This window comes from Pseudomonas typographi (genome assembly GCF_014694385.1).
GTDB lineage: Bacteria > Pseudomonadota > Gammaproteobacteria > Pseudomonadales > Pseudomonadaceae > Aquipseudomonas > Aquipseudomonas typographi.
In genome coordinates this window covers 1-55800 of record NZ_JAAOCA010000016.1, presented here as the reverse complement: position 1 = coordinate 55800, position 55800 = coordinate 1, and the positions used below count along the sequence as shown (strand labels likewise).

The following is a 55800-nucleotide window of genomic DNA, read 5'->3' as shown; positions in this document are numbered from 1 at the left end:
GCTTGCCGTTCACCTTCGGGCAGGCTCAGCAGGTCACGATGGTCGAACAAAATGGCGCCGCTCGGCACGCTCGCGGCCTTGGGCAGCAAACCCATGATCGCCAGTGAAGTCAGCGACTTGCCGCTGCCCGACTCGCCGGCGATACCCAAGGTGCGGCCCGGGTACAGGGCGAAGCTCAGCTCGTCGACCACCCGGCGGCGCGATTCGCCACCGCCGACGTCGATGCAAAGGCGTTCCACCGAAAGGCTGGGCATGTACTCGGGCATCAGTTGAACACCACGTTGGGAAAGTAGAACGACACCACCCAGTTGGGCAAGTCGACGACTTCGCTGATGCGCAGGTCACCGCACACCGAGCACAGCATGTAGGCTTGCTCGGCGGGCATGCCGTGCTCACGGCACAACCAGTCGATGGTATTGGCCACCGCCTGGCGGGCGGCTTGCATCAAGTCCGGGCCGATACCGGTAAAGGCTTCATAGCCGGCGCTGTCCAGGTGCCGGGTGACCGGGCCGGGCGTGCTGAAGCGTGGCGTGGCCAGCGGCGTTTGCTTGATCAGGTCAAGCTTGACCACCACGTCCATGGCGCTCTCGATGGCGGTGCCGCAGACCTCGCCATCGCCCTGGGCAGCGTGGGTGTCGCCGATGGAAAACAGCGCGCCGGCGACTTCAACCGGCAGATACAGCACACTGCCCGCGGCCAGGTCCCGAATGTCCAGGTTGCCGCCGACCCGCCGTGGCGGCACGATCGAATGCAAGCCAGGCTCGGCCGGCGCCACACCGATCGTGCCGGCAAACGGTTTGAGCGGCACCTTGGCGAACGGGCCGAAGGCGGCAGGGGCGAGGGTGTGCGTGTCGTAGTGCCACAGCGCCAGGGCGGGTGTTTTAAACTGGTCGGCCAGCAGGCCGAAGCCGGGTATGTTGGCCGTCCAGCCGAAGCCGCCGGGCTTGAAGCTGTCCAAGGTAATTTTGAGGATGTCACCGGGCTCGGCGCCTTCGACGAAGATCGGGCCGGTGACCGGATTGATCTGCTCGAAAGGCATCGTGCTGACATCATCGACCTGCGATTGGGCAGTGAAGTAGCCGTTGGACGAATCACGGCAGTTCATCTGCAAGGTGGTGCCGGGCGCGACGCGCTCGACGGGGGTGAAGGCGTGGTCCCAGCCGAAGTGGCTGTTGGCGCTGTGAATGGTCTTGACCAGGCAGTTCTGGCACATGTGAGCGGTCCTCGTTGCAGTGGTGGCGATGGCCTATTGCGCAGGTGCGGTGCGAACAGGCCACGGCAGGGCTCACTTCACCCAGATGTAGTCATAGTTGACCGGAATGTGAACCGGGTCGACGTACAGCGCGTCGTCCCCGCCCAGGCGCTGGGAGCGCACGGTAAAACGTTGCTCGTTGAAGATCGGCACCCAGGGGGCGTCGGCCATTGCGTCGGTGAAGATGGTCTTCCACGCCTCGGTGCGCTCGGCTTGTTGGTCCGGGCGCGCCATGGCGTCAGCCTTGGCCGCACGCTCATCCAACGCCTTGTTGCAGTACAGCGACCAGTTCCAGCCGCCGTCCACCGCGCCCGAGCAACCCAGGATCGGCCCATAGAAGTTCGATGGATCGGGGAAGTCGGCAATCCAGGCCATACCGCCAGACCACACCATCGGCGCCTGGTCTTTCGAGCTGCCGGCGGCGATCACGTTGGCCTGGGCCAGCGATTTGATCTGCACCCGAATGCCGACCTTGGCCAGGTCTTGCTGAATCGACTGGGCAATACGCGGTTGCGGGTCGGTGTTCATCACGTAAAGTTCGGTGTCGAAGCCCTTGGCGAAGCCGGCGTCGGCGAGCAGTTTCTTCGCCCCTTCGACGTCGTAGGGCAGCCCCTTGTACTGAGGGTCGTAGCCTGGCATCGCCGGCGGTAACGGCTGGTTGGCAGGCACCGCGCGGCCATTGATGATGCGTACGATGCGTTCCTTGCTGATGGCCATGTTCACTGCCTGGCGAACCTTGAGGTTATCGAACGGGGGCAGGGTGGTTTTCAGGGTCACATAGCCGGTTTGTAACTGGTTGCCGGTCACCAGCAATTGCTTGGATGCCGGGTCATTCTTGAACTGCAGGAACTGTGCGGGTGGCACGCCGTCGCCAGCGATATCCACCTCGCCCTTCTGCAACCGCAGCAGCGCTACGGTAGGGTCTTGGCCAATCTCGAAGGTGATGCTGTCGATATAAGGCAAGCCCTTCTGGAAATAGTCAGGGTTTTTCACCAGTTCCAGCTTTTGCCCCAATTTCCACTCGGCCAGCTTGAAGGCGCCGCTGCCTACCGGGTGCTTGCCGAAGTCCGCGCCCCATTGCTCGACTGCTTCTTTGGGAACGATCGAGGCGAAGTTGAGCGCCATCACATGCAGGAAGGTGGCGTTCGGTGTGTTAAGGGTAATGCTGAGGTGTTGGTCGTCGAGTACCTTAACCCCGCTCAGGGTTTGGCTCTTGCCGCTGGCCATGTCGTCATAGCCGACAATCGAGCTGAAAAAGCCCGCGCCTGGGCTTTGCGTCTTCGGGTTGGCCGTGCGTTCCAGCGAGTATTTGACGTCACTGGCCACCAGCTCGCGGCCGTTCTGGAACTTCACGCCTTTTTTCAGGGTAAAGCTGTACACCGTACCGTCGGCCGACACGCTGTAATCGTCGGCCAGGCTTTTGACCAGTTCGGTGGTACCGGGCTTGTAGTCCATCAGGCGCCCGAACAGGCTCTTGATCATCGACCAGTTCTGCCAGTCGTAGCCGATGGCCGGGTCCAGTGTCGCGACATCGTTCTGGTAGGTCACGACCACGTTGCCGCCGCTTTTGGGCGTGTCGGCCCACAGCGGCGTGGTGAACAGTGTGGCCGCCACGGCTAGGGTCAGCGCTTTGATCTTCATGATTTGCCCCATTGTGTTGGTAGGTTCAGTGCTGCTTGATGTCGATGCGCGGGTCTACCAGCGGTATCACCAGGTCTGCCAGCAGGTTGCCGAGCACGATGGCGACCGCCGACAGCGTGGTGACGCCGACGATGACTGGAATATCGATCTGCTGGATGGACTGCCAGGCCAGTTGGCCGATGCCCGGCCAGCCGAACACCGACTCGACCACCACCAGGCCGCCCATGAATACGCCAATATCGATGCCGATCATCGGGATCACCGGGACGATGGCGTTGGGCAGTACGTGCACGAAGATGACCCGGGCGCGGCTGAGGCCCTTGGCCCGCGCGGTGCGGATGAAGTCCTGATGCAGAACCTCTATCATCGAGGAGCGGACCATGCGCGAATACCAGCCGCTGCCCAACAGCCCCAAGGTCAAAGCCGGCAGTGCCAGGTGGCTGATGCCGCCATAGCCGCCCAGCGGGAACCAACCCAGTTGCACCGCGAAAAAATACAAAAACAGCATGGCGGCGATGAACTGCGGTGCCGAGACACCGACAAAGGAAAACGCCATTAGGAGCTTGTCGGCAACGCTGTCTCGCCTGAGGGCGGCGAACATGCCCAGGCTAATGCCGATCAGCAACTCGCAACCGATCCCGGCGCCCATCAGTTCCAGCGAAGGGCGCAAGCGCGCACCGATCAATTCGCTGACGCTGGTGCGCTGGATGTAGGAACGGCCCAGGTCGCCCTGGAGCAGGTGCCCCAGGTAACCGAGGTATTGCTGGTAGAAGGGTTGGTTCAGGCCGAGCTGCGCGCGGATCGCCGCCACGACCTCCGGGGTGGCGCTGCGCCCGGCGATTTGCCTCGCGGGGTCGGCCGGCAGCAGGAACAGCAGCAGGTAGGTGATGAAGGTCACGCCCAGCAAAATCAACAGCGCATAGGCGACCCGGCGGCAGATGAACGGTAGCATCAGCGACGCCCCTTGAGTGTGGGGTCGAGTTCGTCGCGCAGGGCGTCGCCGACCACGTTGAAGGCCAATGACAGCAAGATGATCGCCGCCCCCGGAATGAACACCAGCCATGGGGCCGAGGTGAAATAGGTCTGGCTTTCGAAAATGATGTTGCCCCAGCTGGGCGTGGGCGGCTGCACGCCTACCCCCAGATAGGACAACGTGGCTTCCAGCAGCACGGTGGTGGAGATGCCCAGCGTTGCCCACACCAGGATGGTGGGCAGCAGATGCGGCAACAGGTGCGAGAACAGGATGCGCAGCGAACTCGCACCAAGGGTTCGCTCGACCGCGACGAAGTCGCGGGCGCTCAGGGCGACGGTTTCGGCATAAATGACCCGGGCGATCTGTACCCAGTTCACCATCGCAATGACCATGGCGACGATCCACACACTGGGCTGGAATATCGCCGACAGCGCTATGGCCAGCAGCAGTGCGGGGAAGGCCATCATCAGGTCCGTCAAGCGCATCAGCGCACTGCCCAGCCAGCCGCGTACGAACCCGGCGGTCAAGCCCACCAGCGTGCCGATCAACACCGCCAGGCCGTTGGCCAGCACGCCGATGAACAGCGAGGTGCGAGCACCGAATATCAGCCGCGAGAGCAGGTCGCGGCCGAGTAGGTCGGTGCCCATCCAGTAGGGGGTGGCAGGCGCTAGAGGCGCGCCTTCCAGCGACAGCCCCTCGACGAATTGTTCGTCCGGGTCGAAGGGGCTCAACCAGGGCGCCAGTACCGCCAGCAACACCACGGCAACGATGAATAGCAGTGATAGCGCCACAGCAGGCCGGCGCAGCAGCGCCTTGAGGGTGGTCATGCACGGCCCTCATCGCGCACCGCGAGGATGTCGATGCACAACGCCTCGATGGGCCGGTTGAGCTGCATCGACAGGCTGCGCAAACGTTCGTAGGCGGTCGCTTCGTCGATGTGTTGGCTGACGATCATACGTGCCAGCGCCTGGGCCAGCACGGGCCGTTGTGCCAAGCGCCGGTGCAGTTCGGCGAGTTGTTCGGCGTCCGCCCGTTGCCGGTCACGCAGCCCTACCGCCATCATCAGCGTGGTGTACACCGAGCCTTGGGTGATGGGCTTGTTGAGCAAGGCGGTCGCACCCAATTGCAGCGCCCGATGGATCTGCGAGAGCGTTTCGTGTGCGCTGAGCGCGATGATCGGAATGGCAGCGGCATTGAGTGCCTGCACCGTTATCGGGCTGGCGAAATGCTCGATCTCGAGAATGGCGGCGAAGCAACCCTCGGTGTCGCAAGGCGCGTCCTGATGCAGAGCCTGCCCATGGATGCCCAGGCGTTGCAGGCTTTTGCCAAGGCTGGCCTGGCTACGCTCGTCACAGTCGATCAACAGCAAGTGGCCTTTTTCCAGCGAGGGAAATACACGTGCTTTCATTTGACGATCCTCAAGCGTGCTGCGCTGGCGTACCGCGTGACCATGCCGGCCTGCAGATCCGTAACGGTCAGATAAGGGTCGGCTGCCAGGGGCTGTGCCGCCGAATGCAAAACATGGAAGCGCCCTTCGCGCAGCTCGGCGATATGGCTGGCCAGCGCGCTGTGATGGTTGCGCGGCGATAGGCTGAGGGTGCCGAGCACGCTGCCCATGGGGTGGCGGAAAAGGTGCGCGCAGATGGCCGCAGGGGTTGGGTCGGCGCAGGCCTGTAGGGCATCGGCGAACAGTTGCAATGCTGCATAGGCCCCCGTGTAGTAATGCGAGCAGCAGCGCGGGCCATGGCGCTGCTGGCGGGCGCAGAATGCCGGGTTCAGTGTTTCGAAAAAAGGCCCACACGAGAGCAGGCGCAAGGCGTGCATGGGCCCCACCGCGCCAAGTTCGGCTTCGGTCAGGTTGCAACTGAGCACTGGCAGGCGCAGCCCTTGCCCGGCACACGCTCGGTCCAGTTGCTGAAGGAACGCATAGGACGACTCACCCACCAGGTTGTTGAGTACGAACGCCGGGCGCTCTTGCATCAGCGCCTCGATCAACGCCTCAAAGCCGGTGGCGCCTAGGTGCCAGTATTTTTCGCCTAATACTTGGGCACCATTGGCCTCCAGCACTTCGCGGGCAATCCGGTTGCTTTCCCAGCCCCACACATAATTGGAGCCCAGCAGGAACGCCCGGCGGCCGAAATGGGCCAGGGCATAGCGCAATAACGGCAGCAACGTCTGGTTGGGGCAGCCACCTAAGTACAGCACGTTCTCGCTGCTTTCATAGCCTTCATAGGGGCTGGAGTACCAAAGCAGGGCGCCATGCTGGTCGAGGTCGGGAATGATTTCCTTGCGGCTGGCTGAAAGCGTGGTGCCGAAGATATGCCGCACCCCGGCGGCCAGTAGTTGCTCGGTACCGCGGCTGTACGCGGCCGGCTCGCCCTTGGGGTCAACCACGAGGGCTTCGAGGCGAACGCGGCGGTGGGCATCGGCGTTGATTTCCGCCAGCGCATCCTCCAACCCCTGCAATGCGCTGCGGCCCATGCGGCGATAGGTACCTTCGGTGGACAACAGAAAGCCGACAGGGACCACGGGGCGAGCATCCCGCATAACCACCTCCATAAAAAAAGCCCGATCGACCCGGCAAGGGGTTGATCAGGCTTCGATACCTGGCGCGGTCGAGCGCGCATATGTTGGCAAGGCTTACAGACTCAAGTCCGGCTTGCAGGATGGCAGAAAATATACAATAAGCGTGCCATGGCGGGCGAGCGGCTTTATAAGCGTCTGTATCATCGCAGGGCCGCTTGCGCCGCCCTGTAATGGCGCCATTGCCACGCTTGTGCATCAAACAAGTGCCAACCCGATCTGTGCATCGGGGGTATGCGCTCGCCATTCTGGGAACGGCCTCAGATACAAAGAGAGTATTACGCCCTGCCACCCGGCATGGCCTAAGGCCCGCCAACACGTACCTTCACAAACCGATGATTTATTCTGAGGCTGAATTAAATTCGGCCTGGGATGAAAAGGCTTCGTTTGTCAAGGCGGTGGGCACTCGCGACGATAGAGCCATCCCCAACAAGAACGTGAGGTTAGCCCTATGGACACTGTTCTCAAACTTGAGCCTACCGCCAACGGTAAACCGCGAATCTCGATTTACCAGCCTGAGCAAGAAGGCCTTATCTTTCCAGAAATGCCTGACTTCACAAGCTTTGAGCAAGAGCGCCAATACCGTAAGCAGCACTTGGTTGCCGCTTGCCGCGCATTTGCCGCGCACAGCCTGGACTATGGGTTTGCTGGCCACCTTACCGTGCGAGATCCCGAGTTTCCAGAGCTGTACTGGACGAACCCCATGGCTGTTCATTTTTCCAAGGTCAAGCTGTCGAACCTGATTTTAGCCGACCACCAGGGTAAGGTGGTCCAAGGCGAATACGCGATCAACCGCGCAGGTTTCGTTCTGCACGCGGCGGTACACGAAGAGCATCCGGACATTGTTGCGATGTGCCACGCCCATACCATTTATGGGGGCGCTTGGGCAGCAACCGGCCGGCCTTTGTTGCCCATCACTCAGGATGCCGCGGTCTTTTTTGAAGACCATGTGGTGATCACCGCTGAAGCCGGGGCCGTTGCGGTTGAAACCAAAGCGGGCAACTCGGTGTGCGGTTCGTTTAAGAACGTACGGGCCGCGATTCACCAGAACCACGGTTTGTTGACCGCGAGCCGGCATAGCATTGACGAGGCGGCGTTTTGGTTCATCGCTTTGGAGCGCTGCTGCCAGCAACAACTGCTGATCGAGGCCGCGGGTATCGAGCCCAAGCTCGTAACCCCGGAGCGTGCTCGCTACAGCCGGGAGAATGTCGGCAGCCCATACATCGGCTGGCTTCACTTCCAAGCGCTGTACGACAAGATCGCTACCGAACAGCCAGACATGTTCTCGTAATACCCCAGCGGGGTGCCGCTCCTACGGCGGTGCCCCACGCCTGGATCTGTTCTGCCGTGGTAATCCAAAACAATAAATACCAGGAGATAGGCAAATGCCTGAGGTGCTCAACGCTTCGTATGCGGCCGAAAAAGAAAGTACTGAAGCTCACCTATACGCCAGAGTGACGCTGAGACTCGTACCGTTTTTATTTCTTTGCTACGTGTTCGCCTACCTGGATAGGGTGAACGTGGGTTTTGCCAAGTTACAGATGCTGGACGAGTTAGGTTTCAGTGAAACGGTCTATGGCTTGGGCGCCGGTATCTTTTTCTTGGGCTACTTCATCTTCGAGGTGCCCAGCAATATTATGCTTCACAAGGTCGGTGCGCGGCGCTGGATCGCCAGGATCATGGTGAGTTGGGGCGTGCTATCGGCCTGTATGGTATTCGTGCACACCGCCAGCCTGTTCTACGTCCTGCGATTTTTCCTGGGCGTGGCAGAGGCAGGCTTTTTTCCTGGCATCATCGTTTACCTCACGTATTGGTTCCCGCCCTCGCGGCGCGGCAAAATCACCGCGATGTTCTTGACCGGTATCCCCATGGCAGGCGTGCTCGGTGGGCCGTTGTCTGGCTGGATCATGGCGTCGACCCATGGCATGCAAGGGTACTCGGCATGGCAATGGCTGTTTTTCCTAGAAGCCATTCCGGCCATCATTGCGGGGATCTCTGTGTTTTTTTACCTGCGCGATAACCCGGCGGACGCGAAATGGCTTAACGCGGATGAAAAAGCCACATTGGTGCGAAACTTGGAGGTGGAAGGTAATCCTGCCCATCATCACCAGTCGGCGTTTAGTGTGTTCCGCAATCCGAGGGTGTGGGTACTTTGCCTGTGTTACTTCGGCATTATGATGGGGCTCAATGGAATCACGTTCTGGCTGCCGTCACTGATCAGGAATTCGGGTGTTCAAGACGCTGCGGCGGTATCGCTGCTAACCACTATCCCCTATGCGTGTGCGACCGTCGCCATGATCATGACCGGCCGCCACTCAGACATTCGTGCAGAGCGCCGCTGGCATGCCGCCGTGCCGGCGATATTGGGTGCTTTGGGGTTGGTACTGGCAACCCTCGCCAACCACAACCCCCTCTTCACCGTTGCGTTTTTGTCTCTGGGCGCGATGGGGGTGATGACCGGGATGAGTCAATTCTGGTGCCTGCCTCCGGCTTTCCTGGGCGGTGTGGCCGCTGCCGCGGGTATCGCGATGATCAACTCGGTCGGCAACCTGGCCGGCTTTCTCAGCCCTTACCTGATCGGGTGGGTGAAAGACCTGACCGGGTCCACCAGCATCGCACTCTACTGCATTGGTTTTGCATTGGTGTGCGCGGCGATCATATGTTTGCTGATGCCCAAGGTTATGGTGAACCGCTGAGCACGTGGCCGGTTTATGACGTTGCGATTTGCTTCATTAACCACGCCTTGAATCGCTCTATTTTGCGGCTGCCTTTCATGGCGGCGCGGTAGCACAAGAAGTGCATTTGCCGTTGTAACGGTGGCTGTTGACCGCTCAGGGCGATCAGGCTGCCGTTTTTTAGCTCCACTTCGGCCAGGCGGACCGATTCGAGCGCTATGCCCAAGCCATCAGCCGCTGCGGACAACACCAGGGCAGCTCGATCGAACGAGAGCCCTCTGAGGTTCGCTGGTTCCTGAAGGCCTTCATGCTGGAACCAGTCATTCCAGCCGACAGGGCTTAACTGCGAGTCGATCAGGCACCTGGGTTTGAGCGTCTGGGTATGAAGCATCCGCGAAGCGTCGTAGCAGTGAGGTGAAGCTAGGGGGGCGATCGTTTCCAGGCCGAGGGGCTCAGCGGTAACACCCATTCGCTCGATCGGCCTGCCATAGGTAATCGCCACATCAATCTCTTCGTGGCGCGTCAGCTCCGGTGGCGTGGCGCTGGAGGTCAACCTGATGTGCAGGGGGTTAGGCTCACTGACCAGCCGTGCAAGCCGGGGCGACAGCCATTTTGCCGCAAAGCTGGGCGCGCAATGCACGGACAGCGTCAATAGTTCTGCATTGGGCATCCATGGCGTAAACGCCGATTCCAAACCATCCAAAGCGGCAATCAAGCGCTGGGCCAGCGCCCGGCCTTGGGCGGACAGCTCTACCGAGCGAGCATGCCTTTTAAACAGCTCAACACCCAACGTCGTCTCAAGGTTTCGGATTTGGTGGCTGATAGCGGAGGAAGACAAATGCAGTTCATCTGCAGCCGCGGCAAAGTTTTCGAGCCGGGCCGCAGCCTCGAAGGCACGAATGGATGCATAGTTAGGAATTCTTCTCATTATTATTAAGGTAAGGCTGAATTCGATTCAACGTTGGGTTAATACGCTTCGTTTGTCAATCGCTGGACGGGGGCCGACTATCAAGTACCACACAATAACAATGACGAGGTGGACGCCATGGATCCCTTGCTACGGATCGACCCCGCTGGAAATGGCAGAAGGCGCATTTCTATTTATCAGCCTGAGCAACAAGGCCTGATATTCCCTGAATTACCCGATTTCAAAAACTTCGAAGAAAACAGGCAATACCGTAAAAGGCACCTCGTGGCTGCCTGCCGTGCGTTTGCTATGCACGCGCTCGACTATGGCTTTGCCGGCCATTTGACGGTGCGCGATCCAGAGTTCCCCGAGCTGTACTGGACAAACCCCATGGCTGTGCATTTTTCAAAAGTTAAAATGTCTAACCTTATCCTGGCAGACCACCTGGGCCAGGTAATCGAAGGTCACTATGCGGTCAACCGCGCCGGTTTCGTGCTGCATGCTGCGGTGCATCAAGAGCATCCCGACATTGTCGCTATGTGCCATGCCCATACTATTTATGGCGGTGCCTGGGCCGCCACTGGCCGCCTGCTGCCGCCGATTACTCAAGATGCTGCCGTGTTTTTCGAGGACCACGTCGTCATCACCGCAGAGGCCGGCGCCGTTGCGGTAGAAACCAACGCCGGCCACTCGGTCGCGGGCTATTTCAAAAACGTTCGCGCGGTGATTCATCAAAACCGCGGGCTGCTCACGGCTAGCCGCCATAGTATCGACGAAGCGGCTTTCTGGTTCATCGCACTGGAGCGGTGCTGCCAGCAACAACTGATGATCGAGGCCAGTGGTATCGCCCCCCAGCAGGTGACCCCGGAGCGGGCACGGTACAGCCGGGAAAACGTTGGCAGCTCTTTTATCGGTTGGCTGCACTTCCAACCTATTTATGACCGGATCGTGGCCGAACAGCCTGACCTCTTTTCTTGATGGTGCGGCGGTACCTGCCGTTCAGCCGGTACCGCCGAAGCGCAACTCACAAAGCCTGACAAATAACAACAAGCGTGTGGAGATCTGCTCATGTCCAATGCCCTTGGGGCGACTTACGCCGGTGGCGACACCCGTGCGGAGGCGCCGTTATATGGCCGCGTCACACTTCGGCTCATTCCTTTCCTGTTTATGTGCTATGTATTTGCCTACCTGGACAGGGTTAATATCGGTTTCGCAAAATTACAAATGCTCGATGAGTTAGGGTTCAGCGAAACCGTTTATGGCCTGGGCGCGGGTGTTTTCTTCTTTGGCTATTTCTTATTTGAAGTTCCCAGTAATGTGGTATTGCACAAGGTGGGCGCTCGCCGCTGGATCGCCCGTATCATGATCAGTTGGGGCATCCTCTCGGCCTGTATGATGTTTGTACAGACGCCGACGGTGTTCTATATCATTCGCTTCTTTCTCGGGGTGGCGGAAGCGGGCTTCTTCCCAGGGATCATTCTGTACCTCACCTATTGGTTCCCGCCGTCTCGCCGGGGCCGAATCACCGCGATGTTCATGACCGGTATCCCTATGGCGGGTGTAATTGGCGGGCCGTTGTCTGGCTGGATCATGGCAACCACCCACGGTTGGCATGGCTATTCGGCATGGCAATGGCTGTTTTTGCTGGAGGCGATTCCATCGACCCTTGCCGGTATAGCCGTGCTTTTTTACCTGCAGGATAAGGTCGATGACGCGCGTTGGTTGAGTGCGGCAGAGAAGGAAACACTCAAACGTAACCTCGCCAACGAGGGCGGTGGCGCTGAGGTCCATTCCATGTTCGGCGCATTCCGTAACCGCAGGGTATGGGTCATGAGCGCAGGTTATTTCGGCTTTATGATGGGGCTTTACGGCATCAGCTTCTGGCTACCCTCCCTGATCAAGAGCTCGGGTATCCAGAGTGTGCCAACTGTAGCGCTGCTCACCACCATTCCTTATGCGTGCGCTACGGCCGCTATGATTTTCACCGGCCGAAGTGCCGACAAGCATCGGGAGCGCCGGTGGCACGCAGCGGTACCGGCCCTGCTAGGTGGGTTGGGCTTGGTGCTCAGTACGCTCACGGTTGGCCATCCGCTGATAGCGCTGGTTTTTCTGTCGTTAGCGACCATGGGCATCATCACTGGGCTGTGCCAGTTCTGGTGCTTGCCACCGGCATTCCTGAGCGGCGTGGCGGCCGCGGCGGGGATCGCAATGATCAACTCGATTGGCAGCCTGGCAGGCTTTATCAGCCCTTACATGATCGGCTGGGTCAAGGATATGACCGCGTCTACGAACATTGCGCTTTACTGCATCGCCGGCTCGCTGGTGTTTGCCGCGTGTATCTGCTTGGCATTGCCGAAGGCCATCGTCAACCGCTAGCGTGGTGTTTCAGACGTTCGCACAAGCATTGACCTGTGAATTTGCTGCCCGCCCGGTGCCTCGCCGGGCAACAGCATTCAGGCATCAATCGGTGTGCGAACTTGTGAGGCAGGAATACCTTAAGGCCGGCGCTCTGGGGGCGCCGTCGTTTTTAATTAGGCATTAAGCAATAGGCGAAGCCGTTCAGTGAGGTTTTCCCGCGCATGGGTGGTGTGTACGTCGGTGAGCTCGCCCGCACGCAGTACGTCACCGCAGGCGATGGCTTGGGCGATCGCCTCATGCTCATCCCAGATGGCCTGGCGTTGTTCGGCATACTGCAGCACTGCCCCCATCGCACGGCGTAGATGCACCCAATACACCTGCGCGCTTTGGGCAATCAGCGGGTTGCCGGAGGCTTCATAGATGGCATTGTGAAAGGCCATGTCGGCGTCAATCATCGCCTTGATGTTTTTACCCCGGGACAGTACCCGCCCGCGCTCGATATAGCTACCGTCAAGCTGGAAACATTGGGCCGCGGCCATCTTGGCCGCGAGGTTGTCCAGCGCGCCACGGATCAAATACAGGTTATTGGTCGACTCCACGGTCAGCGGGGTAACCAGCACCCCGCGGCCCGGCGCGTCTTGTACCAGCCCATCTTTCTTGAGCAGCCGTAGCGCCTGCAATACCGGAGAGCGCGAAACCTGCATCTGTTCCGCAATGTCTTCCTGGGTCAGCCGGGTGCCGGGCGCAATGGTGCCGTCGCTGATGGCGTCCAATAGCACCTTGTACACCTCATCGACATAGTCGATGCGCGACTGAACCCGCTTTAGCTTCACCGTCATGGATTGACCTTGCCGAACTGCGGCTTCATCTGTGTAGAGCTGCATTGTCCATGATCTCCTCCGAGGTTCAAATTTTTCCTTGACAGCGCCTGAGTGTAAGTCAAGACTTTGAACTCTGTATACAGAAACCCAAGTACAGAACACAATAATTCGAAAGGGCATGACATGAAGCTTTTTTACGACAAAGACGCCGATCCGAGCCTCCTGCAAGGGCGCCGTATCGCCATCATCGGCTACGGGGCTCAGGGGCACGCCCATGCACAAAATCTGCGAGACAGCGGCCTTGAGGTGGCGGTGGGCCTGCGTGACGGGTCTACTTCGGCGAAAAAAGCCCAGGCCGCCGGGCTGGCGGTAATGTCTGTCGCAGAGGCGGTGATGCAAGCAGACCTGGTGATGTTGCTGATTCCCGACGAGCTCATCGCTGAGGTGTATAAAGCATCAGTTGAACCCTCGCTGCGCAAAGGTGCGACGTTGGCGTTCGCCCACGGTTTCAACATTCACTATGGCCAGGTGAAGCCCCGGGCTGACCTCGATGTGGTCATGGTCGCGCCTAAGGCCCCTGGGCATACCGTGCGCTCAACCTATCGAGAAGGCCATGGTGTCCCGGCGCTTATCGCAGTTGAACAAGACTCGTCGACACACGCACGCGACTGGGCGCTGGCGTATGCCTGCGCCATTGGCTGTGGCAAAGCCGGCATCATCGAAACGAACTTTCGTGAGGAAACCGAAACGGACTTGTTTGGCGAGCAGGCTGTGCTATGCGGTGGCACGGTGGAGCTCATCAAACTTGCTTTCGAGACACTGGTTGAAGGGGGCTACTCGGCTGAACTGGCTTATTTCGAGTGCCTTCACGAGCTCAAACTGATTGTCGACCTGATCTACGAGGGCGGCATCGGTAACATGAATTACAGCATTTCCAATAACGCCGAGTTCGGCGAGTACCTCAGCGGCCCGAAAATCGTACCGCCCCAAACCAAACAGCGGATGCGTGAACTGCTGTCGAGCATTCAATGCGGGGAATATGCAAAAGCCTTCATTTTGGAAAATAAAGCTGGAAACCCCACCCTCACGGCACGTAGAAGCCAACTGCAGCGTCACGCTATCGAGGTGGTTGGCGAACGGCTGCGCGAGATGATGCCGTGGATCAAGGCAGGCGCCTTGGTCGATAAAGCCATCAACTAGCAGTACCCCAGCGGTAAGCAACATTGCGTTCAAACAACATGTATACAGAGTTCAGGACACTGGCCTCATGTATCTGACAATAAGCGAGGCAATGAAATGACCGAGAAACGTGATAAGCATGATGAACAACGCAGCGCCGGTAGCGGTAATCCCTCGACCCAGAAAAAGCTGATCGCTTACGGTGGTTATTACACCAACAAGACCCCGGCACATGACCCAGAGCTGACTGAAACCGGCCCCGGTACCCCCACGGGGGAGTACATGCGGCGGTTCTGGCAACCGGTGTGTATGTCCCTGGAACTGTCGGACACGCCGCGCTTCCTGAAAATCATGGGCGAAGAGCTTGTGGCGTTCCGAGACGGCAGCGGCCAAGTCGGTGTGCTTCACGCCCATTGCGTGCATCGAGGTGCCTCGCTCGAATACGGCGCCATCCAGCAAAAGGGCATCAAATGCTGCTACCACGGTATGGTATTCGACGTAGACGGCGCCTGCTTGCATGTGCCGTTCCCCGCGGGTGAAGAAAAAGATGGCGAGAAGTACGCCTGCTCGATTCGCCAAGGGGCCTACAAAGCCTTCGAACGTCACGGGTTGGTATTCGCCTACATGGGCCCGCCCGAGGAAGAGCCGCCGTTCCCTGAATGGGAGCAAGACTTCACCGTGATGGAGGGCGACGAGTTGGTGCCGTACAGCAACTTCCAGCACTGCAACTGGCTGCAGGTGCAAGACAACGCGGCCGATAACTTTCACCCCACAGCCCTGCACGCGGCTAAGAATGTGGTGGGCGGCAAATTCCAAGGTACCACCTTCGACGAGGTGGGCGCGGCGTCCATGGAAGTCGCGCCGGACATGCAGTTTATTCCGGTGCATCAGGGTCGTAGCTTGGCGTGTGCCGGCGCGCGGCGGGTAAATAATGAGCGCATGTTCCTGCGTATCCAGCACCAGGTGCTTCCAAACCTGAGCCTGCATGCTTACACGTCTGAAGATGGCGCCCGAAAAAAGCTGTTCAGTCGCTTCCACATCATTCGCTGGACGGTACCGGTTGATGACCAGAACAGCAAAATGATCGGCTGGCGGGTAATGGGGCCAGGCATCGATACCCGCGGCGTCGGCGATAAGAGCATGGTCGGTTACGAAACCATCGACTTTCTCGAAGGGCAGGTCGCCATGCGCCGGCCCGAGCGTTTCGGCAAGTATAAACTTGAGGACATTCCGCCGATTCCGTCGAACCACCGTGAGCGCCACGATTACAAGGCCGCGCAGTATGCCCCTGGCGACTATGAAGCGATCATTAGCCAGCGGCCGATTGCCGTGCATGCCCTGGAGAACCCGACCAAGTTCGACGCCGGTCTATACGCCTTTCGCAAGATGCTCCGGGACGCCGTGCGCGGCACTAACGCGCAGGCTGCCGCCCAAGGCTTCGCCCAATGGCTGCGTGACATGCACGGTGCCCCGAACAGCTACTGCACGGGCAACGTTTTCAACATGCCGATTGCGCAAACCAGCGAGCAAGAAGTGGCAAACCGCCGCAAACTCGCCCGCGAGGCCGTGGCGATTCTGACCCAGGCTGACTCACTGCGAGGGCAGGCGCGCGCTGACTTTGTGCGTGAGCGCTTCGAAGCGCTGGAGCAGAGCTTCCAACAACAATAAGAACGAGGCGCCCCGGTCTACCTAAACGGGGCGCCCGCCAGGTGAGAGGTAATGACAATGACATCGCTACAGAGGCCTGGTGTCACCACCTTGGAACTCGTTGTACGCCGTGTGACCTTGGAAGCCAAGGGTATCAACGCCTACGAGTTGGTTGACCCAGAGCGTCGGGCGCTACCACCGTTTACGGCGGGGGCGCATATCGACATCCACCTACCGAACGGGTTGGTGCGCCAATACTCCTTGAGCAACTCACCCGTGGAGCACCACCGGTACGTGATCGGCGTGCTGCGCGATCCCAACGGAAGCGGCGGGTCAGCGGCCGTACATCAATTGCAGGTGGGTGACCTCGTACACGTGAGCGTACCGCGGAACAATTTCGAACTTCAGGCGGGTGCGAATAGATCCATCCTGCTGGCGGGCGGGATTGGCGTAACGCCCCTGAAATCCATGATGCATGCGCTTCACGAACAAGGCGCGGACTACGAACTGCACTATTGCTGCAAAGGGCCCGAGTTCGCGGCGTTCTCGGAGGAAATGCAAGTGCTGATCGAACAGGGCAGGGTACATCTTCACTTCGATGGAGGTGATCCGGCGAAAAGTTTCGACATAAAGACGTTCCTTAGGAATACACCGACCGGCTGCCACGTTTACTACTGCGGCCCAGCGGGCTTCATGCAAGCGTGCAAATACGCAGCATCGCACTGGCCGAGCGGCCGCGTGCATTTCGAGCATTTCAAGGCGCCGGCTAAGCCCACCGCGCCGCAAGCGCCGGCTGAGGAAGGCGCTGATGGCTTCGTCGCCAAGATCGCCAGTAGCGGAGAACAGATTCCGGTGCAGAATGGCCAGAGCCTTGCCCAGGTGCTTCAGGATGCGGGCTATCCCGTCGAAACATCCTGTCAGTCTGGCCTTTGTGGTACCTGCAAGGTGCGCTACCTGGAAGGCGAGGTCGACCATCAGGATTACATCCTCGACGATGCAGAGAAGGGCGAATTCCTTACCACCTGCGTATCGAGGGCCACCTCCAAGCTGCTGGTCTTGGATCTGTAGGGGACCACAATCCATGAACTTACGGCACCTGGAGAGTTTTATTGCGACGGTGGAAAGCAGGTCCATAACCGCGGCGGCCCAGCGGTTGAGGATAGGGCAACCCGCCGTCAGTAAACATTTGAGAGCGCTGGAGCAGGAATGTGGTGCTGCGCTGTTTTGCTCCAAAGCAAACCCGGTGCAGCTAACGCTGGCCGGGCATCGCCTGCTGCGGACCGCGCGCAGAATTATCCGCGCTTGGTCCGGCATCAAGGCGCAAATCCACAAGGGGATTTGAGCGATGTTTGAACGTATGGAATTCCGGTTCAGGCCGGCCAGGAATGTACGCTTCGCCCAGCATCGGCTGCGCAGGCCGGCCGGATTTCATGTAATGACGCCATCCACACAATGATGCCGCCCTGGCGCCGTGACGCCTCATAGCAGGGCTATGGCGAGGTGCGGCAACCCCGCCGGGCAGCAAAAGGCACCATCAAAAGAGTGCGGCCAATTTCTGAAACACCACACTGGCACCGCGCTAACCGTTTATGGCCTAAATGCACAATAACCTGGCCAGCCTGAGCAATGCCTCACCAAATAATAAGCCGCAAAATTGGAACTGAGAATTATTAACATCCGATTGCGGGAGTTTCAACACGGTGGATCATGCTCGAAAAAACGACAGCGCCCTGAAGCCGTCTTTTCAGTGTGTTGGGTTCTTGGCCAGCTTGAAATTCTTTCCTTATCGGCAGGTGCTGTCGCAGTCTGCCCAAGCGCCGCGGCCAATGGTTTTGCTGTTACGCCCGCAGAGGATGCCGGAGCAACAACTTCGTGAATTGCTTACGCGCAACCCGCAGCATGCCACTCGTTGGATTGCCACGGCGGCCCGGGCAGGCTTGCCGGCGGCGCAAGTGGTGTGGGCGCAATTGCTGCTTGAGGGTCGCGGCGTGGAGCGTGACCCCGCCGGTGCATTTACCTGGTTTGCCAAAGCCGCTGCCGCTGGGGATATCGAAGCGTGCAACATGCTCGGGCGCTGCTATGAGCGGGTTGGGGCGTACCAGCAAACCCTAAGCTTGCCACTGACGCCTTCGAAATCGCTGCGCTGGCGGGCCACGCCTGGGGGCGGGTGAACCTCGCTCAGATGCTGATGCGTGCAGGCGACCCTGCCGACCGGCCACGATGCTTTGCGTTGTTTCAAGCGGTCGCTGAAGGCGGGGCGAGCAAGCCGCACCTTAAGGCAATGAATTCGCTGGCCCGCTTGCTGGAGGAAGGATGGGGCACGACGCCGGACCCCGCTGGCGCAGCAAGGTGGTACCTCAAGGCAGCGCGCCTGGGTGATCACTGGGCGCAATACAATCTCGCCACCATCCTGTTTCGCCAAGGTGACGAAGCGATGGCCGAACGCTGGCTGCGAAGTGCCATTGCTATCAGCGATAACGGCTTTCGCCGGCGGATCACGCCGCTGCTGCTGGCCCGATCAGAGCCTGCGCTGCGCCAGATTGGCCTGGAGGCGCTGGAGTGTTGTGCCCAGGGAAACGCGCCCGATGACCTGTACGCCTACGGCGTGGCGCTCGAAGAGGGTATCGCCGGCGCGCGCGACCCTGCTAAAGCGGCGGCGCTCCTCCAGGCAGCGGCAGACCAAGGTCATGCACAAGCCCGACGCCGCATTCAATCGAAGAGCATCTTCGCCGCGGTAGGTCGCTGGGTGGGCAACGCCCTACCCGGTGCACGCCACTTTGCCAAACCCACCGCCCTTTCCAACAATACCCAATGGAAACATCGATGAACGTAAAAACCTTGCGCCCGGCGCTTTCTGGTTTAGGTGCAATTGCCAGTGTTGCCACCGGCGCGTGCTTCGTTGCAAGCGACCCAGCGTATGCCGAGGAGGTGACGTCGGCTCCCAAGGCCGACGATGGAACTGTGGAGATCCCGGCAACCATGATCGAAGGCCAGAGCGAGCCATCGACCAGCGCATTGAAAGCGAACACCGGCCTGGATCGTCTTCCCGATACGCTCCAGAGTACGCCGCAAACGGTCACCGTGGTGCCTCAGGTGGTGATCGAACAGCAGCAGGCGACGACGATCGACCAGGTACTTAAATATGTGCCGGGGGTGACCGTCGCCACCGGCGAGGGCAATGGGGGCATGAATGGGGATGCCTTTCGTATTCGCGGTTTTGACGCCAAGGGCGACATCTATATCGATGGCCTGCGTGATTTTGGTGCTTACGTGCGCGACGACTTTGCAACCGAGAATGTCCAGGTATTCAAGGGCTCATCGTCAGAGAGCTTCGGCAACGGTACCACGGGCGGGGCTATCAACCTGCAAAGCAAGACTGCGCACCTGGGCGATAGCAACACAGTACAAACCACCCTGGGGGGTGGGCCACAAAAGCGTGTCGTCGCCGACGTCAACCACCAACTTGACGGTACCACCGCCCTGCGTATCGTCGGGATGTGGCATGACCAGGACGTGGAAGGCCGCGACCATGTGTATACCAAGCGTTGGGGTGCGCTGGGCTCGCTGGGTTTCGGCCTTGGCACTGACCAGACCTTCACCATTAACTATATGCACCAGCGTGGCGATCGCCGCCCGGACATGGGTGTGCCAATCCCGACGCGGACCGATGGCGGCCGCGCCTACCCGGTTACGGAATACGGGGTGCCGCGATCAAGCTTTTATGGCAAGGAAAGCGACAGGGACGTCACCAAGGTCGACATGTTGACCTTGCGCTACCACAAGGATATTGGCGATTGGCTGACACTGTCCAATGACACCCGCTACGCGCGCTATACCCGGCGCATGGTCTTCACGCCTAACGTATGTATGGACGGCGGCGGCTTTTATGGCTTACCAACCAACACCTGCACCAGTAGCGTTCTCAGTGGGAACCTGAACACGGCTTACACCGTATGGCCGGTATATGGGGATGTACAGAAAAGTTACGGCGGCGAGAACATCACCACAGCGCAGGCTCGCTTCAACACCGGGCCATTGCGCCATGAAATGACAGGCGGATTCGATGTCTATTACCAAAGGAATAAATTCGGCACGATTTCCGGCAGCTCGAACCGAGATGGCGGTACGCTGCTCGACCCGATCTTCGATAACCCCGAAGGTTTTACCCTCAGTGAACGCGACTCAGGCAAGACCCGGGCGCAGAGCTGGGACGTGGGTGTATTCGCCAGCGACAGGGTTTGGCTCACTGACACATTCTCGGTACTCGCCGGCCTGCGCGAAGACAGCTATCACGCAAGGTCAGCCAGTTGGGATACCACGACCGATGGTTTTGCGCCATGGTCCGATGCGACTACCCACTTCCTGAGCCCTAAGGCTTCGCTCATTTGGGAGCCGACGCCGCAGCAAAGCTATTACATCAGCTATGCCCGATCCTTTACGCCGCAGGGCGCCAACCCGACCTACCAAGGCACTGTCTCGCAAAGCGAGCCCAACCTCGAACCCGACAAGAACCGAACGCTCGAAATAGGTGGCAAATGGAGTTTGCTCGATGACGATCTTGGCCTGACCGCCGCCTTGTTTCGGGTGAACAAAAACCGTGGCAGCTACAATGATCCGCTGACCGGCGCCAGCGTCGCTGCCGGCGAAGAAGATCGAGTACAGGGCGTGGAACTTGGCGTTACCGGCAAAATCACCCCGGCCTGGGACGCGCAGGCTTCCTACACCTACATGGACAGCAAGATCCTCGCCTCCACCCCCAGCACCTTTGACCCTGGCGATACCGTCGGTAATCATGTGCCCTATGTTTCCAGGCACAACTTGGCCTTGTGGAGCACCTACAACATCGCGCCGCTGTTTGCATTACCCGGCAAAGTGCTGCTGGGGGGCGGTATGAACTATCGTAGTGCCTATGATGCCGACCCCACGATGCGTTATGGCATCCCCTCAGCGACGACCTTCGACGCCATGGTTTCTTATGAGATCGACCGGTACCGGGTCGCGCTTAACATTACCAATCTCACTGACAAGCTAACGTATAGCTCAGCCTTCTACTACCGGGCAGAAGTGGCGCCGGGCCGTACCGTTGCGCTCAGCACCAGCGTGGAGTTCTGAACCCCCATGTTGATCGAGATCCCCCACGTGCTGACGCCTGAGGAGCTGGACCAGGTTCGCCGCCTGGTCCAAGCAGCCGGGCTGGTCGACGGGCGTGTGACCGCGGGCGAGCTCGCGGCGCAGGCCAAACACAACCTTCAGCTTCCCCAGGGTTGCCAAGCCGCGAAGGAGGCCGGCGAAATCATCCTGAAGGCCCTGGGCCGCAATGCCTTATTCCATAGCGCGGCCCAGCCATTTCGGGTACTGCCCCCTTTGTTCAATCGTTATGACGTCGGCATGCGCTTCGATGCCCATGTTGACGGCGCCGTGCGCGCAGTGCCGGGTGCGGGTATTCGTATGCGTGCCGATTTGTCATCGACGCTTTTTCTGAGCGAGCCGCAAGACTATGAAGGGGGCGAGTTGGTGATCGAGCACAGCTATGGGGCAAGCGCGATCAAGCTTTCAGCGGGTTCGCTGGTCCTCTACCCGGCGGGCAGCCTGCACCGGGTCAACGAGGTCACTCGCGGATCACGCTGGTGCGCCTTTTTCTGGACGCAGTCGATGCTCAAGGATGACGGCTTGCGCACGCTACTCTACGACCTTGATAGGTCCATTATTGAGGTTCGCCAACAATTGGGCCGGGATACCCCTGCGACCCTTTCGCTGACCAGTGTTTACCACAACCTGCTCAGGCGCGCGGCGGAGTTGTGAGCGCGGTGCCGGGTGTTGCCTGCGTAAGGGTAAGTCATGGCCGCCGCCCTCGTCAGCCCACAGCGGGAAAGAGGGTGCCGGGGGCTGGCGGCAAACATCAACGCCAATGCCGCAGGAGCACCCATGCCAGAAAGCCTGTGGCCATCATCATGATCAGGGCTTTTTCTATCCAGCGGCTGCGGTGTGTAGCCATATCGGTCAATGCCCCGGCAAAGGCCATCAGCACCCCGATCACAAACACCACGCTGATATAGCGCCAACCCAGGAACACACCCAGCATCGAGACCAGGATAAGCAGTAGGCCCAGGCCAAACACGGTTGCCGGAACCCATGCACGCCCGCCCTTCACCCCACTATCCCATTCATACAGGCTCTCGGCTCCCGGCCAGCGGTACCGTCCCATGGTCCAAACGTAAGCTTTGTGACTTTGGCGAGCGTCTGCTTTACCGGATCGGCGGCGCAAGCGCCTGGCTGGATAGGCGCCTGTGTTTGGGGTGCGGTGGAGCGAACCAGAGCGCTGCGCGGCAGTTGGGTCGTTTCTTCAAGGTTCGCCGCCGCCTTATCACCCAGTGGCCGGTGCCCGTTCAAGCTAATGGGCCGGTACGAGGCGGCAAACCCTTGCGCGGCGGCGAAAGCTTGCACGGCCGCCAGGGCCTTGAGCCCCGCCACGGGTATTGTTGTAATGTTCATCGGCCAATCATCGCTTCCCGTTAGCAGGCAGTAAAATGGCTGCCTGCCATTACGGGTAGATTAGCATTTGCCCATTTGCACGTACTAAACGGTGGCTCCGAGCCGGCCCTTAGGCGTTGTAATCCAGATAGGTCACTTTGGTGCGCACATAGGTGCGATAACCCTGCTCACCGTCGTCGCCGCCCAACCCCGAACGCTTCCAGCCGGCATGGAAGCCGTTGATTTCCTCCGGGCCGATGCGGTTGATGTAGACCTCGCCGCTTTCCAGTTCATCCACCAGGCGCATGGCGGTGCCCAGGTCCTGGGTGTAGACATAGGCGCTCAAACCGTACTCGCTGGCGTTGGCCCACTCGATAACTTGCTGTTCGGTATCGAACGCCACGATGGGCAGGATGGGCCCGAATACTTCTGCCTTGAGGATCTCGGCATCCGGCGCCACGCCCGTCAGCACCGTGGGGGCAACCCAGTAGCCCTGTTTCAGCGCGGGTGGCAAGGCTTGCGGCCCACCGCAGGCGAGGTGCGCGCCTTGTTCCAGCGCGCGTTTGAGATGGGCGTTGGCGCTGTCGCGTTCCGCTGCACTGACCTTTGGGCCAATATCGGTGCTGTCGGCCTGGGGGTCACCGAGCTGCAATTGCTGCACTTCACGCACCACCGCCTCTACGAAGCGGTCGTGGATGGCGGCATGCACGTAGGTGCGCTCATTGGCGATGCACACTTGGCCGCAGTTGGTCATGCGCGAGGCTACTGCATCCTTTGCCGCGCGCTGCAGGTCGGCGTCCTGCATCACGATAAAGGGTGCCTTGCCGCCCAGCTCCAGCGACACCGGCACAATTTTGTCCGCCGCCGCGTGCAAGATTTGCGAGCCAGCACGGGTGGAGCCGGTCATGGTCACCAGGTGGGTTTGCGGGTGGCGCACCAGGGCCTCGCCAAGGGATTTACCCGGGCCAGTCACCACGTTCACGACGCCGGCGGGGATGCCCGCGCGGTGGCACAGTGTGGCCATGGCCAGTGAGGAAAACGGCGTGTTTTCACTGGGTTTGACCACGATGCAGTTGCCCGCCACGATGGCCGGCGCGACTTTGCGCAGGAACATGGCCAATGGGAAGTTCCACGGGATGATCGCCGCCACCACGCCGTAAGGTTCTTCGCGAATGCTGATGGTGCGCCCCGGCGTGGCGCTGGCCATCACCTGCCCGGTTTGGCGGAACCCAAGGCCGGCATGGTAGCGCAGCATGGTCAGGGCCATCTGCACTTCGGCGCGGGCCTCCTTGATGGGTTTGCCCTGTTCGGTGACCAACAGGCGGGCTAAGCCCTCGGCGTTTCCCTGCACCTGCTCCAGTAAACGTTGCAGGTACTGGGCTCGCCCCGCCAAACCTTCGCGCGCCCAAGCCTTTTGGGCCGCAGCGGCCACACTGACGGCGTGCTCGGCGGTTTGCGCATCGCCTTCGGCCACTTCACCCATGCGCGCTTCGGTGGCGGGGTTGAGCACTTCCCGGGCCTCGCGGCTCGCTTGCCATTGGCCGCCGATATAGTGAGCCGGTTCACGCGGCAGCAGGGCCTGGATCGAATCTTCGTACATAAGGGGCTCCTAGGTTCATTTAAGGTCTGAATAACCTGGCGCTTACCCTAAGGCTTTGCAGTTATTGTTTAAATTGAAATATATTGAGTAAGATTTTTCGAAAAAGAGAACGGCTAATGCAGCTTTCGCAATTAAGGGCCTTTTGTGCCGTGGCCAGAACCGGTTCGGTGACCGCCGCGGCCCGTGAACTGCACCGTGTGCCTTCCGGCGTTACGCTACGCATCCAGCAACTTGAAGCTGACCTTGACTGCCAGCTGTTCGTGCGTGAAAAGCAGCGGCTGACGCTGTCGCCCTCCGGCCGGGCATTGCTGGAGCGAGCGCAGCAGATCATCGAACTGAGCGACAGCGCCAAGGCGCTGGTGCGGGAGGAGCAGGTGGGCGGCCACCTGACGTTAGGCGCGTTGGACGTCGGCCTGGTGGCGTTCATGCCGCAATTGGTCGGGCAATTTCGCCAACGCCACCCCCAAGTGAGCATGGACGTGCGCAGCGATGTCTCGGAAGTGCTGATGGGGCAAGTGGCTGAAGGTGTGCTGGATATCGCCCTGACCGACGGCCCCGTGCAATCGCCAGCGCTGGACAGCCGCTACGCGTTTTCCGACGACTTGGTATTGATCACCGAGAAGGCGCACCCTGCCGTGCACAGCGCCAGCGAGCTGCGTTGCCGCGAGGTCTACGGTTTTCGCCAAAACTGCTCGTTTCGCCTGCGCCTGGATCGTTGGTTACAGGTCTCTGGCGGCGAGGGGCTGCAACTGATCGAGATGGAGTCTTACCACACCATGCTGGCCTGCGTGACCGCGGGCGCAGGGGCCGCCTGGGTGCCGCGGGCAATGCTCAATACGTTGCCCGGCCGCGCGGCGGTGCGGGTGCATTCGCTCGGCCAGGCTGGCCGCTCGGAGCTGTATTTTGTGTGGCGCGGCGGGCACCTGACAGGTAATGCACAACGGCTGCTGGACCTGCACAACGGCGATGCGCAGCAACGTTACTGAGTGGCTACGCTCAGGCGGGCCACCCGCCGCGGGTTGTCAGGTCGGCGAGCCGGCCCGGCGGCGCTGGCCCGGCTTGGTCAGTTCGGTGATGCTCATAGTCAGTAGCGGGCTGGCCAGGGCGAAGTACGAACTGTCGATGCCATACGGGTTTCCAGCCAAAAACCACGCTATGGTGCTGACCACCGACAACACGATACCCGCCAGTGCGCCCTTGGGCGTGCCGAACCGTGGCGCGTAAAAACACATCAGTATCAGCACCGCCAACGCCGCCCGCAGCGCCTTGCCAAGGAAGGCGATCAACAGCAGTTTATCGGCGAACATGGCCAAAATCAGCGGTAGCAAACCCAGCACCAGTATGGCCACGCGAATAAACACCCCCGACTTGCGATCATCCTGTTGTGGGTTGAACAACGGGTTGTAGAAGTCTTTCATCAGCAACGTGGCCGAGGCCAGGGTGCCCGCTGAAATACCACCGAACAACGCCCCCGCCAGGCCGATCACCACCAGGCTCGCGGCCAACGTCGGCATGTGGGTGACCAACACCGGCAGTGCGTCGATGGATTTGATACCGGGATAGAGCAGGGCGCTGCACATGCCGATCATCGCCGTGGCGATCCCGAACGGGATCATCAGGCCCGACACATACAGGCAGGCGCGCTTGGCGGTCTTGTCATCGTCGCTGCTGACCAGCGCCTGAATCACATACTGCGTGGCGAAGATCGAACCGATACCGCCGATCATCCACGCCAGAATCTGCCCCAAGCCCACGGCGTTCCAATCGAACATGGCCGTGGGCAACTGTGCTTGCAATGCATCGATACCACCCGCCGAACGCAGGGCGAAGATCAACGCCACCAGGATGCCGAGGTATTTGATCAGGGCATGAATGAAGTTGGTGTATACCACCGAGCGCATGCCGCCCAGGCTTACATAAAACACCGTAACAACGCCCACCAGTATGATTGCTAGGTTTTTGTCTATGCCCAGCACGGCGGCCAACACCGCGCCACCGCTGGCGTACAGTGCGACGCAGACGATGCTCAGGGCAAAGATGGTCAGCCCCGAAGCGGCATAGCGCACGCGCTCACCATAGTTCCGGGCAAGGATCGCCGAGATCGTGTTAAGCCCGGTTTCCTTGTACTTTTTCGCCAGCACGAACGCCAGCAGCAGAAAACCCAGCGACAGCGCAACCAAGTTCCACGCGGCCGAAATGCCGATTTCGAAGCCTTTTTGCGCGGTACCAATACTGACCGAGCTGCCGATGAATTCTGACAGCAGCAATGCGCCGACCAAATACGCGGGGAAGCTGCGGCCGCCGCCGGTAAAGCCTTCGCTGCTTTTGGCGTGCTTGCGCACCGCATAGCCGACGAGGGTCATGATCACGAAGTACACGACGGTGAGGCTGAGGATGACGCTTATTCTTGTATTCATCTGTTCTCCGGCTGGTTTTTATGGTTATTGGCTTGCGTTAGGCTACCGCCCTACAGTGTGCAGTGGTAGCGTTACCATTAAAACTTGTTTTTAAAATCGCTGGGTCCCGTTTAGGTTGTCTGGTGTGAAACCATGGGTTAATGTTAGCATCAAATGGTAACGCTACCATTACTGGTGAATTGTCAGGATAAAAATAATGTCCAGAATTACGTGTGTACGAACGCTGCGCCTGCCCGAGCGGCCCAAGCTGATATGGCTGGAGATCGAGACCGACGAGGGCCTGATCGGGCTCGGCGAAACCTTTCGCGGTGCCGCCACCGTCGAAGCGGCCGTGCATGAGCTGATCGCCCCGGGCTTGATCGGCCGCGACTCGCGGCACATCGAAGGGATTTCGTTGGAACTGACCACGCCCTACGTGGGTTATCACAGCGCCAGTGCCGAAATCCGTGCGGCCAGTGCGGTAGACATCGCCTTGTGGGACCTCAAAGGCCAACGCCACGGCATTCCCATCCATGAGGCGCTGGGCGGCGCCTGCCGCGACCGCATCCGCGTGTACAACACCTGCGCCGGTTACGAATTCAATACCCAGCAAGGTGCCCGCCGCGAGATCACCGCAGCAGACCTTGCCCAGGGCCCCTATGACGACCAGTTGGCCTTCAGCCGCGACGCTGGTGCCCTGGCTGTCAGCTTGGTAGAAGAGGGCTATACGGCCATGAAAATCTGGCCGTTCGATCGGTTCGCGCGCCAAGCCGGTGCCAATACCATCAGCCTGGCCGAGGTAAAGCAGGGTACCGAAGCGTTCCGCCAGATTCGCCAGGCGGTGGGCGACCGTATCGAAATCATGTGCGAGTTGCACAGCCTCTGGGACACTACCGCGGCGCTGCGCATCTGCCAGGCATTGGAGGAGTTCGAGCCCTACTGGGTCGAAGACCCTTTGTGCAAGATGGACGACGCCCAGGCGCTGGCAGACCTGCGCAACCGCACCCGTGTGCCGATCTGCGCCAGTGAAACGCTCGGCGGCAGCGTGGCCTACCGCGACCTGCTGGCAGCAGGCAGCATGGATTATCTGATGCTCGACCTGGTGTGGTGTGGTGGTTTCACCGAGGCGCGCAAAATCGCTGCGCTGGCGCAGGCCTACAACAAACCCTTGGCACCCCACGACTGCACCGGGCCGGTAGCGTTGTTCGCCGGCTTGCAGATTGGCCTGCATGCGCCCACGGCGGTGTTGCAGGAAGTGGTCAGGGCTTCCCTGTCGACATGGTACGGCGAGTTGGTGACTCAGTTGCCTGACATCAGCGGTGGTTTCGCCGCGGCACCCACGCGGCCAGGCCTGGGTACCGCCCTGCGCCCGGAAGTGAAGCAACGCAGCGACGCGATCATTCGGGAGACCCGCCACTGATCGACCGTCGGCACGCAGGCCTCGGTCGCCGCCCAGGCCCGCACTGGCAGCCACCCCCGGACCCCGAGAACACAATGAAAAAAATAGCGTCTCTTCGCCGCTTTATCGCCGAGCATCGCCGTTACGAGGTGATCGCCCTGCTGTTCATCATGATGGTCATCAATCAGGGCGACCGCGCCACGCTGTCTGTGGCCGGCGCCAGCGTGGCCCAGGAAGTGGGCTTGAACCACGCCGAAATGGGCTGGCTGTTCTCGGCCTTTGCCTGGGCCTACATGCTGCTGCAACTGCCCGGCGGGCTGGCCATCGACCGCTTCGGCAGCGTCAAGGTACTGGGCGCCGCCATCATCGCTTGGTCGTTGTTTACCGCGGCCATCGGCAGCGTTTCGCTGATGCCGCTGGGCCTGGCGTTTTTTGCGGTATTTACATTGCGCTTTCTGGTGGGGGCGGCCGAGGCGCCGTGTTTTCCGGCCAACAGCAAGATTGTCTCGATGTGGTTCCCTACCGCCGAGCGCGGCACCGCCACGGCGATTTTCAATGCTTCGCAGTACTTCGCCGCGGTCGTGTTCACGCCGCTGTTGGCATGGATTTCGACGCGCTGGGGGTGGCCATGGATTTTCTACGTCATGGGCGCGGCCGGGGTGGCCATGGGCGTGGTGTTCATCTGGCGCATCAAGGCCCCGGTGGACCACGCTACCGTGAGTGCGGTGGAGCTGGATGAGATACGCGCAGGCGGGGCCAACTTGCAGGAACGGCCCGCCTCGGCCGGGCAAAAGCAAAGCTGGCCAGAAACCTGGGCCAGCGCCCGCGACCTGCTGGGCCAGCGGATGTTCTTGGGTATTTACATCGCGCAGTTCTGCATCAGCACGCTGACGTTTTTCTTCCTGACCTGGTTCCCGGTGTACCTGGTGCAGCAGCGCGGGTTGTCGATCCTCAACGCGGGGTTGCTGGCAGCGGTGCCGGCGATCTTCGGCTTCATCGGGGGAATTGGCGGCGGCCTGGTGTCTGACTGGATGTTGCGCAAGGGCATGACCCTGACGCGTGCGCGTAAGCTGCCGATTTTTATCGGCATGGCGCTGTCGATGAGCATGATCCTGTGCAATTACGTGCAAACAGATGTGCTGGTGGTGCTGTTCATGGCCCTGGCGTTTTTTGGCAAGGGCATGGGCGCCTTGGGCTGGGCGATTATTTCCGATGTGTCGCCCAAGCGCAGCGCCGGTATGAACGGCGCGATCTTCAACACCTTCGGCAGCGTAGCCGGCATCGTCACCCCGGTGGTGATCGGCTACATGGTGCAATCGATGGGCTCGTTCAACGGCGCACTGGTGTACGTGGCGCTCAATGCGGCGGGGGCGTTCTTCAGTTACCTGTTCATCGTCGGCGAACTGCGCCGCCCCGACGATCATGAAGCCAATACCGACACGCCCCTGCCGGGCGCCGCCTGCCCACCGTCCCAGCGGGCCGTGTGAGGGTTTTGCGTGGCGCAGCCACGCCGTGAAAGCGGCTGGCGGCGCCTCCCTGAGCCCCACAGCCGGCTAACCCGCGCCACACTAGGGGCTGCTGGTGAAACGCCTTCCACGGCTGGGCAATCTGTTGGGCCAAGATGGTTCTCGCTACACCGCAAGTCCGGGTCACGTTGGCGGGGAACAGGATGCCTGGCCGCAAGGGCCCTAGCGGTGCAGGCAGCCCTGCCGGATGGGCGAGGGTGACCACGCTGCGCAGCGCTTCAATCCGCCTCAGGTTTATCGTGGCCTTCCATATCAGCGAGGTATACCCGGCCCGGGCATCGGTATTTGACCTGGTGGCCACCCGCTCGCAATACTCGAACCCACCACACCGTAGCGCACATGAACAGGCGCCTTCCCGTAAAGGGCTCGGCGGGAGCATGCACCGCGCTTGCCGGGTGCCAGGCACCCCCAGAGTTCCCGCATCCTGGGGCCATTGATCACCGCGGTGTCCACGGTGCGGGTCGGCGGCACGTTACTGTTGATGCGGGTGTTGGGCCGCAGGGGCGGGTTGGGCCGGGTATTGATCGGAGAGGGTAGATGAGCCAAGACGTACACGGCGCTACACCGGCGGGCGTAATTGTGATCGGCGCCGGGCTGGTTGGCAGCGCGGTCGCTTACGGGCTGGCGCGCGCCGGCGTGGACACCGTGGTGCTGGATCAAGGCGATAATGCGTTTCGCGCCTCGCGCGGTAATTTCGGTTTGGTCTGGGTCCAGGGCAAGGGCTACGATCTGCCGGATTACGCGCGCTGGACTCGCTCCTCGGCCACCCGCTGGCCGGCGCTTGCCGAAGCGCTGCTGGCTGATAGCGGCATCGACGTGCAGTGCAAGCAGCCGGGCGGTTTTCACATGTGCTTCAGCGACGATGAGCTACTGGAGCGGCAGGCGCGCTTGCACAGGCTGCAGAATGCGCTAGGCGATTACCCGTTCCAGATGCTCGATGCCGCTGAATTGAAGACACGCCTGCCGCTGATCGGGCCCGCTGTGGTGGGTGCCAGCTACTCGCCCCAAGACGGCCACGTCAACCCGCTTAAACTGCTGCGCGCCTTGCATGCCTCGGCGCAGGCCCAGGGCGCGCGCCTCCACGGCGGTGTGCAGGTCGATCGCATCGACTGCGCACCCGGTGAGTTTTGCGTAAGTGCCGGCCCGCGCCGCTTCGTCGCGCCGCGCATCGTGCTGGCCGCTGGGCTGGGCAACCCGGGCCTGGCGCGGCAGGTCGGGCTGCAGGCGCCAGTGGCGCCCAATCGCGGCCAGGTGCTGATCAGCGAACGTGTGCGGCCGTTTCTCGCTTACCCCACCATCAACGTGCGCCAGACCGACGAAGGCACCGTGCAATTGGGCGACTCCATGGAGGAGGTGGATTTCGACGACGGCACCACCACACCCGTATTGGCCGCCATCGCCCGGCGCGCGGTGGCCACGTTCCCGTTGCTGCAAGGTGTGGGCCTGGTTCGGGCCTGGGCGGCCTTGCGGGTCATGAGCCCCGACGGCTACCCCATCTATCAACAGTCCAACGCCCACCCCGGGGCCTTCGTGGTTACGTGCCACAGTGGCGTAACCCTGGCGGCCGCCCACGCACTGCGCATCGCGCCGTGGATTCTGGGCGGCGCCCAACCCGACGAACTCGGTGTGTTCACCGGCGAGCGTTTTCTGCCCGACAAGGTGTTTTCCCATGCCCACTGACCCGCTGTTTCAACCGGTCGCCAGTGAAGCCCGATCGCCGCGCACCGTGAGCCTGAGCTTCAACGACCAACCCCTCATGGTACCTGCCGGCAGTACCGTTGCAGCGGCATTGCTGATGTCTGGCATCAATCGTTTTCGCGCCACGCCGGTCAGTGAGGCACCCCGTGCGCCTTACTGCATGATGGGTGTGTGCTTCGATTGCCTGGTCACTGTCGACGGCGTGCCCAACCGCCAGAGCTGCCTGGTCGAAGTGGCGGCCGGCATGCGTATTCTCGCCCAAGAAGGCGCCCGGGATCTGCTGTTACAACCGGCGAACATAGCGCCCGGGGAGGTGCAGCCATGAGCGCTGAAAGCGTGGATGTGGCAGTGGTGGGGGCCGGCCCGGCGGGCATGGCGGGCGCCGTAGCACTGGCCGGCCTTGGCCTGCAGGTGGTGCTGCTGGATGAACAAGGCAGCCCGGGCGGGCAGGTCTATCGGGGCATCACCCTGGCGCCGCTGTCGCGCCGCGACATGCTCGGCGCTGATTACGCACGAGGTAATGAACTGGCTCAGGCCTTGGCGGCATCCGCTGTGCGCTACGAGAAGGGCGCAGCGGTGTGGCAGGTGACCCGGGATCACCAAGTCAGTTACCTGTATGGCGGGCGCTCGCACACGCTGAACGCCAACGCGGTGCTGTTGGCCACCGGGGCCATGGAGCGGCCGTTTCCCATACCCGGATGGACCCTGCCCGGTGTGATGAGCGCGGGTGCCGCACAAATTTTGCTGAAAAGTTCCGGGCTGGCGCCGAGCGAGCCGGTGGTCCTTGCCGGCTGCGGGCCTTTGCTGTACCTGTTGGGCTGGCAATATGTGCGCGCTGGTGTGCCGATCAAGGCGCTGGTCGACACCACCCGCCCTGAAGACTATTGGCACGCCCGCCGGCACCTGTCCGCGGCGCTGCGTGCCTGGCCCTACTTGCGCAAAGGGCTGGAGCTGATGCGCAGCCTGCGCCGCGCCGGCATCGCCCATTACCGTGGCGCCGAACAGTTGGCGGTGGAGGGCACCGAAGCCGCGGCGGCCTTGACCTTCAGCGCGGCCGGCAAACCGGTGCGCCTCGCCACCCGGTGTGTGCTGCTGCATCAGGGCGTGGTGCCGAACATCCAGTTCAGCCAGTCGCTGCGCGCCCGCCACGAATGGGACGCCGGCCAGTTGTGTTTCAGTCCGGTGGTTGATCGCTGGGGCGAGTTGGATGTGCCCGGTATTTTTGTCGCCGGCGATGGCGCCGGCATTGGCGGCGCCCAGGCCGCGGCGCTACAAGGTCGTTTGGCAGCGCTGGGAATCGCCTCGCAGCTCAACGCCCTCAGCACGGCGCAGCGCGACCACCAAGCTGCGCCGCTGCGCGCAACCCTTGCGCGCCACCTGCGAATCCGCCCGTTTCTCGATGCTGTGTATCAACCCAAGGAAGAAAACCGTATCCCGGCCGATGGCGTTATGGTTTGCCGCTGCGAGGAGGTAACCGCTGGGGCGCTTCGCGGCTTCGTCGCGCTAGGCTGTGCCGGGCCGAACCAGGCCAAGGCGTTTGGGCGCTGCGGCATGGGGCCGTGCCAGGGCAGGCTGTGCGGGCTGACCGTGACCGAAGTGATCGCCAAAGCCCGCGGTGTATCCCCGGGCGACGTCGGCTATTACCGCATTCGCCCGCCGATTAAACCGATCACACTGGGCGAGCTGGCTGCTGAATAAACAGACCAATGCCAGGGCGATGTGTTGGTCATCGGCGGCGGCACGTTTAGCCGGCGCGTTGCCAAGCGTATGGCTTCGTGAAAGCCGCTGCGGCTGTGGCACCGTGTACGCTCCAACCCGGTGCAACACGCCTGCGCCCGCGAGGCATTCATGGGCTGGTGCGGTGTCGCTGTTTTCAAGGCCGCATCATCGCCCGCAGATATATTTCGCCCAGTGCCTAACTTAGAGCCAAAACGAATTTAGGCATCGGGCCAACGCCTGCTAGTGTGGCGCGCATTCGCCTACCCACAACCCCTCGGCCACCGTACCTACGGACCCGAACACCCGTTCCGGAGACGTTCGATGGCCAGCCCCCGTTCTACCCCTTTTTCGCGGCGCGCTGTACTTGGCTTGGGTGCCGCAACCCTGGCCAGCCCTATATTGCTTTCGCTGCCCCGGCGCGGCTGGGCCGCTGATGCGCTGGCGAGCCCGAGCAGCGTCGAACCGCAAGGCACGGGCGCGTTCATCAAACTCGACGCGCCACGCAAATTGAAACTGGCCATCAACCTCAATGCGGTGTGCTTGGCACCCGTGGTGGTTGCCCATGGCGAAGGCTTCTTTAACCAGCACAATTTGGACGTGGAATTCGTCAACTTCGGTAACTCCACCGAAGTGCTGCTGGAGGCCATCGCTACCGGCAAGGCCGACGCGGGTATCGGTATGGCGCTGCGCTGGCTCAAGGCGTTGGAACAAGGCTTCGATGTGAAACTCACCGCTGGCACCCATGGCGGCTGCATGCGCCTGCTCAGCGCCGTGAACGGGCAGGTAAACACGCTGGAAGACCTCAAGGGCAAGGCCATCGGCGTCACCGACATGGCCGCGCCAGACCGCAACTTCTTTTCTATCCTGCTCAAGCGCCACGGCGTGGACCCAGTCCAGGACGTGCAGTGGAAGCTGTACCCGGCCGACCTGCTGGGCACCGCGCTGGACAAAGGCGAGGTGCAGGCAGTCAGCGGCAGTGACCCATTTATGTATCGGCTGATCCACGGCGGCCAAGCCCGGGAGCTGTCCACCAACTTGTCGGAGGAATACGCCAACTTGTCCTGCTGCGTGGTCGGCGTGACCGGCAATTTGGTGCGCGACGACCCCCATGTGGCCGCAGCGCTGACCCAGGCCATTCTCGAGGCCCATGATTATGCCGTTAAGCACCCGGAGGCCGTGGCCAAGGGCTTCCAGAAATTCTCACTGAACACCTCCGCGCAAGAGGTGCAGTCGATCCTCCATGACCACACCCATGGCCACCACGCAGTGGGGGCGGCGCTGTCGACCGAGATCGTCACCTACGTCAACGATTTGAAAACCGTGGAGGTGTTCGACGCCAGCACTGACGCGGCGGCGTTCGCCAAGGAGATTACTGCCGATGTCTTCAGTTAAATGGGCCCACAGCGCGGCTGCCGCGCGCCCACGCTTGGCCGCCGTGGGATGGCGGCCTGCGCTGGCGGTGCTGGCATGGCTGGGCGCGGCGCTGCTGACCCGCTTCTATCCCGACGCAACGCGCCATTGGCCCTGGACCGTGGGCCTTGCGAATATCGAACTGGGTATGGCGTTGGCCATAGGCGTGCTGGCGGTACTGGCGCCACGCTCGGTGCGGGTGGCCAAGGGCCTGCGGCATTTGGCGGCGTGGCTGATCGTGCTGGCGCTGCTGCTGGCCGCCTGGGAGTTGCTCACGGCCAAGCTGGGCCGCCTGCCGATGCCGTTCTTTGCGCCGCCGCAAGCGCTGATCGCTGTGTATTTCAACGATTGGGCGCGCTTGCTCGACAGCCTTTGGCATTCGGCCCTGCTATTGGGCAGCGGGGTGTTGCTCGGTGCGGTGTGCGGTTTCATCGCCGGGGTATCGATCGGCTGGTCTAGCGCTATTGGCTACTGGCTGCACCCGGTATTGCGCATTCTCGGCCCCGTGCCGTCTACTGCGCTGTTGCCGCTGTGTTTTTTTCTGTTCCCCAGCAGTTGGAGCGCCAGCGTATTCTTGATCGCGTTGGCAACCTGGTTCCCGGTTACGGTACTGAGCTGGTCGGGCGTGGCCAGTGTCGACAAGGCCTACTATGACGTGGCCCGCACCTTGGGCGCCAAGCCTGGCTTCTTGATATTCCGGGTGGCGATACCAGCGGCCATGCCCCACGTGTTCGTTGGCCTGTTCATGGGCCTGGGGGCGTCTTTCTCCACCTTGGTGGTGGCGGAAATGATGGGCGTCAAGGCCGGCATCGGCTGGTACCTGCAATGGGCCCAAGGCTGGGCCGCCTACGCCAATATGTATGCCGCGCTGCTGCTGATGGCGCTGGCCTGTTCGGGGCTGATCTCGGCGTTGTTCAAGGTGCGGGACCGGCTGTTGGCCTGGCAAAAAGGAGCGGTGAAATGGTAGCCCTGGAGAAACCCCGCAGCGCGGGCCTGGCGCTGCATATCGAGGGCCTCAGCCACGCCTTTGACATAGAAGGCACGCCGTTGCCGGTACTGGAGAACATCAGCTTGAACGTGGCCCCCGGCGAGTTCGTGGCCCTGCTTGGGCCTTCGGGCTGTGGCAAGTCCACACTGCTGCGCCTGGTGGCCGGGCTGGAGCCCGCCGACCAGGGTACGCTGCAGGGCGATGGCCAGCCCATTATTGGGCCGGACCCTAGCCGGGTGGTGGTGTTCCAAGACCCGACGCTCTACCCCTGGCGGCGGGTATGGGACAACGTTGCATTGGGGCTGCAGGCCCAGGGTGTGCTCAAGGGCCAGCGGCAACGGGTCGATGCGGCGCTGGCCAAGGTGCATTTAGGCGATTTCGCGCGCGCCTGGCCACGGCAACTCTCCGGCGGCATGGCCCAGCGGGTGGCGCTGGCGCGGGCGTTGGTCAACGAGCCACGGTTGCTGATCCTCGACGAGCCATTGGGCAAGCTCGACTCCCTCACGCGCATTGCCATGCAGAAAGAGCTGATCGACTTGTGGCAGCGCCAGGGCTATACCGCCTTGATGGTGACCCACGACGTGGAGGAGGCCTTGTTGATGGCCAATCGCATCATCGTGTTCAGCGACCGGCCGGCAAGGGTCAAGTCGCAAATCCTAGTGGAGCGGGGCTATCCCCGGCGGCGCGATGACCCCTACCTGGTGGAACTGCGCACGTCGATCCTGCAGTCGCTGGGGTTAGGCTAGTTGGGGTGTTTCGCAAGTGCGCACGAGGATTGACGCGTGAATGTTGCGGTCGGGCAAGGCGGGCCGGCAGCAAAAGGCACCGTAGGGCGGGGGAGCTGCCTACCAGTCCCTCACCCTCAGCCCCTGCATACATTCGTTCACATCGTCATCGATCAAATTCCCCGCCTTGATACAGGCTTGCAAACTGCGCCGGCTGCCCCGTTGCGCCACCGCCTCGGTATGGGCCTGCCGCGCGAGCGTGCGCCGCGCACCGTCAGCCAGCGGCCCTTGGGTGCCGGCTAATACCTCCAGCGTCGCCCGGTTCACCGGCCCAGCTTTAACGGCGACAGGCTGGGTAGTTTCCACCAGCTGGGTGGCCAGCGGTTTGGGCCCATAAGCCCAGGCGCAGGCCGCCGCCGCACCGATTACCACCACAGCGCAGGCCACGCTGCCTCTAGCCATTGCACCGCGCCCCATGCGCCGTGCGCCGTTCGACGGCGGGGCAAAGCGGGCCTTGAGCCCTAGCACATGGGCGCGCTGCGTGGCCAGGGTAGGTGCCAGCCGGGCGCTGCTTAAGGCCAGCACCAGTGCGTTCACCTCAGCCTCGCTGAACACCACCTGGCGAAACTGCCGGATGTAACGCACAAAGCCGCCACCTTGAGTGACGTGAGCGGGCATGGGCGTTTTGAAGGTGCTGGGGCCAACGAATGCCACCACTGAATGCACTTGATCGCGCGGCAGCCCCAAGGCGGCTTGCAGCGCCTCGGTGTGTTTGTAGTTCTGCCGCAGCGGGTTTTGGAACCTCCGGCTGTGCCGGTAAAGCTTTTGTGTCCATTCAGCCTGGCGTTCGCCGCCGAAAATCCAGCCCCGCAGGTTTTTGGTTTCCACCACGAATACGCCAAAACGCGAGACGAACACATGGTCGACCTGGGTCGTGCCGCCGGGTGTGGGCAGGGTTACGTTGTGCAGCCGTCGATACACGGCGGGCTTCAACGCAATGCGCGCCAGCAGCTTGACCCAGGCTTCGCCCAGCCACCCTTTGGCCATAGGGGTACCCAGCAGCGCGCTGGCCATGGTGAGTACCAATAGCCCCACCCAGGTCCAGGCGGGGAAGAGGGAAGGGAACAGGTGCCAAACGTCCATGGCTGGCCTCATGACGGCGGAGGGTGATGTGCATAGATAGCAGATTGCCAATACACAGGCAACGATTAGGGATCCATTCGCGGCCATGGCCGTTGCGACCAACGAACGGTATACAGCCACGGGGGGCACTGCCGTGTGCACCGTTGGGGAACCACCGATCACCTGGCGCCACACAGGGTCGTTCACTCCAGGTGTGCGCCGCTATGTTCCCTTGCCATCCGCTGTCTTACCGCATCCACTCGCTTCGCCTGGCGCAGTTGTGGGTTCTCGTTACATTTTTGCTGTGTGCTGGCTGCCAGGCCAATGCCCCCGCCGAACTGCCCAGCGCTCGCTCCCCGCGCTTGGTCATTTTAGAGACGCCGCCACCGCGCACGGCGCTGTCGCCGCCCCGCAACCCCGTTGTGGCCCCTGGGCCCAGCGGCGAAGGCATTTGGGCGCGGGTGAGCCGCGGTTCCACATTATCGAAACAGGTCGGCCATAACCGGCGGGTTGATGAACAGGCCAGTTGGCTTATCGACAACCGGCGCTTCCTGGCGCACGCCAGCAGCATGGCGGGCCCTTACCTGCATTTTATTGTGCAAAGCCTGGAGCAGCGTAACCTGCCACCTGAGCTTGCCCTGCTGCCCATGATCGAAAGCGCCTACGACCCTGAGGCGGTGTCGCCGCGCGCGGCGGTTGGCTTGTGGCAGTTCATGCCCGCCACGGCCAGCCATTGTGGACTACGGCAAACGCCGGGGTACGACGGGCGGCGTGACGTACTCGCCTCGACGCTGGCGGCGATGGATTACCTGGCGCGGCTACACGCGATGTTCCAGGGGGATTGGTTACTCGCCCTGGCAGCCTACAACGCGGGCGAAGGCACGGTGGCACGGGCGATGGATGCGAACCGCCGCAGGGGGCTGCCCACGGATTACTGGCACCTGAACCTGCCCCGCGAAACCGATGACTATGTGCCGCGGTTGCTGGCGCTATCCATGCTGATCGGCGCGCCCGAGGCGCACGGGATCGATTTGCAGCAGGTGGCCAACGAGCCCTATTTTGCCAAGGTTGCGCTGCCCCACCCGGTAGATCTACGGCAGTTGGCACAGGCTTCCGGCATCGCCGAAAAGGAGCTTCGGCGCCTGAACCCCGCCTATTTGCACAATACCACCGCAGAAGGCCCCGGCCACTTGTTGGTCCCAATAGCGCAGCAGCGGCCGCTTATGGCCAGCCTGAAGGCTTCCGATGATCTGCCGGCTGCCTCGGCGCTAGCGCCGGCCCAAACCGCTGTCGCGGCGGCCGGGCTCGAATAACCAATCGCCCAGGTCACGCACGGCTGCGCCGCGCCAGGGTGACGGCCCGCCGCCGCCGCGCCAGTGTGGCGAGCCCCAGCGATGCTAAGCCGCTGGCATGGCATAAAAAAACACCTTCGACTTTCCTTACGAAAACCTAAAATTATACAAATTGTATCTTGGACACTACATAAAGAGTGGTTTTGCAAACGTTTGCGCGGCTTTAGACACACTTGTCGTCTAAGATGTTTGCTTCGATACATTATTTTGGCTGCCGCAGGTATATCGAAGGCCGCGCTCGGGAGGGCTGCGCTGCTGAATCGTTATGGCACCGCTATTGTTGAAAGGCGACAGCGCTGCGCCGTTTTACCGGCGGCGCCAAATGCTCGCCCGGCTACGGGGCGCCGTTTTCCCCCCAAAAAACAAGGGGATGCAAACCTCTCATTTAAAAGTTAATGGCACCTGTGCAGAACTTTTTATACGGGCCAAAACAGGCTCGTTTTTGAAGGGGTTTTTAAATAAATTGTTAAGGAAAAGGCGTGTTTGGTTGCCGCGTAATGTTTAAACAGCGGAGTGGTAACGTAACGTAATTTAAAAGAATTAAGCAAATTATAAAGTGTGTAAGGGGCGACGCTGGCGCAGCTTAGTTATTGGCTATTTGGTGTGGTCTAGATAACGTTAAGTTGTAAAGAAGCGCCAGTTTTTAGGTTATTACCAAGCGCGGGCTCATGTGATTATCGGCTTAAGGAAGGTTTTTTAACATACTGTTTTTTCTACATATTATTTATTTATAAGATTTCTATTTGGTTTTTAGAGTACAACGCCTAGAGCGCGAAAATTGAAATGATCGTTTGAATCCACTGCTTGAATTTAGGTGGCGGCAAATTGATATCGCCTAATTATTATTCATTAATTTTCGAGCTGATCCAATTGTTGACGGCTTCGTTGGCACGGCGATACACTGCGAGCGGCCTTCAAGGTGAGGGATGTCAATGAACTATAAAATCGCTTTGCCTGATAATGTTGCCTGCACGCAAGACGGTTCGCCCGACATACACCCCAGCGTATTGAACTCCAGCCACTTGGAGATGGACTTTTTGGTGCACGGGGACACCGGTACTGGAAAAGACACCCTCGCCAAGCAAATCCATGATTTGTCGGGCCGTAAAGGGGCGTTTGTCGGCATCAACTGCGCTGCCATTCCTGAAGCACTTGCCGAGAGCCAATTATTTGGCGCTACGTGCGGTGCTTATACTGGTGCCCAGCGCACGCGCCACGGCTATATCGAGGCGTCTGATGGCGGCACGCTGTATCTTGATGAAATCGACAGCATGCCGTTGCCGTTGCAAGCTAAATGTTTACGTGTGCTTGAGGTGCGCGGGGTCGAGCGCCTGGGGTCTACTGCCTTCGTGCCGGTAGACCTACGGGTAATAGCGTCGACCCAGCGGCCCCTGGGTGCACTGGTGGAACAAGGGCAATTCCGCCGTGACCTGCTGTTTCGTCTGAACATGTTGACGATCAGGTTGCCGGCGCTGCGCACTCAACGTGAGCGAATCCTGCCGTTGTTCGACCAGTTCACCCAAGCCTTGGCGGCAGAGTTGAATCGCCCCGTACCGCCACTGGACAACCGCCTTATCCAACTGCTCCTCAGCCATGCCTGGCCGGGTAATATCCGTGAGCTGAAGTCGGCCGCCAAGCGTTTCGTGCTGGGCTTCCCGCTGTTGGGCGATGGCCAACAGGAGGTGCCCTGGGAGCCCGGCCGGCCAGGCCTGAAGTCGCAACTGCGTGTTATCGAGCGGTTGTTGATCCAGGACGCCCTCAAGCGCCATAAACACAGCCTGGACTCGGTGATCGAGGAGCTTGATATACCCAAACGCACCCTTTACCACCGGATGAAGGCATTGGGCGTTTAATCGAATCCGCCAATCACGAAAAGGAATTGTTCGGCGTTCCGATCGTTCCGTATCGAGGTCAAGCATGGGCGAGTACGATTTGTTGGATGATCAATTAGCGCTCGGCCAGTACCTGGCGAACCTGGATGTGATCGCCCGGAGCCTTCCGGAGCTGGGTATCGACCTGTTGCTGGCGGGGGAAACCGGTTCTGGCAAAGACACCTTGGCCCAACGCATCCACGTGCTGTCTGGGCGCCCGGGGCCTTTCGTGGCGATGAACTGCGCGGCAATCCCTGAGTCGCTGTGCGAAAGCGAACTGTTCGGCGTGGTCAGTGGCGCTTATACCGGCGCTGAACGCTCTCGTATGGGCTACATCGAGGCGGCGCAAGGCGGTACGTTGTACCTGGACGAACTCGACAGCATGCCGTTGGCGCTGCAGCCGAAGTTGTTACGGGTGTTGGAGTCGCGGGTGCTGGAGCGTCTGGGCTCAACGGTGCCGGTACAACTGGATATTTGCGTGATCGCCTCTGCCCAGCGGCCGTTGGACGAACTGGTCGAGCAGGGTGCCTTCAGGCGGGACCTCTACTTCCGGCTTAATGTGCTGACCTTGAAGTTATCGCCGTTGCGGCTTCAACGTGAGCGCATTCTGCCGCTGTTTCACCGCTTCGTTGAGCACACGGCCACCGAGTTGGAACTGCAGGCCGAGCCCATTGATCCGGTGATGTGCCAGGTACTGCTTAATCACGACTGGCCTGGGAACATCCGGGAGCTCAAGTCAGCCGCCAAGCGCTTCGTACTCAGGCTGCCACTGCTGGGCGACGACGATACCGAGCACGGCGCGAGCACGGCGCTCAAATCCCAATTGCGGCTGATCGAGCGGGCGCTGATCCAGGAGTCGCTCAAGCGAAATAAACACTGTATCGATGCGGTCAGCCGTGAGCTGGATATTCCCCGGCGCACGCTCTACCACCGAATGAAAGAGTTGGACGTATGAACCGAACCGGCCAGCTTGGCCCGCCCGGTGGATCAGGCGGGTGGGCCAAGGCAGGTAGGTAGCGGCGATGACGGGCCTCAATGCGCCTTGGGAATGCCGAACTGCTCCAGGGTAGGGTCTACGTTGTGGTCGAACTTCTCTTGCTTTTTGTGTTTGTTCACCGCATCGATAATCGCCTTGATGCCAAAACCGATGGCCATCGCCGCATCGATCGCCCAACCGACCGGGCCGGCAGCCGCGCCCACGGCTTCGGCCGCCGCCAGGCCAGCGGCCTCTCCGGCCACCATGCCGGCCACCCTGCCGGCAACAGAGCCGGCGATGCGGCCGAGCCCCGCCGAGGCATCCTTGGCCACGGCGTTATAGCCCAGCTTGGCGAGTTCTGCGCTGCCCTTGGCACCGTCGTAAATGGTCTTGGCGGCGCCCGCTTTATCGCCGTTCTTCAACTGGTCAGAAAGAGACAACAAACCGGCGACGCCGAAAGCACCGCCCCCGGCAGCCGTTAGCTTGCCGCCCGTGCCCAAACCGGCCGCCGAGGTTTGTTTTTCCACATTGTCACGCAGCTGTGAATACATCTGTTTGCCGGTCATTTTCTGAATGTCGGCATCCTTGGCAAGGGTGCCTGCGTCCTTAAGGTCTTTAAGCACCGAAACGCCCTTGGTAGTGGTGGTCAACGCCTTCATGGTCGCTTCGGCGTAACCGTCTTCAGCGGCAGCCGTAACGCTTTGCCCCAGGGCTGAGTCGTAAGCCTGTTTCTTCGCATCGACCTGGCCCAGTACGTCTTTGGCGTCGGACTTCTGGTCTTGCTTGAGCGCGCTCTCAACCGCCTTGCCCTGAACGAAGCTCTCTTGGTACGAACGGTCGATTTTTTGTTTCAGGTCTGGGCGGTTGTCCAGCACCTGGGCGCTGGTGGGTACGTTGTCCTTCCCCTTCAGGTCGCCTTGCAGCTGAAGCTCTGCATCCAGGCTGCCGAGGGCTTGGCTGTAGTCCACCGGTTTCTGGTCTTCGGGTTTCTTGCCTTCGTTGTCTTTGGCGGCTTGATCCTCGGCAGCTTTCATATCACCTTGCAGTGCCTTGCCACTGAGGAGATCGGCGTGGCGCTGGTCCACGGCCTGGGTCAATGCAGGGTCACCGCCAATGATGTTTTGCTCTTGTTGCGGCACGGCCTTGTTCAGGTACGCCTTCACGTCCGGATCGGCTTGCAGTTGGGCGATTTTTTGTTGCAGGGCTTCGGAGGTCTTCTCCACCTTGCGCAGCTTGCGACCGCCGTCGACTTGCTCCTGGGTTTCTTGCAGCTTGATCATCACAGCGGCCTTCTGCGCCCCGCTGTATTTTGTGGGGTTGTTGAACACGTCTTCGTTGAGCTTGCTGATGTCTACGTCTGCTACGGCATTGCGCGTGGCGGCGTCGCTCATCGTCGAGGCGAACTCGCCGCCATTGGTCGGCGCTTGTTTCTTGATCCAGTCGTCGATGTTTTTAGTGCTGATCTTCTTGTCGGCATTGTGCAACGCTAGGCTTTCGCCTTCGAACCCGCCTTGGTCGAGCATGTGCAGCAAGCCCGGCTGAGAGAACGTCTTGGCGGTTTGCGCCAGCGCCGGCGACAGCCCTGGGTTGCCGGTTTGCAGCCCTTTCAAGGCGTCGCCGGTCACATATTTGTCGACCTTGCCATCCTGGTTCAACGCGCCGGCCTTGGCCAAGGGCTCGTTGGCCCGCAACATCGCCGCGGAGCGCACCATCGCCAAGGATTGTGGGTCGGCGTTGGGGTTGTCCTTCTGGTACTGCTCGATGTCTTTCGAGGCAGCGCCGGCCGCCTTCTCCATGTTCTTGGCAAAGGCGGCGTAATCGTTCTTGGAAATGTTGCCATCTGGCTTGCCGCCATGCTTGCCGGTGTCCAGCGCGGTTTTCAGCGCCGGGTTCGCGTCGATAAAGGCTTTGGCTTGGTCGGCACCCGGCCCGCCTTCGGCGGCCATTTTCGCCGCGGCGATGGGCCGGTTGAGTTCCTTGGCCGCCTGCTCTCGCTGTTCGGGCGGCAAATTGGCCACCAGCGCATCGTATTTTTTTAGCTCCTCGGGCGAGGAGTATTTGGAGTTGTCGAGGAATTCAGCGTCGGCGGCTTTGGGCGCGGTTTGCTGATCGTTCACGGCCGCGCCGCTTTTTGTTTTGTCGGTTTCATCCACCGGCGTGGCCGTGGGTGCGTCGGCAGCCACCTTGCCGGTGGCCGGCTGCGTGGCGCTACCGGCGCTTCGGGGCTGCGCGCTGCCCGCTTGGCCGGACGGTTGCCTGGCCTGGGCGGTGGGCTGTTCGCGGTTCAGCGCCGTGAGCAGTTGCTTGAGTAGCGACACCACATTGTCGCCCGATACGCCGGCCTGCGCCGCCTGCGGCAAAGTGTTCTTGAGCGGGCCGGCGGCGCAGCCGAACTGGATGCCGCCGGCCGACGCCGGCTTTGGCCCCTCGGCCATGGCTTTGTGCAGCACATTCGGCGCTGCTTCGCCGAGGCTGCCGTTGGCGTTGGCATTGGCGATATCGCCCATGCCGGGGGTGGTGTTGGATACGCGCATAGCAGCCTACCTGTCTATCGAGCCCTAAGTGAGCTGCTGAGTGGCGGGCCAGCCAGGATGGTTCCCACGGCGCAGCCGCGCCAGAGCTAGGCCGCCAGCGTTGGCAAACAGTTTGGCTGCTCAGGGTCGCAACCCTGCCCTAAATTTCTTCGCACTGGATGGAACCGATACGCAGGGCCGCGCCACCTATCGGCACCATGCGATCACGCTGGTATTCATTCCAAACCACAGGGGTACACCTACCATGGTCACTGCTGTTAACAATCCCACCACTGGTTTTACTGGCCTTGTCGACGCCGCCACCTCCACCGTTGGCCAAGCAGTGCAAGGCGGCAATCAGGCCAAGGCCGACGTGAACGACCAACAAGCGATCACCGAAGGCACTGGCGACAGCAAGGCAGTGGACGCGCAGCGCTCCGAAAGCTCCAAGTCGGATGCCAACCAAGCAGCGCTGATCGGCTTGCAAGGCGAAGAAACCCGCCGCAAGCAGACCCAGGACGTGCTCAACGCGATCCAGTCCGGCAAAGAAGATTCGGCGAACAAGAAAATCAGCGCCACCGCCCAGAACGCCAAAGGCATCAGTTTTTGATCGGTTCTCTTCGCCCCGGCTGTATCGCGGGGCGCTACCACCTGGTTGAGGAGGCAACATGAGCAACATGATTTCGAATGCGGGCAGCATTCAAACAACCAATGCGTTGGCGCTGGATTCGAGCCAGGGCACGGAGCAACCCCAAAACCTGAAGGATGTGATCGCGCAACTGACCAAAGAACTGACCAAAGATGGCGGGCTCGACCAAAGCTCGCCTTTGGGCAAAATGGTAGCTGACCACATGCCATTCAAAGGCCTGTTGGGTGATGGCCCGGAGCAAGTGCAAAAAGGTGTCGAAAACCTGATCAAGGACAAACTGGGCGATAATTTCGGGGCCGCCCAATCGGCCGGGGTCGGTGACAGCGGTAGCGGCAATGGCAGTGGCGGGGGCCAGCAGGATTTGATGTCTCAGACGCTCAACGGCTTGGCCAAATCCTCGTTGGACGACCTGCTCACCCAGCAAGGCGACGGTAGCACATTCTCCGACAGCGGCAAGGGCATGCTGAGCAAGGTTGCCGACTTCATGGATGCCAACCCGAGCCAGTTCCCCAAGCCGGATTCCGGCTCTTGGAAGAACGAGCTCGACCAAGGCAATAACGAAAAAGACAACTACCTAAACGGCGATGAAACCAAATCGGTGCGCGCCGCGCTCGACATGCTCGGTAGCCAACTCGACGCCAAGTCGGCCGGCAATAGCGAGGGCGTGCCGCAAAATAGCACCAGCGGCTTGGGCAGTGATGATGGGAGTTCGCAGGGGGTGGGCGAATCCTCCGACTCGTCGCAGGGCGGTAACTCCGTAGAGGACCTGAAGCAACTGCTGGAAAGCCTGCTGAACAAACTTGAGGGCAACAACGGCCAACAAAGCGACGGCATCCCGGAACAATTGCGCGATTTAACCTCCCGCAATAACCAGCAAACCCTGGACAGCAGCGCGTCGCAAACCGCTGACGCGTTGGTACAGGCCCTAGTGCAAGGCGGCGGCGCGCAAAAAAGTGCGCTGAGCTAGTGTGGTATTTCAGAAGTTGGCTGCACCATTTTGACGGCGCCTTAGGCTGCCGGGCTGCGTTGCCGCGCCTCGCCATAGCCCTGCTATGAGGTGTCATGGCGCCTTGCCCGGCAACAAATTCAGGCATCAATTCTCGTGCGAACGCCTGAAACACCACGGTAGGTTGCCCTTTCCTGCTTTCGACACCATGCGGTGGAGGCTTCGTATGACCATTACTTCAGTAGGCAAAAGCAAAGAGCCCAAGGCTGATCTCGACCAGGGCTTGGTCCACGAACCTTCACAGGCGGACGTCGACCTCTTTTCGACGGCGCTGCGCGCGGCAGAGGTGGTAGCGCCGGCGGCGCCTATCCCGGCAGCGCTGGCCGGCGCCTTGGCCGACCGCGTGCAGGCCACCGATAAGCTCTCGCAACAGGCCATGCGCAATATGAAGGCCGCGGTGGCGACCGAAGACCCCACTGACATTACCCAGATGAGCCGAGCCCTGTCGACCTATTCGCTGCAGACCGCCGTGACCACCAAGGTGGTCAACAAAACCGCCCAGACGCTCGATAAGCTCACTAACCTGCAATAGGTACCCGACCGTGAAATGGCCTACCGCAACGCTTTTGGCGCTACTGCTGTGCATGGCGCTGGCCGGGTGCAGCCAACAGACCGATCTGTTCAGCGGGCTTTCCGAGCAGGACGCGAACGATGTGATCGCCTCGTTGGCCGAACAGCACATCGAGGCGCATAAGCGTACTGAAAAAACCGGCGTGGTGATTGCTGTAGACAGCACCGAGATCAACCGCGCCGTGCGCATACTGGACGCGGCGGGATTGCCACGGCGGGCGCGCAGCAGCCTGGGCGACATCTTCAAGAAGGAGGGGGTGATTTCCACCCCGTTGGAAGAGCGCGCCCGGTATATCTACGCCTTGTCTCAAGAATTGGAGGCAACGCTGTCACAAATCGACGGGGTGGTCGTTGCCCGTGTTCACGTGGTGTTGCCCGAACGCGTCGCCCCCGGCGAACCGGTGCAGCCGGCGTCGGCGGCGGTGTTCATCAAACATACCGCCGCGCTCGACCCAGACAGCGTGCGTGGCCGTATCCAGCAAATGGTCGCCAGCAGCATCCCGGGTATGTCGGCAGGCGCCACGCCAGACTCACGCAAATTCTCGTTGGTGTTCGTGCCTGCGGCGGAGTTTCGTGACACCCAGCAGTTGGCGGGTTTCGGTCCATTCCTGGTCGATAGCAGCCAGGTAGCGTTCTGGGGCCGCATGGCCTGGGCCGTGCCGGTGGGGATGGTGGTGCTGTTGGTGCTCGCCATGCTGGCGGTTCGTGCCGATTGGCGCTCAGCCTTGCTGCAGCGCCTATGGCCACGCCGTGGCGGTGGCGCTACCTTGCCGAGCCGGGTCTGATGGCCGCCGGCTCCGGTGAACAGTGGGCACGCTGGTGGTGCGAGGCGTGGAAAGGGGCACACCCCAGTTGGCAGTTACGCTTTGCCGAACAGATCGGGCTGCCGTTGCCGGCCTGCGAGCGATTGGCGCGCTGCCGCCCCGAGGCATTCTTAAGCTTTGCCGGGGTGCTGCCACAACAGCCACCCGAACCGAATGCCAACGCGTTGCATTGGTTGGCCCTGGAGGCTTCGCAACGCCAATTGGCGCTGGCCTTGGTAGGCCGTATCTGCGCCCCTGGGCACGCCGAGCATGGCCCCACTGATGAGCATGGCCCCTGGTGCCGCAGCGTGGCCAAGGCGTTACGCCCGGGCCTATGGCTGGGGGAGGGCGGCGCCGATGCGCGGGTTTTGCTCGGTGCTTGGTTGGGCCCGCACTGCTGGGCGCGGTTACGGCTGTGCTGGCCGGCGCAGCCAGGGGGCGGCGGTGTCGAGGCCGCCATGGCCTTCAGCGCCCAGGTGCATTCCAGGCTTCAAACGCTATGGCCCGCCGTGCTGTGGCGGGTGGCGGCTGGCTAACCCTGAGGCTTTTATATGCTAACCAAGCGCACACTTTCGCTGGGCACGCCGGTGATCGCCGAGCCCATTCTGCGGCACGAAGACATCGCCAATTCGCAGCGGGCGCAAGAAGTGCTCGCCCATGCGCGGGATCAAGCCGAGCGGATTCGTGCTGAGGCGACGCTCGAGGCTCGCCAGCAGATTGACCAGGCGGTGGGCCAATTCTGGGCCGGCGCCAACGCCTTCCTGCAGGGCTTCGATGAGGAGCGGGCAGCCTTCCGCGGTGAGGCGCTGGCCTCGGTCGAGCAACTGCTTAACGTGGCCTTGTCGCGCCTTCTGGACGACACCGACCTGGCCGAGCGAACCCGGGCGCTGTTGCGCGATTTGGCGGCGAGCCAGCCGGTGGACTCGGCGGCCACGCTCAGTTGCCACCCTGACCTGGCGCCTACGGTCGGTGAGTGGTTGTCGCACAGCCGCTTTGCGACGTTGTGGCGCCTGGAAGGCAACAGCGCGATGCCAACCAATGCCCTGAAGCTCAGCCATGCTACCGGCGCCTTCGACGTCGACTGGAACAGGCTGCGCGAGGGGCTTTTGGCGCCATACGCCTAAGGCGCAGAGCGCCGCAACCCGCCTTGCGGGCCCATGTAGCGAGGCACATGGAACCGCAGCGGCGGTCGGCTCCACTCAGGGCCGAACCCCTCAATAAGGAGCAGCGCCATGCTCAGTATGAAATCCCTGCAAAACCGCCTCGACCATGCCTACAAGAATGCCCAGTCCGACATGGACGACGCCGAAATGGTTGCCAGTGAAAGCGGCGATGTCGAAGACATGCGCGCCTTCAACGATGCATCCAGCAAAACCCAGGTCGCCAACACCATCCTCAATGAATCGCTGCGCGCCAAGCACGGCATTACCAAAGCGATCATCGACGGCATCCAGTGAACCACCCGCGAGCCTTCAAACCTGGCCTGGGTAACCCCAGGCCATACCTACCCTTCAATACCTGGCTTCTGGGAGCATGAAATGCGAAAGGCTGTGAAGTGGCTGCCGTGGTTAGTGTTGTTGATCGGCCATCCGGGTTGGGCGGCGGTGCCGGACAGTTGGAAGCATACCGCCTATGCTTACGATGCCCGGCAAACCAGCCTGAACACCGCGCTTGGCGATTTTGCCAAGGAGTTCGGCATCGGCCTGGATATGCCGCCGATGGACGCCGTGGTCGATGGCCGTATTCGTGCCGAAAGCCCGCAGGCATTTCTCGACCGCCTCGGCCAGGAGAACCATTTCCAGTGGTTCGTCTACAACGAAACGTTGTACGTCAGCCCCACCCCCACACAAACCACCGCGCGCATCGAGGTGTCGCCCGATGCCGTCGATGACCTTCAGCAGGCATTGACCGACGTGGGGCTTCTGGACCCACGTTTCGGCTGGGGCGTGTTGCCCGATGAAGGCTTGGTGCTGGTGCGTGGACCGGCCAAATACGTGGAGTTCGTACGGGACTACAGCCGCAAGGTCGAGCCACCGGAAAAGGCCGAAAAGCAGGATATCCTAGTACTGCCACTTAAATATGCCAACGCCGCGGACCGCACCATCCACTACCGCGACCAGCAATTGAACGTGGCGGGCGTGGCCAGCATCCTCCAGGAACTGCTCGAAAGCCGCTCGCGCGGTGAGTCGATCAACGGCGTGAACCTGGCGCAACGCCTGGGTAATAGCGGTGCAGCCAGCGGTGTGGCCGCCAGCAATACCCTGGGGTTCGGTTATGGCGGGAGCAATTCCGACATGGACATGGGCGCGCTGGAACAAGGGCTGGACCAAGTGCTGGGCAGCTCATCGGGCCGCAAGGGCCGTGACGAGAACCGCACCGGCCGGCCGAGGATCCGCGTCAGCGCCGATGTGCGTAACAATGCCGTGCTGATCTACGACCTGCCCAAGCGCAGGGCGATGTACGAGCGGGTGGTCAAACAGCTCGATGTACCGCGCAACGTGATCGAGATCGACGCGGTTATTCTCGACATCGACCGCAACGAATTGGCGCAGTTATCCAGCCGTTGGAATTTCAACGCCGGCAGTGTCAGTGGCGGGGCCAACCTGCTGGACTCCGGGGCCGCATCGACCCTGTTCATTCAGGACGCCGGCAAATTTTCCGCTGACCTTCGCGCCCTCGAGGGCAATGGCGCGGCCTCGATCATTGGCAACCCGTCAATCTTGACGTTGGAGAACCAGCCCGCGGTGATTGACTTCAGCCGCACCGAATACCTCACGGCGATGGGCGAGCGAGTTGCCAACATCGAGCCGATCACCGCTGGCACCAGTTTGCAGGTGATTCCGCGCGCCCTGGAGCGGGGGGACAAATCCCAGGTGCAACTGATCGTAGACATTGAAGACGGGCAAATCGATGTATCCCAGATCAACGACGAGCAACCTGCGGTGCGCAAAGGCAATGTGAGCACCCAGGCGGTGATCGCCGAGCATGGTTCATTGGTGATCGGCGGCTTCCATGGCCTGGAAGCCAATGACAAGATCAACAAGGTGCCGCTGCTGGGTGACATTCCAGTGCTGGGTAAATTGCTCTTTCAGTCGCGTAGCCGCGAATTGAGCCAACGTGAGCGGTTATTCATTCTGACCCCACGCTTGATCGGCGACCAGGTGAACCCGGCGCGCTACGTTGAAAACGGCAACCCGAATGACGTGGATGACCAAATGAACAGGATCAACAACCGCCGCGACGGGTTCGTTCAGCCTACCCGCGGCGATATCGAACGCCTGTTTAGCCAGTTGCTCGATGGTGTGTCGCCAGAGGGCTTCACGCTGTCGGCCGGCATGCCGTTCGAGCCCGACAGCCTGTGCGACCCGGCCAACGGCCTGGTGCTGGACCGCCAGCGCTCGCAGTGGTTCGCCCAAAAAGACAAAGGCTGGGGCGTGGCGGTGGTGGTGGCCAAGAACCAGACCAGCAAACCCTTGCGCATCGATGAAAGCCGCTGCGGTGGGCGCTGGGTCATGGGCGTAGGTGCTTGGCCCCACGCCTGGCTGCAACCGGGCGCGGAAAGCGAAATTTTCATTGCTTTGCGCCAGCCTCAGCAGTCATTGAAGAATGCGGCTCAAAGCCGTCCCTCGCTGCTTCGGAGAGCCACGCCATGAGGCACTGTCGCTGTGTAATCGTTCTTATCGCGCTGGCCACCTTGGCCGGTTGCGCCAGCCGGGAAGGCTGCACCGGCTATGCTTGCAAGCGCCCCGATTCCACCGACCGCCAATTGGTTGTCTGGTGGCCCGCAGATATGCGCCAGGGCCTGAATGACCGCGACCCGGAGGTAGATTTTACCGTGGTCCCGTTGAAGGATTGACTACGGATGATCCGGGTGGCCGAGAAAGAGGCCTTTTACACCCACCTGATGGCAGAACGCGCGGCCACCTGGCCTGTGGCCGCCGGGGTGTTCTTCGCCAGTGCCCGTGAGCACCAGCATTGGGGAATGGCCTTGCAGGTCGAAGGTGCGGTGCTCACGCCCGCGCAACTGCGCCAGGCCTTGGCCCGTCGCTTTGGCGACCCAGAGCGCTACAGCGAGTATTTCCTGTTTCTCGATTCACGGCGCAACTTCGTGATCTGGCACGCCCTACCCGAGCCGCTGGCGGCGGGCATGGCGTTGGATGCCATTCGCAACGCGCAGTTGACCTTGGCCGGGTTGGAGCACCTGCTGCGCTGAGCGGCCTTACTGTCGTTGGCCTAGCGAGGTGTTTCGGACGTTCGCACGAGCATTGACGCGTGCCTGTCGCTGTCTGGCAAGGCGCCGTGGCGCGTCATGGCAGGGCTATGGCGAGGAGCGGCAATGCTGCCCGGCAGCAAAATCCATCGTCGAAATGCATCGGCGAAAGGGTGCAGCCAACTTCTGAGACACCGCACTGTTGGCGCCGGCTCACCATTTGCCAGTGAGCTGCCCTGGCAATCGGAAGAGGGCCAGCGTCGGGCAGGGTAGATGAACGGCTCAAGCTGCTCACCTCATTCCCGGCTTACTCTTCTTCCACTTGGATAACCTCGTCGGTGACTTCATCGAGTTGTTTGACGACCTGGTAGATATGGGCAACAGCCAGCAGGGTAGGGCGCGGGATATAACGCCCGGCTGCGACCTTGTACAGGGTGCGGGCCAGCCAAATGCTTTGCACCACCGGCACCTTCGCCTGCTTGGCCCGCTCGATCAACGCCAGTGCTTCATCGTCCTCGCCTTTGCAGTGGATGCGCGGCAGCGGTGTGTCACCGGGCCGGTAGTACAGCGCGACCGCATAGTGGGTCGGGTTGACCACCAGCATGTCGGCCTCTTCCACCGGCTTGGGAGGCGCCGTGGGTGCCTGGTTCAGCAACTGGTGGGCCAATTGCTTGCGGTGGCCTTTCACATGGGGGTCGCCTTCAGACTGCTTGAACTCGTTCTTGATGTCTTCATGGCTCATGCGCAGCTTTTTGGCGTGGAAGTATTTTTGCATCGCGATGTCCAGCCCGGCCATCACCAGCAGTAACCCCAAGGTGCTGCGCAGGATGTGGCGAAACAACTGCAGCAGCGCATGCCAGTAGGTGGCCAGGTCGGAGTTGGCCAACAAGATCAATGCATTGAGCTCGGGCTTGACCACGGTATACAGCGTGGCGGCAATAGCGCCGGCCTTGAGAATGCTCAACAGCAGGTTGCTGAGGTTCTGGCCCGAGAACATCTGTTTGGCATGGGAGAAGGGGTCGATCTTCTTGATGTCGAATTTCAGCGCCTTGGGGGCGAACAGAAAGCCAATCTGTACCCAACTGCCCACCAAACGCATAAGCACCGCCACCCCCACGCTGCACAGAATGAAGCCGCCCAGCACGGTGGCGCCTTCTGCGGCCAGCTGGCCTACCGCGCTCAAAAATGGCCGGCCGGTGGCCGCCAGCGCCAGGCCCAGCAGGTGTTGCAAGCGCCCCATGCTGTCGTCGGCCAGGCCCAGTGTGACCTCGCTGACCACCATCAGCACCAGCAGCTTGCTCAGGTCCTGGCTTTGCGCAACCTGGCCTTTCTCCCGCGCGTCGCGCAGTTGCTTGGGCGTCGCCTTCTCTGTTTTTTCAGCCATCGCTAAGGCACCCGTATCAAGTGGCCGAGCAGCGCCGGTAAATCCTTGAGCTGCCCGATTTGCCCATTGCCCAGCTCCAACAAGGTGGGCAAGTAAATGAGCAAGAAGGCAAGGCCTGCCATGCTCTTGGCCGGCATCGCCAGGATCGACACGTTCAACTGCTGGGCATAAAGGCCGATGATGGCCAGCGCCGCCTCGATCAGCAGGAGCAGGCCGATGAACGGGGCGGCATAGAGCATCATGTGCTGCAACGTCTGGTTGAGCTGTTCAAGGAACAGGTCGAGGCCGTCGGCGGTCATCACCGGCACCCAGGCGGTGGGCGGCCAGATCAGGTAGCTGTCCCAGATCACTTGGGTAATCAGCGACAACCCCCCCGACAAGATCACCAGCATGATCAGGGTTTCCTGGAACAGCTCGCCCAACGGTGTCGCATCTGGCCCCAACGCGGGGTTCAACTGCCCGCCACTGAGCGCACCGCGCTGGCTGTCGAGCAAAGCACCTACCGAGGCGAACATCCAAAAGGGCGCATAAAGCAACACACCGAGCAGCACCCCCAGCACCGCCTCCTTGAGCAGCAGCCCGGCCACGGCGATGAGGTTTTCCTGCCTGCTCAATGCCTGGCTGATCGACGGCGCCGGAACCAACGCCACCACGATCACCACGGCATACCGCAACGGCCCCTTCAGGTACTTGAAGCAAAAGGCCGGCACTAGGATCATGCACGGCAGCAGGCGGGCCATCGCCAAGCCTATCCCGAGCATCAGCTCGAAGGCATGCTGGGCGTCGAACGGCAAGGGCACCTAATGCGCCCCGCCGGAACGGGCAATCAAATCGAAGGCCATGTTGATGAACTGGATCAGCTCCACGCCAATCCAGCGCCCGGTCATCGCCAAGGTCAGCCCTACCGCCGCCAACTTGATGCCGAACGGTAGCGTTTGGTCCTGGATCTGCATCAGCGCTTGCACCAATGACGTGGCCACGCCCACCAGCACGGCCACGCCCAGTGGCGGCGCGGTGAGCACCACCACCAGGATCATGCCTTGCTTGAACAGCGCCAACGCTTCCATGGCGGCCTCACATATAGGAATAGAACAGGCTGTCGAGCAAGCGTGCCCAGCCGTTGACCAGCACGAACAGCAGCAACTTGAGCGGCAGCGAGATCGTCATGGGCGACACCATTTGCATCCCCAACGCCAGTAGCAGGTTGGAAACGATAAGGTCGATGACGATGAAGGGGATGTAGATCAAAAAGCCAATCTGGAACCCGGCCTGCAGCTCTGACAGCACGAAGGCCGGAATAGCCAGCAACAGGTCGCTCTTGCTGGCCTGGTCGGCCAAGTCCTTGGGCCACATTCGCTGGGTGTTTTCCAGCAGATGGTTGGCAACCTCAGGGTCCGTGTTGCGGGTCATGAAGCGCTGCAGCGGGTCGATCACACCGCTTGCACTGGCCTGTAGTTTCTCGGTGGAGGAGATGTCCAGCGGGTGGGCTTTCACCCGTTGTTGGATTTCATGGGCCACCGGCGCCATCACGAACATCGTGGCGGCCAGGGCGATACCGTACATGGCCATGTTTGGCGGTACCTGCTGAACGCCGATGGCATTGCGGGTGATCAGCAGGGTCATGGCGATCTTGAGAAACGCCGTGCACACGATCAGCAGAAACGGAATCAACGACAGCCCGCCGAGGAACAGCGCGAGCAGAACGGGGTTCATCCCATCCATGATCATGGCAGTGGCGCCGTCCGCGTGATCTGCAAGCCCAGCCGGCCATCGACGTCCACCAACTCGCCTTCGGCCACTACCCGCTCGCCGTGGCACAGGGTCGCGCAACCGGGTGTGACGCCATGGACTTCCAGCACCGTGCCGGCGCTCAACCGGCGCAGTTCGCCGAGATTCAGGGTCAGGTGCCCGCAACGTAGGGTGAGGTCCAGTGGCAGGTGCGCGACGGCGTCCAGCACGTGCGCCGGTTGCGCCTCGAACGGGTCCTGCATGGCCTCTTCGGGCGCTTCGAGGTATTCGGCGCTTTCGCTATGCTCGACATCTTCGGCGTCGCCCTCGGGCCCGCCCGGTTCATGGTCGGCGCCCAGCGCCTGTGGTGCGGCAGCCGGTTCGGCTGCTGGCGCCTGCAGGTCGGCTTCTGCCGCAGGGTCAAGGGTGCTCATGGTGGTCGTTTTCCTCATGGCTCAACGTCAGCAAAAGCCGATGTTCATGGTGGTGGGCGCGCGCGGCCCAGCGCTGGTCAGCCAATTCCACTTGGCCGTGGCCTTCGGTATCGAACAGGCACTGGGGCGGTAGCAGCACGTCGCCAGGGCGTAACGAGGCCAGTTGCTCGGCGGTCAAGGTGGCCCGGCCGAGCACCATGGGGAAAGGCACTGCGAACGTATTGGCCAGCGCGTTATGCTGCCGCTGCCAGCCAGGCGCACTCAGCCAGCGCAGCAGGGTGCCGGGTGTGGCGCCCATATACGCATGCACCTGCTCTTCGCCCCGTTGCACCCGCAGCCGGCACTCGATCAGCGGGCCTTCGGGTGCCGCGCTGGCCAGCGGTTCGATGGGTGCCAAGCTGTGCGCCACCGCTGTACTCAGGTACTGGCTGATAAACGGCCAATACCAACTTTGCGGTTCGCCCTCGACCACCACCGGCTGTTCACCCAGAAGGCTTAGCACCGCGCCGGCATCGCTCAGCCGCAGCGCGCCCACGGCGCTGTTCAACCACAGGCCGGTGGCGGCGCCATGGCCCGCCGGCAGGGCCTCTAAGCTGAGGGTGCCCGCCATGCCCTGGGCGCTGAACGCCAAGCGGGCACCCGCGCCCAGCGCTCGCGTAGCGCTCGCCACCGCGGCGGGGACTTGGCGCAGTGCCAGCGCGGTCATCGTTCAGCCTCGTCCAGCATCGACAATGTCACCGGCTGGCCCAATGCGGCGGCCAATGCGGCCTCACAGTTACGCTGCCGCGGCCGCAAGCGCCTGAGCACATCCCGCCGGGTAAAGCCCAACTCGATGCCCCAATGGCCTTGGCGAGGGCTGGCCCGCACCTGCACTTTGCCCAGGGTCGGCATCAGCAGCGTGACGTCGAGGGTGGCCAGCGGGTCTTTGGCCAGGCGCTGTGCCAGTTCGTCGATCAGTTCGGTGGGCATGTCGTCGTGCTGAACGGGCAGCGCGATCGCGCCGCCGCCCCCCAGGCCTTGATGCTCAGGCCCTTCGCCGACCGGCTGAATCAACTGTGAGAACAACTGGCCATCGGCGCCCAGGCTGGCCTCGGGCTCACGGCCGGGCCCCAGGCTGCGCAGGCGCTCGCTTTCGGCCCGGCGAGGCGCCGCCGGCAACGCTACCGGGCCGCTTTTGCCAGGGGCTGGCGTGGACACGGCGGCGACGGTGGGGC

The 55800-nt window shown here is 61.4% G+C and carries 55 protein-coding genes (1 of these 55 only partly in view); 34 read left to right on the top strand and 21 right to left on the bottom strand.

Annotated features, from left to right (window positions below):
* The 7 genes from HAQ05_RS13980 to HAQ05_RS13950 all read right to left on the bottom strand — a co-directional run.
* Window positions 1-266, bottom strand: partial view of an ABC transporter ATP-binding protein gene (locus HAQ05_RS13980; protein WP_190421583.1) — the 5' portion only. 1474 nt of this gene lie to the left of the window's left edge; only the first 266 of its 1740 coding nucleotides appear in the window; it begins with the start codon at window positions 264-266; its stop codon lies off the left edge, out of view.
* Window positions 266-1213: an acetamidase/formamidase family protein gene (locus HAQ05_RS13975; protein ID WP_190421581.1), complete on the bottom strand. Its 948-nt coding sequence runs from the start codon at window positions 1211-1213 to the stop codon at window positions 266-268. Before HAQ05_RS13975 ends, HAQ05_RS13980 begins: the two co-directional genes overlap by 1 nt.
* A gap of 72 nt (window positions 1214-1285) precedes the next feature.
* Window positions 1286-2893: an ABC transporter substrate-binding protein gene (locus HAQ05_RS13970; RefSeq protein ID WP_190421579.1), complete on the bottom strand. Its 1608-nt coding sequence runs from the start codon at window positions 2891-2893 to the stop codon at window positions 1286-1288.
* 25 nt (window positions 2894-2918) lie between these two features.
* Complete coding sequence (locus HAQ05_RS13965) at window positions 2919-3845, bottom strand: ABC transporter permease (RefSeq protein ID WP_190421577.1); 927 nt, start codon at window positions 3843-3845, stop codon at window positions 2919-2921.
* Window positions 3845-4693: an ABC transporter permease gene (locus HAQ05_RS13960; protein ID WP_190421575.1), complete on the bottom strand. Its 849-nt coding sequence runs from the start codon at window positions 4691-4693 to the stop codon at window positions 3845-3847. The genes HAQ05_RS13965 and HAQ05_RS13960 overlap by 1 nt, the downstream gene beginning before the upstream one ends.
* Window positions 4690-5274: an ANTAR domain-containing response regulator gene (locus HAQ05_RS13955; protein WP_190421573.1), complete on the bottom strand. Its 585-nt coding sequence runs from the start codon at window positions 5272-5274 to the stop codon at window positions 4690-4692. The genes HAQ05_RS13960 and HAQ05_RS13955 overlap by 4 nt, the downstream gene beginning before the upstream one ends.
* Window positions 5271-6413, bottom strand: a complete 1143-nt coding sequence (locus tag HAQ05_RS13950; RefSeq protein ID WP_190421571.1) for a transporter substrate-binding protein — start codon at window positions 6411-6413, stop codon at window positions 5271-5273. The genes HAQ05_RS13955 and HAQ05_RS13950 overlap by 4 nt, the downstream gene beginning before the upstream one ends.
* A gap of 487 nt (window positions 6414-6900) precedes the next feature.
* On the opposite strand from HAQ05_RS13950, the gene HAQ05_RS13945 reads away from it, so the two are divergent.
* Window positions 6901-7740, top strand: a complete 840-nt coding sequence (locus HAQ05_RS13945; RefSeq protein ID WP_190421569.1) for a class II aldolase/adducin family protein — start codon at window positions 6901-6903, stop codon at window positions 7738-7740.
* A gap of 94 nt (window positions 7741-7834) precedes the next feature.
* The gene (locus HAQ05_RS13940) at window positions 7835-9145 is read left to right on the top strand and encodes an MFS transporter (RefSeq protein ID WP_190421567.1); all 1311 of its coding nucleotides are present in this window, start codon (window positions 7835-7837) and stop codon (window positions 9143-9145) included.
* Between the two features lie 13 nt (window positions 9146-9158).
* Here the strand turns inward: HAQ05_RS13940 and HAQ05_RS13935 are convergent, their stop codons facing one another.
* Entirely contained in the window at window positions 9159-10052 is an 894-nt protein-coding gene (locus HAQ05_RS13935) for a LysR substrate-binding domain-containing protein (protein WP_190421565.1), read from the bottom strand.
* A 117-nt stretch (window positions 10053-10169) separates the two neighbouring features.
* Here HAQ05_RS13935 and HAQ05_RS13930 point away from each other — a divergent pair, with 117 nt between their 5' ends.
* Both HAQ05_RS13930 and HAQ05_RS13925 read left to right on the top strand, forming a co-directional pair.
* Complete coding sequence (locus tag HAQ05_RS13930) at window positions 10170-11009, top strand: class II aldolase/adducin family protein (RefSeq protein ID WP_190421563.1); 840 nt, start codon at window positions 10170-10172, stop codon at window positions 11007-11009.
* Between the two features lie 90 nt (window positions 11010-11099).
* Complete coding sequence (locus tag HAQ05_RS13925) at window positions 11100-12407, top strand: MFS transporter (protein WP_190421561.1); 1308 nt, start codon at window positions 11100-11102, stop codon at window positions 12405-12407.
* Window positions 12408-12562: 155 nt separating this feature from the next.
* Here the strand turns inward: HAQ05_RS13925 and HAQ05_RS13920 are convergent, their stop codons facing one another.
* Entirely contained in the window at window positions 12563-13228 is a 666-nt protein-coding gene (locus HAQ05_RS13920; RefSeq protein WP_190421559.1) for a GntR family transcriptional regulator, read from the bottom strand.
* A gap of 108 nt (window positions 13229-13336) precedes the next feature.
* Here HAQ05_RS13920 and ilvC point away from each other — a divergent pair, with 108 nt between their 5' ends.
* The 8 genes from ilvC (at window position 13337) to HAQ05_RS13885 (ending at window position 21838) form a co-directional block, all read left to right on the top strand.
* A complete protein-coding gene (ilvC, locus tag HAQ05_RS13915) occupies window positions 13337-14410 on the top strand; it encodes a ketol-acid reductoisomerase (RefSeq protein WP_274603311.1) in 1074 nt (357 codons plus the stop codon).
* A gap of 96 nt (window positions 14411-14506) precedes the next feature.
* On the top strand, window positions 14507-16057 hold the full coding sequence (locus tag HAQ05_RS13910; RefSeq protein ID WP_190421555.1) for a Rieske 2Fe-2S domain-containing protein: 1551 nt from the start codon (window positions 14507-14509) through the stop codon (window positions 16055-16057).
* A 90-nt stretch (window positions 16058-16147) separates the two neighbouring features.
* Complete coding sequence (locus tag HAQ05_RS13905; RefSeq protein ID WP_238936529.1) at window positions 16148-17104, top strand: PDR/VanB family oxidoreductase; 957 nt, start codon at window positions 16148-16150, stop codon at window positions 17102-17104.
* Window positions 17105-17117: 13 nt separating this feature from the next.
* Window positions 17118-17378, top strand: a complete 261-nt coding sequence (locus HAQ05_RS13900) for a LysR family transcriptional regulator (protein ID WP_190421543.1) — start codon at window positions 17118-17120, stop codon at window positions 17376-17378.
* Between the two features lie 418 nt (window positions 17379-17796).
* On the top strand, window positions 17797-18207 hold the full coding sequence (locus HAQ05_RS28470) for a tetratricopeptide repeat protein (RefSeq protein ID WP_202988074.1): 411 nt from the start codon (window positions 17797-17799) through the stop codon (window positions 18205-18207).
* 11 nt (window positions 18208-18218) lie between these two features.
* Window positions 18219-18863 (top strand): tetratricopeptide repeat protein, encoded by a 645-nt coding sequence (locus HAQ05_RS28465; RefSeq protein WP_202988073.1) that lies wholly within the window; start codon window positions 18219-18221, stop codon window positions 18861-18863.
* A complete protein-coding gene (locus HAQ05_RS13890; protein WP_202988072.1) occupies window positions 18860-21148 on the top strand; it encodes a TonB-dependent receptor in 2289 nt (762 codons plus the stop codon). Before HAQ05_RS28465 ends, HAQ05_RS13890 begins: the two co-directional genes overlap by 4 nt.
* Window positions 21149-21154: 6 nt before the next feature.
* Window positions 21155-21838, top strand: coding sequence for a Fe2+-dependent dioxygenase (locus tag HAQ05_RS13885; protein WP_190421539.1), 684 nt, complete (start codon window positions 21155-21157; stop codon window positions 21836-21838).
* A gap of 97 nt (window positions 21839-21935) precedes the next feature.
* On the opposite strand, the gene HAQ05_RS13880 is transcribed toward HAQ05_RS13885, so the two are convergent.
* Window positions 21936-22241, bottom strand: coding sequence for a hypothetical protein (locus HAQ05_RS13880; RefSeq protein ID WP_190421537.1), 306 nt, complete (start codon window positions 22239-22241; stop codon window positions 21936-21938).
* Window positions 22242-22637: 396 nt separating this feature from the next.
* On the bottom strand, window positions 22638-24107 hold the full coding sequence (locus HAQ05_RS13875) for an aldehyde dehydrogenase family protein (protein ID WP_190421535.1): 1470 nt from the start codon (window positions 24105-24107) through the stop codon (window positions 22638-22640).
* A 116-nt stretch (window positions 24108-24223) separates the two neighbouring features.
* Here HAQ05_RS13875 and HAQ05_RS13870 point away from each other — a divergent pair, with 116 nt between their 5' ends.
* Window positions 24224-25093 (top strand): LysR family transcriptional regulator, encoded by an 870-nt coding sequence (locus tag HAQ05_RS13870; protein ID WP_190421533.1) that lies wholly within the window; start codon window positions 24224-24226, stop codon window positions 25091-25093.
* Between the two features lie 36 nt (window positions 25094-25129).
* Here HAQ05_RS13870 and HAQ05_RS13865 read toward each other — a convergent pair whose 3' ends face one another.
* The gene (locus tag HAQ05_RS13865) at window positions 25130-26524 is read right to left on the bottom strand and encodes a sodium:solute symporter family protein (RefSeq protein WP_190421531.1); all 1395 of its coding nucleotides are present in this window, start codon (window positions 26522-26524) and stop codon (window positions 25130-25132) included.
* A gap of 196 nt (window positions 26525-26720) precedes the next feature.
* On the opposite strand from HAQ05_RS13865, the gene HAQ05_RS13860 reads away from it, so the two are divergent.
* The 8 genes from HAQ05_RS13860 (at window position 26721) to HAQ05_RS13825 (ending at window position 35989) form a co-directional block, all read left to right on the top strand.
* Window positions 26721-27923, top strand: coding sequence for a mandelate racemase/muconate lactonizing enzyme family protein (locus tag HAQ05_RS13860; protein ID WP_190421529.1), 1203 nt, complete (start codon window positions 26721-26723; stop codon window positions 27921-27923).
* A gap of 74 nt (window positions 27924-27997) precedes the next feature.
* Complete coding sequence (locus HAQ05_RS13855) at window positions 27998-29389, top strand: MFS transporter (RefSeq protein WP_190421527.1); 1392 nt, start codon at window positions 27998-28000, stop codon at window positions 29387-29389.
* A 576-nt stretch (window positions 29390-29965) separates the two neighbouring features.
* Window positions 29966-31108: an NAD(P)/FAD-dependent oxidoreductase gene (locus HAQ05_RS13850; protein WP_190421525.1), complete on the top strand. Its 1143-nt coding sequence runs from the start codon at window positions 29966-29968 to the stop codon at window positions 31106-31108.
* Window positions 31098-31451, top strand: coding sequence for a (2Fe-2S)-binding protein (locus tag HAQ05_RS13845; RefSeq protein WP_190421523.1), 354 nt, complete (start codon window positions 31098-31100; stop codon window positions 31449-31451). Before HAQ05_RS13850 ends, HAQ05_RS13845 begins: the two co-directional genes overlap by 11 nt.
* Window positions 31448-32824, top strand: coding sequence for an FAD/NAD(P)-dependent oxidoreductase (locus HAQ05_RS13840; protein ID WP_190421521.1), 1377 nt, complete (start codon window positions 31448-31450; stop codon window positions 32822-32824). Before HAQ05_RS13845 ends, HAQ05_RS13840 begins: the two co-directional genes overlap by 4 nt.
* A 342-nt stretch (window positions 32825-33166) precedes the next feature.
* Window positions 33167-34237: an ABC transporter substrate-binding protein gene (locus HAQ05_RS13835; RefSeq protein ID WP_190421519.1), complete on the top strand. Its 1071-nt coding sequence runs from the start codon at window positions 33167-33169 to the stop codon at window positions 34235-34237.
* On the top strand, window positions 34224-35222 hold the full coding sequence (locus HAQ05_RS13830) for an ABC transporter permease (RefSeq protein ID WP_190421517.1): 999 nt from the start codon (window positions 34224-34226) through the stop codon (window positions 35220-35222). The genes HAQ05_RS13835 and HAQ05_RS13830 overlap by 14 nt, the downstream gene beginning before the upstream one ends.
* Window positions 35216-35989, top strand: a complete 774-nt coding sequence (locus HAQ05_RS13825; RefSeq protein WP_190421515.1) for an ABC transporter ATP-binding protein — start codon at window positions 35216-35218, stop codon at window positions 35987-35989. Before HAQ05_RS13830 ends, HAQ05_RS13825 begins: the two co-directional genes overlap by 7 nt.
* A 99-nt stretch (window positions 35990-36088) precedes the next feature.
* On the opposite strand, the gene HAQ05_RS29495 is transcribed toward HAQ05_RS13825, so the two are convergent.
* Window positions 36089-37111, bottom strand: a complete 1023-nt coding sequence (locus HAQ05_RS29495) for a nuclease-related domain-containing protein (protein WP_190421513.1) — start codon at window positions 37109-37111, stop codon at window positions 36089-36091.
* Window positions 37112-37314: 203 nt separating this feature from the next.
* Here HAQ05_RS29495 and HAQ05_RS13815 point away from each other — a divergent pair, with 203 nt between their 5' ends.
* The 3 genes from HAQ05_RS13815 (at window position 37315) to HAQ05_RS13805 (ending at window position 41268) form a co-directional block, all read left to right on the top strand.
* Window positions 37315-38403 carry a transglycosylase SLT domain-containing protein gene (locus tag HAQ05_RS13815; RefSeq protein WP_190421511.1) on the top strand — a complete coding sequence of 363 codons (1089 nt, stop codon included), beginning with the start codon at window positions 37315-37317 and terminating at the stop codon, window positions 38401-38403.
* 971 nt (window positions 38404-39374) lie between these two features.
* Window positions 39375-40295 carry a sigma 54-interacting transcriptional regulator gene (locus tag HAQ05_RS13810; RefSeq protein WP_420825775.1) on the top strand — a complete coding sequence of 307 codons (921 nt, stop codon included), beginning with the start codon at window positions 39375-39377 and terminating at the stop codon, window positions 40293-40295.
* Between the two features lie 64 nt (window positions 40296-40359).
* Window positions 40360-41268, top strand: a complete 909-nt coding sequence (locus HAQ05_RS13805; protein ID WP_190421509.1) for a sigma 54-interacting transcriptional regulator — start codon at window positions 40360-40362, stop codon at window positions 41266-41268.
* A gap of 77 nt (window positions 41269-41345) precedes the next feature.
* Here HAQ05_RS13805 and HAQ05_RS13800 read toward each other — a convergent pair whose 3' ends face one another.
* Window positions 41346-43823, bottom strand: coding sequence for a type III effector HrpK domain-containing protein (locus HAQ05_RS13800; RefSeq protein WP_190421507.1), 2478 nt, complete (start codon window positions 43821-43823; stop codon window positions 41346-41348).
* A gap of 244 nt (window positions 43824-44067) precedes the next feature.
* Here HAQ05_RS13800 and HAQ05_RS13795 point away from each other — a divergent pair, with 244 nt between their 5' ends.
* The 10 genes from HAQ05_RS13795 to HAQ05_RS13750 all read left to right on the top strand — a co-directional run bounded on the left by HAQ05_RS13795 (window position 44068) and on the right by HAQ05_RS13750 (window position 51043).
* On the top strand, window positions 44068-44412 hold the full coding sequence (locus tag HAQ05_RS13795; protein ID WP_190421505.1) for a type III secretion system major pilin HrpA: 345 nt from the start codon (window positions 44068-44070) through the stop codon (window positions 44410-44412).
* A 58-nt stretch (window positions 44413-44470) separates the two neighbouring features.
* A complete protein-coding gene (locus HAQ05_RS13790) occupies window positions 44471-45418 on the top strand; it encodes a type III secretion protein HrpZ (protein WP_190421503.1) in 948 nt (315 codons plus the stop codon).
* Between the two features lie 205 nt (window positions 45419-45623).
* Complete coding sequence (gene sctI / locus HAQ05_RS13785) at window positions 45624-45989, top strand: type III secretion system inner rod subunit SctI (RefSeq protein ID WP_190421501.1); 366 nt, start codon at window positions 45624-45626, stop codon at window positions 45987-45989.
* Window positions 45990-45999: 10 nt separating this feature from the next.
* Complete coding sequence (sctJ, locus tag HAQ05_RS13780) at window positions 46000-46812, top strand: type III secretion system inner membrane ring lipoprotein SctJ (protein ID WP_190421499.1); 813 nt, start codon at window positions 46000-46002, stop codon at window positions 46810-46812.
* On the top strand, window positions 46767-47366 hold the full coding sequence (locus HAQ05_RS13775) for a type III secretion protein (protein WP_238936528.1): 600 nt from the start codon (window positions 46767-46769) through the stop codon (window positions 47364-47366). Before sctJ ends, HAQ05_RS13775 begins: the two co-directional genes overlap by 46 nt.
* A 15-nt stretch (window positions 47367-47381) precedes the next feature.
* The gene (sctL, locus tag HAQ05_RS13770; protein WP_190421497.1) at window positions 47382-47954 is read left to right on the top strand and encodes a type III secretion system stator protein SctL; all 573 of its coding nucleotides are present in this window, start codon (window positions 47382-47384) and stop codon (window positions 47952-47954) included.
* Window positions 47955-48062: 108 nt separating this feature from the next.
* Window positions 48063-48287 carry a type III secretion protein gene (locus tag HAQ05_RS13765; protein WP_190421495.1) on the top strand — a complete coding sequence of 75 codons (225 nt, stop codon included), beginning with the start codon at window positions 48063-48065 and terminating at the stop codon, window positions 48285-48287.
* Between the two features lie 81 nt (window positions 48288-48368).
* A complete protein-coding gene (gene sctC / locus HAQ05_RS13760) occupies window positions 48369-50483 on the top strand; it encodes a type III secretion system outer membrane ring subunit SctC (protein WP_190421493.1) in 2115 nt (704 codons plus the stop codon).
* Window positions 50480-50686 (top strand): HrpT family type III secretion system protein, encoded by a 207-nt coding sequence (gene hrpT, locus HAQ05_RS13755; protein ID WP_190421491.1) that lies wholly within the window; start codon window positions 50480-50482, stop codon window positions 50684-50686. The genes sctC and hrpT overlap by 4 nt, the downstream gene beginning before the upstream one ends.
* 6 nt (window positions 50687-50692) lie before the next feature.
* On the top strand, window positions 50693-51043 hold the full coding sequence (locus HAQ05_RS13750) for a type III secretion protein HrpV (RefSeq protein ID WP_190421489.1): 351 nt from the start codon (window positions 50693-50695) through the stop codon (window positions 51041-51043).
* Window positions 51044-51347: 304 nt separating this feature from the next.
* Here the strand turns inward: HAQ05_RS13750 and sctU are convergent, their stop codons facing one another.
* From sctU to HAQ05_RS13715, 7 genes are all read right to left on the bottom strand, one after another.
* Entirely contained in the window at window positions 51348-52424 is a 1077-nt protein-coding gene (gene sctU, locus HAQ05_RS13745; protein ID WP_190421488.1) for a type III secretion system export apparatus subunit SctU, read from the bottom strand.
* Window positions 52425-52426: 2 nt separating this feature from the next.
* Window positions 52427-53218 carry a type III secretion system export apparatus subunit SctT gene (sctT, locus tag HAQ05_RS13740; protein WP_190421680.1) on the bottom strand — a complete coding sequence of 264 codons (792 nt, stop codon included), beginning with the start codon at window positions 53216-53218 and terminating at the stop codon, window positions 52427-52429.
* Window positions 53219-53224: 6 nt separating this feature from the next.
* A complete protein-coding gene (sctS, locus tag HAQ05_RS13735) occupies window positions 53225-53491 on the bottom strand; it encodes a type III secretion system export apparatus subunit SctS (RefSeq protein ID WP_190421487.1) in 267 nt (88 codons plus the stop codon).
* 7 nt (window positions 53492-53498) lie between these two features.
* A complete protein-coding gene (gene sctR, locus HAQ05_RS13730; protein ID WP_190421486.1) occupies window positions 53499-54152 on the bottom strand; it encodes a type III secretion system export apparatus subunit SctR in 654 nt (217 codons plus the stop codon).
* Complete coding sequence (locus tag HAQ05_RS13725) at window positions 54149-54586, bottom strand: FliM/FliN family flagellar motor switch protein (protein WP_190421485.1); 438 nt, start codon at window positions 54584-54586, stop codon at window positions 54149-54151. Before HAQ05_RS13725 ends, sctR begins: the two co-directional genes overlap by 4 nt.
* On the bottom strand, window positions 54573-55292 hold the full coding sequence (locus HAQ05_RS13720; RefSeq protein WP_190421484.1) for a type III secretion system protein: 720 nt from the start codon (window positions 55290-55292) through the stop codon (window positions 54573-54575). Before HAQ05_RS13720 ends, HAQ05_RS13725 begins: the two co-directional genes overlap by 14 nt.
* Window positions 55289-55800 (bottom strand): type III secretion system HrpP C-terminal domain-containing protein (locus tag HAQ05_RS13715; RefSeq protein WP_238936527.1); only part of this gene is annotated, 512 nt, incomplete at its 5' end. The genes HAQ05_RS13715 and HAQ05_RS13720, both read right to left, overlap by 4 nt.

What these genes read in the sequence shown, in the direction of transcription:
- HAQ05_RS13975 (WP_190421581.1), bottom strand. Translation starts at nt 1,213, where the DNA reads ATGTGCCAGAACTGCCTGGTCAAGACCATTCACAGCGCCAACAGCCAC.
- HAQ05_RS13970 (WP_190421579.1), bottom strand. Translation starts at nt 2,893, where the DNA reads ATGAAGATCAAAGCGCTGACCCTAGCCGTGGCGGCCACACTGTTCACC.
- HAQ05_RS13965 (WP_190421577.1), bottom strand. Translation starts at nt 3,845, where the DNA reads ATGCTACCGTTCATCTGCCGCCGGGTCGCCTATGCGCTGTTGATTTTG.
- HAQ05_RS13960 (WP_190421575.1), bottom strand. Translation starts at nt 4,693, where the DNA reads ATGACCACCCTCAAGGCGCTGCTGCGCCGGCCTGCTGTGGCGCTATCA.
- HAQ05_RS13955 (WP_190421573.1), bottom strand. Translation starts at nt 5,274, where the DNA reads ATGAAAGCACGTGTATTTCCCTCGCTGGAAAAAGGCCACTTGCTGTTG.
- HAQ05_RS13950 (WP_190421571.1), bottom strand. Translation starts at nt 6,413, where the DNA reads ATGCGGGATGCTCGCCCCGTGGTCCCTGTCGGCTTTCTGTTGTCCACC.
- HAQ05_RS13945 (WP_190421569.1), top strand. Translation starts at nt 6,901, where the DNA reads ATGGACACTGTTCTCAAACTTGAGCCTACCGCCAACGGTAAACCGCGA.
- HAQ05_RS13940 (WP_190421567.1), top strand. Translation starts at nt 7,835, where the DNA reads ATGCCTGAGGTGCTCAACGCTTCGTATGCGGCCGAAAAAGAAAGTACT.
- HAQ05_RS13935 (WP_190421565.1), bottom strand. Translation starts at nt 10,052, where the DNA reads ATGAGAAGAATTCCTAACTATGCATCCATTCGTGCCTTCGAGGCTGCG.
- HAQ05_RS13930 (WP_190421563.1), top strand. Translation starts at nt 10,170, where the DNA reads ATGGATCCCTTGCTACGGATCGACCCCGCTGGAAATGGCAGAAGGCGC.
- HAQ05_RS13925 (WP_190421561.1), top strand. Translation starts at nt 11,100, where the DNA reads ATGTCCAATGCCCTTGGGGCGACTTACGCCGGTGGCGACACCCGTGCG.
- HAQ05_RS13920 (WP_190421559.1), bottom strand. Translation starts at nt 13,228, where the DNA reads ATGACGGTGAAGCTAAAGCGGGTTCAGTCGCGCATCGACTATGTCGAT.
- HAQ05_RS13910 (WP_190421555.1), top strand. Translation starts at nt 14,507, where the DNA reads ATGACCGAGAAACGTGATAAGCATGATGAACAACGCAGCGCCGGTAGC.
- HAQ05_RS13900 (WP_190421543.1), top strand. Translation starts at nt 17,118, where the DNA reads ATGAACTTACGGCACCTGGAGAGTTTTATTGCGACGGTGGAAAGCAGG.
- HAQ05_RS28465 (WP_202988073.1), top strand. Translation starts at nt 18,219, where the DNA reads ATGCTGATGCGTGCAGGCGACCCTGCCGACCGGCCACGATGCTTTGCG.
- HAQ05_RS13890 (WP_202988072.1), top strand. Translation starts at nt 18,860, where the DNA reads ATGAACGTAAAAACCTTGCGCCCGGCGCTTTCTGGTTTAGGTGCAATT.
- HAQ05_RS13885 (WP_190421539.1), top strand. Translation starts at nt 21,155, where the DNA reads ATGTTGATCGAGATCCCCCACGTGCTGACGCCTGAGGAGCTGGACCAG.
- HAQ05_RS13880 (WP_190421537.1), bottom strand. Translation starts at nt 22,241, where the DNA reads ATGGGACGGTACCGCTGGCCGGGAGCCGAGAGCCTGTATGAATGGGAT.
- HAQ05_RS13875 (WP_190421535.1), bottom strand. Translation starts at nt 24,107, where the DNA reads ATGTACGAAGATTCGATCCAGGCCCTGCTGCCGCGTGAACCGGCTCAC.
- HAQ05_RS13870 (WP_190421533.1), top strand. Translation starts at nt 24,224, where the DNA reads ATGCAGCTTTCGCAATTAAGGGCCTTTTGTGCCGTGGCCAGAACCGGT.
- HAQ05_RS13865 (WP_190421531.1), bottom strand. Translation starts at nt 26,524, where the DNA reads ATGAATACAAGAATAAGCGTCATCCTCAGCCTCACCGTCGTGTACTTC.
- HAQ05_RS13860 (WP_190421529.1), top strand. Translation starts at nt 26,721, where the DNA reads ATGTCCAGAATTACGTGTGTACGAACGCTGCGCCTGCCCGAGCGGCCC.
- HAQ05_RS13855 (WP_190421527.1), top strand. Translation starts at nt 27,998, where the DNA reads ATGAAAAAAATAGCGTCTCTTCGCCGCTTTATCGCCGAGCATCGCCGT.
- HAQ05_RS13850 (WP_190421525.1), top strand. Translation starts at nt 29,966, where the DNA reads ATGAGCCAAGACGTACACGGCGCTACACCGGCGGGCGTAATTGTGATC.
- HAQ05_RS13845 (WP_190421523.1), top strand. Translation starts at nt 31,098, where the DNA reads ATGCCCACTGACCCGCTGTTTCAACCGGTCGCCAGTGAAGCCCGATCG.
- HAQ05_RS13840 (WP_190421521.1), top strand. Translation starts at nt 31,448, where the DNA reads ATGAGCGCTGAAAGCGTGGATGTGGCAGTGGTGGGGGCCGGCCCGGCG.
- HAQ05_RS13835 (WP_190421519.1), top strand. Translation starts at nt 33,167, where the DNA reads ATGGCCAGCCCCCGTTCTACCCCTTTTTCGCGGCGCGCTGTACTTGGC.
- HAQ05_RS13830 (WP_190421517.1), top strand. Translation starts at nt 34,224, where the DNA reads ATGTCTTCAGTTAAATGGGCCCACAGCGCGGCTGCCGCGCGCCCACGC.
- HAQ05_RS13825 (WP_190421515.1), top strand. Translation starts at nt 35,216, where the DNA reads ATGGTAGCCCTGGAGAAACCCCGCAGCGCGGGCCTGGCGCTGCATATC.
- HAQ05_RS29495 (WP_190421513.1), bottom strand. Translation starts at nt 37,111, where the DNA reads ATGGACGTTTGGCACCTGTTCCCTTCCCTCTTCCCCGCCTGGACCTGG.
- HAQ05_RS13815 (WP_190421511.1), top strand. Translation starts at nt 37,315, where the DNA reads ATGTTCCCTTGCCATCCGCTGTCTTACCGCATCCACTCGCTTCGCCTG.
- HAQ05_RS13810 (WP_420825775.1), top strand. Translation starts at nt 39,375, where the DNA reads ATGAACTATAAAATCGCTTTGCCTGATAATGTTGCCTGCACGCAAGAC.
- HAQ05_RS13805 (WP_190421509.1), top strand. Translation starts at nt 40,360, where the DNA reads ATGGGCGAGTACGATTTGTTGGATGATCAATTAGCGCTCGGCCAGTAC.
- HAQ05_RS13800 (WP_190421507.1), bottom strand. Translation starts at nt 43,823, where the DNA reads ATGCGCGTATCCAACACCACCCCCGGCATGGGCGATATCGCCAATGCC.
- HAQ05_RS13795 (WP_190421505.1), top strand. Translation starts at nt 44,068, where the DNA reads ATGGTCACTGCTGTTAACAATCCCACCACTGGTTTTACTGGCCTTGTC.
- HAQ05_RS13790 (WP_190421503.1), top strand. Translation starts at nt 44,471, where the DNA reads ATGAGCAACATGATTTCGAATGCGGGCAGCATTCAAACAACCAATGCG.
- sctI (WP_190421501.1), top strand. Translation starts at nt 45,624, where the DNA reads ATGACCATTACTTCAGTAGGCAAAAGCAAAGAGCCCAAGGCTGATCTC.
- HAQ05_RS13775 (WP_238936528.1), top strand. Translation starts at nt 46,767, where the DNA reads ATGGCCACGCCGTGGCGGTGGCGCTACCTTGCCGAGCCGGGTCTGATG.
- sctL (WP_190421497.1), top strand. Translation starts at nt 47,382, where the DNA reads ATGCTAACCAAGCGCACACTTTCGCTGGGCACGCCGGTGATCGCCGAG.
- HAQ05_RS13765 (WP_190421495.1), top strand. Translation starts at nt 48,063, where the DNA reads ATGCTCAGTATGAAATCCCTGCAAAACCGCCTCGACCATGCCTACAAG.
- sctC (WP_190421493.1), top strand. Translation starts at nt 48,369, where the DNA reads ATGCGAAAGGCTGTGAAGTGGCTGCCGTGGTTAGTGTTGTTGATCGGC.
- hrpT (WP_190421491.1), top strand. Translation starts at nt 50,480, where the DNA reads ATGAGGCACTGTCGCTGTGTAATCGTTCTTATCGCGCTGGCCACCTTG.
- HAQ05_RS13750 (WP_190421489.1), top strand. Translation starts at nt 50,693, where the DNA reads ATGATCCGGGTGGCCGAGAAAGAGGCCTTTTACACCCACCTGATGGCA.
- sctU (WP_190421488.1), bottom strand. Translation starts at nt 52,424, where the DNA reads ATGGCTGAAAAAACAGAGAAGGCGACGCCCAAGCAACTGCGCGACGCG.
- sctS (WP_190421487.1), bottom strand. Translation starts at nt 53,491, where the DNA reads ATGGAAGCGTTGGCGCTGTTCAAGCAAGGCATGATCCTGGTGGTGGTG.
- sctR (WP_190421486.1), bottom strand. Translation starts at nt 54,152, where the DNA reads ATGATCATGGATGGGATGAACCCCGTTCTGCTCGCGCTGTTCCTCGGC.
- HAQ05_RS13725 (WP_190421485.1), bottom strand. Translation starts at nt 54,586, where the DNA reads ATGAGCACCCTTGACCCTGCGGCAGAAGCCGACCTGCAGGCGCCAGCA.
- HAQ05_RS13720 (WP_190421484.1), bottom strand. Translation starts at nt 55,292, where the DNA reads ATGACCGCGCTGGCACTGCGCCAAGTCCCCGCCGCGGTGGCGAGCGCT.